This window comes from Paraburkholderia sacchari, assembly GCF_000785435.2.
GTDB classification, from domain to species: Bacteria; Pseudomonadota; Gammaproteobacteria; order Burkholderiales; family Burkholderiaceae; genus Paraburkholderia; species Paraburkholderia sacchari.
On sequence record NZ_JTDB02000002.1, the window covers coordinates 1022957 to 1080413 of the forward strand.

The window sequence follows — 57457 nt, forward strand, 5'->3', positions numbered from 1 at the left end:
AACGCTCGCTCACGCTTCGCGGCGTGTCGCGCAGCGTCGCGCTCGCGACGTACTCGCGCGCGGCGGGCAGCGAGGAGATCCGCGAGCAGGTCAACGCCGATTCGCTGGTGTTCTACATGGGCCGCGACAGCGCGCCGGAAATCGCGCGCCAGCTGATCGAAGCGGGCCGCGCGGGCGCGACGCCGGTGGCGATCGTCGAGGCCTGCAGCACGGCGCGCGAACGCACGCTCACGCTGACGCTGGCGGGCCTTGAAGCGGGCGAGGCGCAAGACTGGCTCGATCCGGTGCAGCCGAGCCTGCTCATGATCGGCGAGGCTTTTGCCGAGCGGTCGGTGCAGCAGATGCAAGCCGAAGATGAGGCACAGGACGAAGCGCCGGGCCGCAGGGCGGCCTGAGGCAGCGAAGAAACAACAGGGGTAGTAGAACAGGCAACGGGCCGCTCGATATGTAGCGGCCCGTTTGCTTTGGTGCGTGCCTCAGCGGGCTGGCGGGCTAGTGCGCCCGTGCGCTTAGTCGCGCTCCTGCGCAAGACAGTACTGCACGATCGCGTCGAGTACGCCGTCGTCTTCGCCCACGGCGCTCGCGCACGAGAGCCGCACATTCGGGTGTGCAGCCTGGCATTGCGCGATGAGCGCGGGCAAGTCGCGCCGGATATGGCCACCCTGGCCGAAGAACACCGGCACCACCGTGATGGCGTCGCAGCCCAGCGCCGCTTGCTCGGCGATGGCCTCGGGCAAGCTCGGCTCCATGAGTTCGAGGAAGGCGAGACTCACGGGCCGCGCCGCGCCGCGCGTGGCGGCGAGCTTGCCCGCGAGCCGCGTGAACGGCTCTTTCCAGCGCGCATCGCGCGCGCCGTGGCCAAAGAGAATCATGCCGTGCGTGCCCATCGCCGTATTTTCCCGAGGAGCGTGGTCTGGCCGCCGTAGATACCGGCGCGTCAGATCGACGTCAGTGCCGGTCGACCCATTTCAGGCCGATCAGCCCGAGCGCCAGATAGATGAGACCCGGCGTCGCCGCGGTGAGCGGCGCGGGCCACGTGTTCAGTGTACCGATGTGCGAGAACAGCGTGTTCACGAGCTGGAAGCTCATGCCGAGCATGATCCCGCCGAATACCTTGACGCCCACCACGCCCGCGCGCGTATGCAGGTACGCGAACGGCAGCGAGAGCACCAGCATCACGAACACCGCGAACGGGTAGATCAGCTTGCGCCAGAATGCGATCTCGTAGCGCTGCGTGTCCTGATGGTTTTCCGCAAGATGCTGGATATAGCGGAACAGGTTGAACATCGACATGCGATCGGGCGAGACCAGCAGCACCGAGAGAATCTGCGGCGTGAGCTCCGAGCGCAGCGAGTACTCGGGCACGGAGGTTTGCTGCGCGCGATAGACCGGGTTGAGCGCATCGGTGGGCTGGCTTGGCGGCGGCGTTACGCTGATGAGTTCGGTGTCCGTCACATCCTTGAGCAGCCAGTGCCCCGGCGGCTGATACCTGCCGCTCTTCGCGACGCGCACGTTCGAGAGCCTGAACTGCGAATCGAATTCGTAGATGCGCACATTGGTGATGGTTGCGTCGGGCTGCAGTTCGCCCACGTTGACGAAGCGCGTGGCTTGTTCGCCGTCGGCGCGCGCGGTGAGCGTGTCCTTCACCCACACCCCCGACTTGAAGTCGGACGACACGGCGGAGCCGAGCGCTTCGAGGCGCACGCGCTCGGAGAGCTGGTCAGTGTACGGCCCGATCACTTCGCCCATGAGGTAGGTGAGCAGCACGAGCGGAATGCCGATCTTCAGCAGCGAGCGCAGCGCTTGACCCGTTGCGAGACCGGAGACGCGAAAGATCGTGTATTCGGAATTGGCGGCCATCTGCGCGAACACGTAGATCGCGCTGATGAGCGCCGCAACCGGAATGATTTCGTAGAGCCGCGACGGCGCCTGCAGCGAGACGCGCAGCACCGCGTACATGAACTTGTAGTTGCCGTGGCCGACCGAGTTCAGTTCGTTGATCAGGTCGAAGAAGAAGAACAGACCCGAAAACGCAAACAGGATGAACACGAAGGACACGTAGACCTGGCGTGCGAAATACTTCTCGTAGATGCGCATCGGTCAGCTCCCCTGGGACGTGCGCTGGAACATCGCGCGCGTGAAGAGCGGCCGGTTGCGCACGCGCAGCCAGAACATGAAGACGACAAGCGCGAACACCACGACGTGCAGCACCACGAGGCCGACGCCGAACGGCATCTTGCCCTGCTCGATCTGCGATTGCACGACGTTGAGCAGGTTCGAGTAGGTGAGGTAGATCAGCACGGCCATCACGAGATTGATGGTGCGCCCGCGGCGCGGGTTCTGATACGCGAGCGGGATCGCCAGCAGCATCAGGTTGATCGCGATGAGCGGCAGGCCCGCGCGCCATGCGAATTCGCCGAGATTGTCGCCGCCCGGATTGCGCAGCAGGTCCGGCGTGGAGGTGCTGCTCGCCGTGGGCGTGGCGACCACGGGCTGGCTCTGGACCTTGACGCCGTAGCGCTGGAACTCGGTGATGCGGAAGTCGGGGTGGCCGGGTTCGCCGTCGTAACGGCGGCCGTTCTCGAGCACGACGAAGCGGTCGCCGTTCTTCGCGGTTTCGGTGTGGCCGGTCTTTGAGACGATCACGTTGACCTTGCCGTTTTCCGTGCTCGTGACGAATACGTTGTCCACGCGGCCCTTGTCGGGGTTCATGCTCTCGATGAAGAACACGCGGTGCGAGGTGGGCGATTCGCGGAACTGGCCGGGCGCGAGCAGCGATACTTCATCGCGCTGCTGAAAGCGCGCGCGAATCAGCTTGCTTTGCGCGTTCGACCACGGCCAGCCGATGAAGGCGAAGAACACGATCATCAGGATGATCGGCGTCGAAAAAACGGCGATCGGCTTGATGAGGCGCGTGAGGCTCACCCCGGAGGCGAGCCACACGACCATTTCGGAATCCTTGTACCAGCGCGTGAGCACAAACAGGATCGACACGAAGAGCGTGACGATCAGCATTACCGCGAGATAGCCGATCACGGTCAGGCCGATCAGGACCAGCACGTCGCGCGGGTCGATCTGGCCGGAAGCCGCGAAGCCGACGATACGAATCATCATCGTCGTCAGCATGATCGTGAGCAGAACCATGAACACGGCGCCGGCCGTATACGCGAGTTCTCGCTGCAGGGAACGTTCGAAGATCATTGTTGATGAAGAGGGCGGGCGGCCCGCGCCGGGCGGCGCGCGCAACGGTCCGGGAGCCGCCGCGGGAAAAATAGCGGATAATTGCGGCTTTCATCCTAAGCCCTGATTTTATCCGAGGACAAGCGCGATGGACTTTAGCATAAAAGCCTGTGACTGGAGCAAAGGCGGGGAAGGTCCCTTCCTGACTGGCAAGTCGGATTGCGTCGTGGTGGGCGTCTTCGAGGCGCAGACCCTTTCGGGCCCGGCATTCGTGATCGACAGCGCCATCGGCGGCGCGATTGTCCGCCTCGTCAAGTCCGGCGACATCGACGGCAAGGCCGGCTCGACGCTGTTTCTGCCGGAAGTGGCCGGCATCGGCGCTTCACGCGTGCTGCTCGTCGGCCTCGGCAAGCAGGATGCATTCGGCCAGAAGGCCTATGGCGAGGCCGTCAAGGCCGCGTGGCGCGCGATTCTCGGCACGAAGATCGCTCAGGTCACGTTCACGCTTGCACAGCAGCCCATCAAGGATCGCACGAGCGACTGGGGCGTGCGCGCGGCAATCCTGGCGCTGCGAAACGAGACCTACCGCTTCACGCAGATGAAGAGCAAGCCCGACGTCGCGCAGCGCGCGCTCAAGCGCGTGGTCTTCAGCGTCGACGCGGCCGAGGAAAAGGCCGCGAAGCTCGCCAGCAAGCAGGCCGTGGCGCTCGCCAACGGCATGGACCTCACGCGCGACCTCGGCAATCTGCCGGGCAACGTCTGCACGCCCACGTACCTCGCGGCCACGGCCAAGAAGCTCGCGCGCGACTGGAAGCTCAAGGTCGAAGTGCTCGGCCAGCGCCAGATCGAAGCGCTCAAGATGGGCTCGTTTCTTTCTGTTACGAAAGGCTCGGTCGAGCCGCCGCAATTCATCGTGCTGCACTACCAGGGCGCGAGCGCGAAGGCCGCGCCGGTCGTGCTGGTGGGCAAGGGCATCACGTTCGATACGGGCGGCATCTCGCTCAAGCCCGGCGAGGGCATGGACGAGATGAAGTACGACATGTGCGGCGCGGGCTCGGTGCTCGGCACAATTCGCGCGGTTGCCGAAATGGGCCTGAAGCTCAACGTGATCGGCATCATTCCCACCTGCGAGAACATGCCCGCGGGCAACGCCACGAAGCCCGGCGACATCGTCACGACGATGGCGGGCCTCACGGTCGAGGTGCTCAACACCGACGCCGAAGGCCGCCTGATCCTGTGCGACGCGCTCACCTACGCCGAGCGCTTCAAGCCGGCCGCCGTGATCGACATCGCCACGCTCACGGGCGCCTGCATTATTGCGCTCGGCCATCACAACAGCGGCCTGTTCTCGACCGACGACGCGCTCGCGGGCGAGCTGCTCGACGCCTCGCGCGAGGCCAGCGATCCGGCGTGGCGCCTGCCGCTCGACGAAGAGTATCAGGACCAGCTCAAGTCGAATTTCGCCGATCTCGCCAATATCGGCGGGCGTCCGGCAGGCAGCGTGACTGCGGCGTGCTTCCTCTCGCGCTTCACGCAAAACTATCCGTGGGCGCATCTCGACATCGCGGGCACCGCATGGAAGAGCGGCGCGGCGAAGGGCGCGACGGGCCGTCCCGTGCCGCTGCTCGCGCAGTTCTTGATCGATCGGGCCGCGGACGGTCGCGCAGGGCAATGACGCGCATCGACTTTCACACGAACGTCGGCAATTCGCTGATGTACGCGTGCCGGCTCGTGCGCAAGGCGTACCAGGCCGGCCAGCAAGCTGTCGTGCTGGCCGAGCCCGCGCGCCTGCGCGCGTTCGACGAGATGCTCTGGACTTTTTCGCCACTCGACTTCGTGCCGCACTGCATGGCCGGCAGCGCGCACGCCGCGCAAACGCCCATTGTGCTGGCCACGGATCTCGAGCAGGCGCCGCATCATGGCGTGCTTCTCAACCTCGGCGCGGCGGTGCCGCCGCAGTTCGCGCGCTTCGAGCGCCTGCTCGAAGTGATCGGCGACGCGCCCGAGGAGCTTGCCTCGGGCCGCGAGCGCTACCGCTTCTACCGCGACCGCGGCTACGCGCTGAACAACTACAAGCAGGGCGCTTGACCCCCATTGAACCCGGCACGCCGGTTGCTTGTCTCTCCTTTATTGTTTGATCGAAATCCGAAGGAGGCGATCGTGTCCGATTTTCATCGCGCTGATGAACCCGAGATCCCGTTGCTGAATGAACCGCTCGTGCAGGGCAACCTGCTGCGCGGTCGTCATGGGTCGCCGTTCGAGACCGTGTCGGCACAGCCGTCCACACCTGCGCCGAGTCCTGGCGTGTCCGCCGAAGTTCCCGATAGCCCCCTTCCGCCCGACGCCGAGGCGCTCGTCGAACGGCTCAGCGGACGGGCCATGAGCTGGCTCACAGGCGATGGGCGCGGCGTGATCGAGGCGCGCTGCGCCGCGGCGATGCAGGAGCACGCGCACTGGATCGTCGGGCAGGTGTCGCGCGAAATCGGTCTCGCGCTCGAAGCTGAATTGAAGGGCTGGGTGAAGGCTGCAGTGCGCGAGGAACTGGCCGCGCGCGCGGCGCAATCGACGCCGCCGGAGGCTTGAAGCGGTTTTGAGCGGGCCGGTGCCGGTTATTTGAGCGTCAGGATCCAGTTCGCGAGCGAGGCCGCCTGGGCGGAAGTCAATTGGGTGTTCGCCGGCATGGGCACCGAGCCCCACACGCCGTTGCTGCCTTCCAGGATCTTGTGTACGAGATAGCTCTGGGCTTCGGGCTTGTCCGCGTACTTCGCCGCGACGTTGTGCAGCGACGGGCCCATGAAGGTGCGGGTTACCGAATGGCAGCTCATGCAGTTCTGCTGTTGCGCGAGTGCAAGCCCGCTCGGGCCGGGACCGTTCTGTGCGTGAGCGCTCGTCGTGGCCAGCGCCAACGCCAGCGCCAACGCGGCAACGGGCGTCACCGTGTCGTTCTTCGCGTGCGACTTCAGTTTCATACTGGTCTCCACCAGCTTGGTCGCCGGCTGTGTGGTCGCATTATAAGAGCAAAGGGCGCACGGTCCGCGCGCCCTCCTTATGGCCTCTCCGGGGCCGCTGCGAGGCCTTCGCGTTGCGTTGATTTTTCCGCATACCGCGGAACTGATCGTTCTCAGCCCGCAGGTCTTCAACCCCGAGTTCTCAGCCCGTGACCGCGCCCTTGTTCGCCGGGCGCGCCAGCGCCGCGTATTTCGCGAGCACGCCCCGCGTGTAGCGCGGCGCTGGCTGCTTCCATGCCGCGCGGCGGCGCGCGAGTTCGGCGTCGTCGATATTCAGTTGCAGCAGCAGCTTGTGCGCGTCGATGGTGATCGAGTCGCCCTCCTGCACGAGCGCAATCGCGCCGCCTTCGAACGCCTCGGGCGCGACGTGGCCCACCACCATGCCCCACGTGCCGCCGGAGAAGCGTCCGTCGGTGATGAGGCCCACCGATTCGCCGAGCCCCTTGCCGATGATCGCCGAAGTGGGCGCGAGCATCTCCGGCATGCCCGGGCCGCCCTTCGGGCCGAGGTAGCGCAGCACGACTACATCGCCGGCCTGGATCTTGTCGGCGAGGATCGCTTCCATTGCGCTTTGCTCGTCGTCGAATACGCGCGCCGGGCCCGTGATCACAGGGTTTTTCAGGCCGGTGATCTTGGCGACGGCGCCTTCGGGCGCGAGGTTGCCCTTGAGGATCGCGAGGTGGCCTTCCCTATACAGCGCCTGGTCGATCGGAAAGATGACCTTTTGATCGGCGCGCGGCTTCGCCGGCACGTCCTTCAGTTCCTCGGCGATGGTCTTGCCGGTGATGGTCATGCACTCGCCGTGCAACAGGCCCGCGTCGAGCAGGATCTTGAGCACCTGGGGAATGCCGCCGGCCTTGTGCAGGTCGGTCGCCACATACTGGCCCGAGGGCTTCAGATCGCAGATCACCGGCACTTTCTTGCGCATGCGCTCGAAGTCGTCGATGGTCCAGTCGATTTCCGCCGCGTGCGCAATGGCAAGATAGTGCAGCACCGCGTTGGTCGAGCCGCCCGTGGCCATGATCAGCGCCACGGCATTCTCGATCGACTTCTTCGTGATGATGTCGCGCGGCTTGAGATCCTTCTTGACCGCTTCGACGAGCACGCGCGCCGACTCGGCGGCCGAATCAACCTTTTCCTCATCGGGGTTGGCCATCGTCGACGAATACAGGAGCGACATGCCGAGCGCCTCGAACGACGAGCTCATCGTATTGGCCGTGTACATGCCGCCGCACGAACCGGTGGACGGGCACGCGTTTTTCTCGACACCCTCGAAGTCCTCTTCGGTCATGCGACCCGCGGTGAACTCGCCCACGGCCTCGAATGCCGACACGATGGTCAGATCCTTGCCCTTCCAGTTGCCGGGGCGGATCGTGCCGCCGTACACGTAGATGCCGGGCACGTTGATGCGCGCGAGCGCGATCATTCCGCCGGGCATGTTTTTGTCGCAGCCGCCGATCACGACCACGCCGTCCATCCATTGGCCCTGCACGCAGGTCTCGATGCAGTCGGCAATCACTTCGCGCGAGACGAGCGAGTACTTCATGCCCTCGGTGCCCATCGACATGCCGTCCGAGATCGTGGGCGTGCCGAAGATCTGCGGGTTGGCGTCCGCGCCCTTGACGGCCGCGACGGCCGCGTCAGCGAGGCGCTGCAGGCCCGCGTTGCAGGGCGTGATGGTCGAGTGGCCGTTGGCGATGCCGATCATCGGCTTGTCGAAGTCGGCCTTTTCATAGCCGAGCGCGTAATACATCGACCGGTTCGGCGAGCGGGCGACGCCTTGCGTAATGTGCTTCGAACGACGGTTGTAGGCCATGGGGACGCTCCGTGACAGTGTCTCGAATCTTGTCGGTTGCCGGGCTTGGGGCTCAAAGGAAATGCGCCGGCTTGTGCGAAGAAGAATGGAGTTTCACGAACACAATGTCCAATATATTCTCCGCGCCATCGGTCCCCGAATCTGCAGTGAGCCCGCAGTGAGCCGCCCGGGGAAGTGCGCGGGGGCGTGTTTCGGTTCATGCGTGCGCGTCTCGGCGATAATGTGTCGCCGCAGCACGCGATGCGAACTGCGCAGCGTTGAAAACGTCCAACGCTCGCGCCGCGCATTTTTGTGCTGATTTTACAACTCGATTTCAAACCTCACCGCCGACAAGCACTGATTCCACGATGCTCATCCACCCGAATTTCGACCCCATCGCCATTCATCTGGGGCCGCTCGCCGTGCGCTGGTACGGCCTCATGTATCTCGTCGGCTTCATCCTCGCGATCGTGATCGGCCGGCTGCGCCTGCGCCTGCCGTACGTGGCCGCGCAGGGCTGGACCGTCAAGGACATCGACGACATGCTGTTCTACGGCGTGCTCGGCACGGTGCTGGGCGGGCGCCTCGGCTATGTGGTGTTCTACAAGGCGAGCTGGTACTTCGCGCATCCGCTCGACATCTTCAAGGTATGGGAAGGCGGCATGTCGTTCCATGGCGGCTTTCTCGGCGTGACCTTCGCGATGGTCTTGTTCGCGTGGCAGCGCGGGCGCACCTGGCTGCAGGTCACCGACTTCGTCGCGCCGATGGTGCCCACGGGTCTCGCCGCGGGGCGTCTTGGCAACTTCATCAACGGCGAGCTGTGGGGCCGCGTGACCTCGCCGGACGCGCCGTGGGCCATGCTGTTCCCGGGCGCGGCCAACGACGACGCCGCGTGGCTTTCCGCGCATCCGCAGCAAGCCGCGCAGTGGCATCTGAACGACGTGTTCGCGCAATATCATTTGCTGCCGCGTCATCCGTCCGAGCTCTATGAAATCGCGCTCGAAGGTGTTGCGCTCTTCATCGTGCTGATTCTGTTCGCGCGCAAACAGCGTCCCGTGGGGGCGATCTCGGCGATGTTCCTGATCGGCTATGGTCTCGCGCGCTTCACCGTGGAGTTCGCACGCGAGCCCGACGATTTCCTCGGCCTGCTCGCATTGGGCTTTTCGATGGGGCAATGGCTCTCGCTGCCGATGATCGTCGCGGGCGTGCTGATGATGATCTGGGCGTATCGCCGCGCCAAACGCGGCAACGGTGCGCAGCAGGCCATGGGCGCCAGGAGCTGATGTCGCATTGAGGTGACTCGCGCTGCACTGAGCGCACCATGAAGAAAGCCACGGTTTTGCCGTGGCTTTCTTTTTTTGCGGTGCGCCTCGCGCGCGTTACTTCATCTGCACCGAGCCCGACACGTTGACTGTGACGGTGGACGTGCCGCCTTCGAGCGGCACCGGCGGTGCTGCCTTCGCGTCGGCCGACATGGCGCGCGCGCTCATCATCATCAACGGACGCGGCATCACGCCTTGATGGCCCACATTCACGTCGCGGACCGTGTAGCCGCTATAGCCGAATGCGCGCGCATTCGCGGCCGCCTGCTCGCGGAACGAAGCGATTGCCTGGCCCGAGAGCTTCTGCTCGGCGGCGCGCTGGGCCTCGGGCGAGAGCGAGAACTGCACGTTGCCCACCTGCATCACCGAAGCAATATCGCCGGCGAGTTTCGAGGCGGCGGAGAAGTCGTGCGATTCGAGCACGACTTCCGTGCGGCCGCGCCATGCCGAAATGCGCCCGTCGCGATCGGTTGACGGATAGATCGAGAACTGGCCCGAGCGCGCGGTCACGCCCGCGACGCCCTTGGCTTTTTGCAGCGCCTGGTCGGCGCGCTGATTGAGCGTGGCCGTGAGCGATGCGGGATCCTTTGCTTCCTGCTCGTAGAACAACGTAATCGTGACGACGTCCTGCGGGACTTCCGCGCTTGCCTGGGCGGAAAGCGACAGCACGCCCGCCGGTTGATAGCGCGCATCGCTCTGCGCGAATGCGGCGCCCGGCGCGAGCGTCATGGCAAGCGGCACAGCGGCGGCGAGTGCGGCGGCGAGCGTGACGACAGTTTTTCTCTTCATATTTGGGCTCCTGGCAGAACAGATTCGCAAAACGGCACGTGCGTGCCGTTTGCGTGTTCGTTAGGCGGGGTGGGCCGCGCAGGGTTCCCGCCGGAGCAGGGCGGCTTTGCAGTCTTTAAAGATTGACGCAGGCGCGCTTACATTAGCCGCCTGGTGATGAAGTCCCATTCGGCCTTGGTGACCGGCGTGATGGACAGGCGATTGCCTTTGGCGAGCACGCGCATGTCTGCGAGTTCCTCGTGCTCGCGCAGCGCGGCGAGCGCAATGAGCGGGCACTTCTTCTTGAACACCACGTCGACGAGCATCCAGCGCGGCGTTTCCTGCGTGGATTTCGCGTCGTAATAAGGGCTCTTCGGATCGAATTGCGTGGGATCGGGATATGGCGTGGACGAGACTTGCGCGAGACCCGCGATGCCGGGCTCGGGGCAGCTCGAATGGTAGAAGAGCACGCCGTCGCCGATCTGCATGGTGTCGCGCATGAAATTGCGCGCCTGATAGTTGCGCACGCCAGTCCACGGCAGCGTGCGCTGCGGGGCGTTCGCGAGATCGTCGATGCTTGCTTCGTCGGGTTCGGACTTCATCAGCCAATAGCGCATGAGTCGAAGTAACACGTCGGAAGTGGAGGGGGAAACAGCGTTGGCGCAGTGAACACGGAACGCCAAAAGGGAAGCACAAAAGGAAAACGGCATCGGACGTAAGTCCGATGCCGTTTGAATAGGTCCCCGCCTTAGCCGCTAGGCCGGCATCCTGAACCGGAGGTTCAGAATTGGTCGCAGTTAGCAGCACTTTGGGTACATCAGACTAGTGACGCGCACGCCCGTGCTACAAATTTCCGCAACCGTGCACATGGCATTGGTTCAAGGAATATATGACCTTGGCGAACCAGGCAGGGAAGCTGACTAAACTGTTTCTCTTTGCTGCAGGAGGAAACGTCTTGTGGACCTTTCCGTTGAGCATCACTGTAGCGCGATTTTAATCCTTTATGTAGCGGCTTTTATTGAACGCCGTACTGCTGGATGACTGCGCCAAGCTGCTCATTCATTTGGTGCATTGTACGACGGATTTCTTCCGCTGGGAATGCTTCGCCGTGCCGCACGCTGGTCTGCAAACGCAGCAATTCCGACGCGATCGAGAGCGCGGCCATCACAGCGATGCGGTCCGTGCCGCGCACGTTGCTGTGATTGCGGATCTTCGACATTTCCGCGTCCACGCGCGCCACGGCTTCGAGCAACGCGTTTTCGGTTTCCGGCGAACAGGCGAGGCGATAGCTTTGGCCGAGAATCGTCGCTTCGATCTGTTTGGTCGTCATGCATTTTCTCCGTGGCGAGCCGCGTTGTCGTCGTCAGCGTTTTGCGACGGCCCGAGCAAGTCGAGCTGGTTGTCGCGCTCCGCGCCCGTGCGTGCACGCGGCAGCTTTTCGAGGATTGCGTTCAGACGGACCTGGGCGTCGTCGATCTTGGCCGAGAGCCCATCTCGCTCGGCCTGCAGCGCGTTGCGCTCTTCGCGCACCTGGTCGAGTTCGGCGCGGGTCGCTTCGCACTGCGCCTGCAATTGCGCAAGTTGCTCTTCGAGCGCCACGCGTGCTTCATGATGGCGCTGATTAATCTCGATCAGCCGCCCGATGTTTTGTGAGAGTGTTTCGAGTTCGTTGAGCATCTGCTGCGTCCTCTAAAGACAGGCATTCTAGCGCGGATTGTCGCGTATTCCGACAACTGCGACGTTTCCAGACGTAACAGCACCGCTTCATGTTGGCTTCTTGCCGTTTTTGGACCGACATGGGCCGGCAGGCGACAGCCGGGAACGCGTTTTGCGCCGTGCGAGGGCCGGCCCTCATATCGCGGTTGTCGCCGCGTTTCGCGCAATAATGACGCTTTCTTGACGCTCGCACGGGGCCCTCCTACACTTGCCAGCCTCCGTTTCGCCCTCTAACGATCGCGCGTGTCAGTGTCCCGGGATCGACCCCTTTCGACGATGCGAACCGTCAACTCCGATAAATCGCGCGGCACCCATGCGCCGGCTTCGCCGCGCGCTTGCGGCGCCAATGTGCTGCGTCGCACGATGAATGCGCGCCGCGCGGCAACGATCTGGTGCGTGCTTGCCGTGGCCGCGCTCGCGGTCTTCGTGGCGTCGCTCGCGATCGGCAGCGTCCCGGTGACGTTCGCGCAGGCGCTGCATGCGCTCGTGCCCGCCGCACCGGGCGCTACGGCTGCACAAAACGCCAACGACATGGCAAGCGAGGTCGTGCGCACGCTGCGCTTGCCGCGCGCGCTCGGCGGCTTCGCGTGCGGCGCGCTGCTCGCGCTCGCGGGCGCGCTGCTTCAGGTGCTGTTGCGCAATCCGCTCGCCGAACCGTACGTGCTGGGCGTTTCGGGCGGCGCTGCCGCGTTCGCGCTGGTGGCGATGATCGCGGGCGCCGCGTGGTGGGCCGTGCAGACGAGCGCTTGTGCGGGCGCTTTCGTGTCGATCCTGCTCGTGCTCGGCCTCGCGCGCCGCGAGCTTTGGCGTGGCGAACCGCAGGACAGTTCTCCGCGCCTGTTGCTCACGGGCGCGGTGACGGCGGCGGGGTGGGGCGCGCTGATCACGCTGCTGCTGACGCTCGCTCCCGAAGCAAGCCTGCGCGGCATGCTGTTCTGGCTCACCGGCGACCTTAACGGCGCGGGCATGCCATGGTCAGCGCTGATTGCGCTTGCGCTCGTGCTTGGATTCGGCGTGAGCGCAGCGCCCCGCCTGAACGTGCTGCTGCGCGGCGACGCGGCCGCCCAGGCGCTCGGCGTGCCGGTGCTGCGCTTGCGTGTGGGTGTTTATCTCGCGGCATCGCTCGCGGCGGCGGCGGCCGTCACCACGGGCGGCACCATCGGCTTCGTCGGGCTCGTCGTGCCGCACATGTTGCGGCTCGCGTTCGGCAACGACCAGCGCATGCTCGTGCCGGCGGCCGCGCTCGCGGGCGGTCTCGCAGTGATGGGCGCCGATCTCGTAGCGCGCACGATTGCCGCGCCCACGCAGTTGCCCGTGGGCGTCGTGACCGCGCTCGCGGGCGTACCGGTGTTCCTGTGGATGCTGCTCAAGAGGCGCACGCCATGAGCATCGACGCCAGCCACCACGCTTCAGGTCACAACCCGGCCTACGAAAAGCCGCTGCTCGCTACGCATGCGCTTACGTTGCGCACGGGCGCGCGCACGCTGATCGAAGGGCTCACGCAGTGCTTCGATGCGGGCGAGATCTGGTGCGTGGCCGGCGCGAACGGCGCGGGCAAGACCACCTTGATCGCAACGCTCGCGGGCCTGCGCGAGAGCGCGGCGGGCCACGTCGAAGTCGACGGCATTGCGTTGCGCGACTGGCAGCCGGTGCGCCTGGCGCTTCGCCGCGCATTGATGCCGCAAGACGTGCGCGACGCATTCAGCGCGAGCGTGCTCGACACGGTGCTGCTCAATCGCTATCCGCACCTCGTGGGCTGGGGCTGGGAAAGCGAGGAGGATCGCGCCGCCGCGCACGCCGCGCTTGCGACGCTCGGTCTTGAAGCCTTCGCCGCGCGCGATGTGCTCTCGCTTTCGGGCGGCGAGCGCCAGCGCGTCGCGCTGGCGGCGGTGCTCTGCCAGGGCGCGCCGCTTTTGCTGCTCGACGAGCCGCTCTCGCATCTGGACCTGCATCATCAGATCGCCTGCATGGAAGCGCTTTCGCACTGGGTGAATACCGGGTCGCGCGTGGTCGTGTTTTCCTGTCACGATCTCAATCTTGCACGGCGCTACGCGACGCACGCCCTGCTGCTCGACGGCCGTGGTGGCTGCTTCGCGGGTCCCGTGCGCGACGTGCTCACGGCGGAGCGCGCGAGCGCGGCCTTCGGCCACCCCCTCAGGCTGATCCGTGAGGGCGTGCACGAGGCGCTCGTGGCTGCTTTCGAACTTCCACGCGAGCGCTGACGCCTTCTGCGCGCGAGCGGTATTGAACCGCGCGTTGAACCGCGCATTGAACCGAACTGAAACCAACATGACTTCAACGCTTTCCGAATTGCTGGCTGTCGAGCCGCTCGATCCGTCGCTGCGCAACGCGCTTCAGCACCTCATCGACTCCAAGACCAAGCCCCCCGGCAGCCTCGGTCGACTCGAGGCGCTCGCGCGCCAGCTCGGCTTGATCCAGCGCAGCACGCGCCCGAGCGTCGAGCGTCCCGTGATGATCGTGTTCGCTGGCGACCACGGCATCGCCAACGAAGGCGTGAGCCCGTATCCGCAGGCAGTGACCGCACAGATGGTCGCGAACTTCATCGCGGGCGGCGCGGCCATCAACGCGTTCAGCGCCGTGGCAGGACTCGAGCTGGAGATCGTCGATGCCGGGGTTGCAACCCCATTGCCGCCTCTGCCGCCGTTAGCTGACATTTCAAGGCTCGTCTCGCTGCCGCTCGCGCGCGGCACGCGCAACTTCGCGCACGAACCCGCGATGACGCGCGACGAGGCCATTGCCGCGCTCGCGGCGGGCGCGGCGCGCGTGCGTCATCACGCGGCGCTCGGCACCAACGTGATCGGTTTCGGCGAGATGGGCATTGCGAATACGTCATCGGCTGCGTGCCTGATGAGCCGCCTGTGCGGCGTGCCCATCGACGAATGCGTGGGGCGCGGCACGGGGCTCGACAACGCGGGCCTCGCGCGCAAGCGCAACGTGCTCGCGGCGGCGCTCGCACGTCACCCGAATGCGCGCGAGCCGATCGATGTGCTCGCAACCTTCGGCGGCTTCGAGATCGCGATGATGGCGGGCGCGTTTCTCGAAGCGGCGCGCCAGCGCATGGCGATTCTCGTCGATGGTTTCATCGCGACTTCGGCGCTGCTGGTGGCGGACGCGCTCGCGCCGCACGTGCGCGAGTATTGCGTGTTCGCGCATGCGTCGAACGAGGCGGGGCATCGGCGCATGCTCGATCATTTCGGCGCGCGCGAACTGCTCGCACTCGATCTGCGTCTGGGCGAGGGCACGGGCGCCGCGCTGGCCGTGCCGCTCCTGCGCGCGGCCGTGGCATTTCTCAATGAAATGGCGAGCTTCGAGTCCGCCGGCGTGGACGAGAGCGAGCGTGGGCATTGAATCCGCTGGCGGAACTGCGTTACTTCTTCACGGCGCTCGGCTATTTCACGCGCGTGCCGGTGCCGCGCTGGGTCGGCTTCGAGCCGCAATGGCTGAACGCGGCGGCGCGCTATTTTCCGCTGGTGGGCGCGTTGATCGGCGCGCTGGCGGCGCTTGTTTACCTCGCGGCGCTCCACGTGTTTCCCGCGAGCGTGGCGGTGCTGCTCTCGATGGCCGCGACGCTGCTCGCGACGGGCGCATTCCATGAAGACGGCCTCGCCGATTGCATCGACGCATTCGGCGGCGCGTATCAGCGCGAGGACGTGCTGCGCATCATGCACGACTCGCGCATCGGCGCGTTCGGCGCCATCGGCATCGTGGTCTCGCTGGCGCTGAAGTGGCAGACGCTTGCCGCGCTGCCGCCGTTGCGTGCCGCCACGCTCATGATCGCCGGCCATGCGGCGAGCCGCGCGCTCGCGATCAGCTACCTCGTCTCGCTCGATTACGTGCGGCCCGAGGGCAAGGCCAAGCCGGTCGCGCAACGCATGAGCGCGCTCGCGCTCGCCTGTGCGTTCGTGTTCGGCCTGCCGTGGCTCTTCTGGCCCGCGTGGCCGGACTGGCGCGCGGGCGTGGCCACGCTCGCGGTGCTCGGCATGCTGCGCTGTGGGCTCGGGCGGTATTTCGTGCGGCGCATCGGCGGTTACACGGGCGATTGCCTCGGCTTCGCGCAGCAGGTGTTCGAGCTCGCGATCTATTTGATGGGGCTCGCATGGATCTCGTCCTGATTCGTCATCCTGCCGTGGCGGTGGAGACGGGCGTGTGTTACGGCAAATCCGACGTGGCGCTTGCCGCAGCCGCCGATGCCGGCGCGGCGTCGATTGCCGCTCGCCTTGCGGCGCTCGACGTGCGCGCGCCGCAACGCATCGAAACGAGTCCGCTTGCGCGTTGCGCGAGCGTGGCACGGGTGCTCGGGCAGATGCACGACGGCGTGGCTCCGCATGAAGATGCGCGTCTTGCGGAGATGGACTTCGGCGCGTGGGAGATGGAGCGCTGGGACGCCATCGAGCGCGCGCAGATCGACGCCTGGGCCGCCGACTTCGAGCATGCGCGCGCGCATGGCGGCGAGAGCGTCGCGCAGTTCTACGCGCGGGTGTCGGCGTGGTTCGATGGGCTCGATGCCGGGGCGCACGAGCGCGTCTGGGCCGTTGCGCATGCGGGCGTGATTCGCGCGGTTGCCGCGCGCGCGTTAGACTTGCCGTTCGCGCGCTGCGCCCGCTGGCCGCTCGGCATGGCGGCGATCGTCACGTTGCGCCGCGAGTCGTCGGGCGGCGAGTGGCTGCTCGCACGCTGGAACGCGTGACATGCGCCGCCGGTTTATTCGGATCCCGGATTAATTCGCGGTGCTCGCATCACGCGAACGCGCGCGATCGAGATCCTCGCACAACTGCGCCGCGCCTTGCGCGATGCGCGGCCCGGGCCGCGTGAGCAGATCGCCGTCGATGGAGAAGAGATTGCCGCGCGCCACAGCCTGCACCTGGGGCCACGCGCGCCAGTGCGCGAGCGCGGGCAGCGGCTGGTCCGGCGCCGTCGCGCCTTGCGACGCGGTAATGATCGCATCGGGATTGGCGGCCAGCACGGCTTCGGTGGAGAGCGTGGGCACCAGCGGGCGCAGCGCGGCAAAGACGTTGCGTCCGCCGCATAGCGCGATCACGTCGCTGATCATGTGCTCGCCGTTGATCGTCATGAGCGGCCGGTCCCAGACTTCGTAAAACACCTTCACCGGCGCGCGCAGCGAGTAACGCGTGCGCAATTGCGCGATCGTGCGGCGATACGCGAGCGCCGCTTGCGCAGCGGTTTTTTGCGTGCCTAGCAGCGCGCCGAGCCGCGTGAGCGAGGTTGCCACGTCGTCGAGCCGATGCGGCTCGCTGAAGAAGAGCGGGATGTGCAGCTCGCGCAGGCGGTCGATTTGCTGCTGCGCATTGCCATGCCGCCATACGACGATCAGATCGGGCTTGAGCGCGGCGATGCGTTCGAGGTCGAACGCGCGGTTATCGCCGACGCGCGGCACGCTTTGCGCCTGCGGCGGGTAATCGCTGTAGGCGACCGCGCCCACGAGCTTCGCGCCGCCGCCCGCTGCGTAGATCAACTCGGTTGCGTGCGGCGAGAGGCTGATGACGCGTTGTGCGGGCGCGGCGAGCGTGACGGTTTCGCCGGCATCGTCGACGGCGCTGATTGTGGCGGCGCAGGCGGTTCCGGTTGCGAGTGCAGCGCAAGCGGTGCAAGCCGCGACGAAGATGCGGGTCGAGAGACCGATCCACGCGTCCCGGGCCATGCCATATCGCTGTGCGGCTTCGCGCAGATTGCCGCCGTGCGCGATCATGCGCGCGGCGGTGTCGAGTTGTACCTCAGACATGGGTTGCCACGCTCAGGAAAGCCAGTGCAAGGAGCACGGCGAGCCAAAGGATCGTCGTGCGCTCGACCAGACGCAACGCGGCAGCCACGTCTTCGGCGCGCGGCGGCGCGCCCGCGCCGAGCGCGGGACGTTCCTCCACGGCGCCGTGGTAGACCGCCGCGCCGCCCAGCAGCACGTTCAGGCTGCCCGCGCCGGCGGCCATCACCGGACCCGCGTTCGGGCTCTCCCAGCGCGGCGCCTGCTCGCGCCAGCAGCGCAGGGCGGCGCGCGTGTCGCCGAGCAGCGCATAGCCCGCGGCCGTGAGGCGCGCGGGAATCCAGTTGAGCCCGTCGTCGATGCGCGCGGCCGCCCAGCCGAAGCGCAAAAAGCGCGGCGTGCGATATCCCCACATGGCGTCGAGCGTGTTGGCGAGGCGAAACGCAAGGGCGCCGGGTCCGCCCGCAATCGCGAACCAGAACAGCGCGCCGAAGATCGCGTCGTTGCCGTTTTCGAGCGCGGATTCGCAGGCCGCGCGCGCAAGCGCGGTCGCGTCGGCGTTCGCGGTATCGCGCGAGACGATGCGCGCGGTCAGCGTGCGTGCGGCGCTGAGGTCGCGTTGCGCGAGCGCATGCGCAATCGGCGCGATGTGCTCTTCGAGGCTGCGCGCGCCGAGCGCGAACCACAGCAGCGCGATATGCAACGTCCACGCGAGCGGCCAGGGCAGCACGGCGCACAGCAGCGCCGCGAGCCCAACGGGCGGCGCAACGGCCAGCAGCCAGGCCGCGAGGCCGAGCGGGCGGCCGCGCCGGCCGGTGTTCAGCCGTTTTTCGATGTGGTTCGCGAGCTTGCCGAACGCAACCAGCGGATGCGCGTGGCGCGGCTCGCCAAGCCAGCGGTCGACGGCTACGCCCGCCACGGCGAGGGCGGCGGTGGCGGGCAGGCTCAGTGCCGTCAGCACGATGGCGGCGCTTTGAGCACGAGCGGCAGACCGGCCGCCACGAGCGTCGCGCGGTCGGCGAGCGCGGCGATGCGCTGGTTCAGGCGGCCAAGCTCATCGACGTAAAGGCGCGTGGCCGCGCCCATCGGCACCACGCCCATGCCGATCTCGTTGCTCACCACGAGCACGGCGCAGTCGGCGCGCCTCGCGCGCTCGCAGGCGGCGGCAAAGGCGTCGAGGCGGGCACGCCAGTCGGGCAGCGGCGTCTCGGACTCGGGCGGGCACAGCAGGTTGGCGAGCCAGAGCGTGAGGCAGTCGATCAGCACGCATTGGCCGGGTGTGGCTGCGGCGTTAAGCGCACCGGCGAGATCGTGCGGCGCGACGATCAGCTCCCAATGGGCGGGCCGCCGCGCGCGATGATGCGCGACACGCGCGGCGAATTCGGCATCGGCGTGCTCGCCGCCAGGCATGCTGGCGGTGGCGATATAGGTGACCGGCAGGCCACTTTCGGTGGCGAGGCGTTCGGCGTAGGCGCTCTTGCCAGAACGCGCGCCGCCGACAATGAAGGTGAGGTCGCGGGAAATCATCGTGCGATTGTAGCGGCTAGTCTTTCGTCAGATCGATGGCGATGGCGGCGGGAGCGCGTGGCTGGACGCAGGGCGTTGCGCGGCGCAGCCCGCTCGAAGCCAGCCTCGATCCGACGCGCCTTTACGGCGCGACGGGGCTGAAACGGGCGCGCTTCAGCGAGGCCTGCTGAACCCGCTTTAGTACAGCACCATCTGCGTGCAACGAAACAGCGCGGTGGTTTTGCCGTCCGGGCCTGTCACGGTGGCGTCCCAAACTTGCGTGCTGCGCCCGAGATGCACGCCGGTCGCGACCACGCTCAGCGTGCCTTCGCGCGCCGTGCCCATGAAGTTGCTCTTGAGTTCGATGGTGGTGAAGTTCTTCGCACCGGGCGGCAGGTGCGCGAAGCAGCCGTAACCGCAGGCCGTATCGGCGAGGCAGATGACCGTGGCGGCGTGCAGGAAGCCATTGGGCGCGAGTAGTTCGTCGCGGATGTCGAGCTCGCCGCGCATCAGGCCCTGGTCGAGCGCGACCGCGCGAAAGCCGATCAGCCCTGGCAGCCGGCCGCGCTGGCGCTGCTGCAGGGAATCAATGGTGATATCGGTGCGCAAGATGCTCATGGCAGAAGGGACTCCTTGATTGTCGGAAAATAGGGGGCAAAGTTCGGCGCACGCACGGGCCGGACTTCGGCGCCGCCGCATTTGCCGATATTATCGGACGGTTGCGTCGGCGCATCGGTGTGCCGCGCGGCTTCCCGGCGGCTGGCGTGCGCGGCATGGGTTGGCCGCAGCGGCAGCAGCGCCACAGGCGGAAGCGAAATCGGCAGAATTCAGCAGAATCGGCAAACCGGCTGGCCCGCGCGCCAGCCATCCTGACGGGAGCATTCATGACGGTGATCGTGGTGGCGAACCCCAAGGGCGGCGTTGGCAAGAGCACGCTGTCCACCAATCTGGCCGGCTATTTTGCGGCGCAAGGCGAGTGGGTCGCGCTCGCGGACCTCGACCGGCAGCAATCGGCGCACGCATGGCTCGACCTGCGGCCCGAGACGCTGCCAGCCATCGAGAACTGGAGCGTCGATCTCGATAACCCGGCGAAGCCGCCCAAAGGGCTCGAGCACGCCATCATCGATACGCCGGCGGGCCTGCACGGCAACCGGCTGGCCGCGATCGTCGCCCTCGCGGACAAGGTGATCGTGCCGCTGCAGCCTTCGATGTTCGACATTCTCGCAACCAAGGACTTTCTCGACCGGCTCGCCAAGGAAAAGGCGGTGAAAAAGGGTGCAATCAAGGTGGGCGTGGTGGGCATGCGGGTGGACGCGCGCACGCGCTCGGCCGAGCAGTTGCAGCGCTTCGTGGAAGGGCTGGATTTGCCCGTGCTGGGTTATGTGCGCGACACGCAGAACTACGTGCAGATGGCCGCCCACGGGCTCACGCTGTGGGACGTCGCGAAAAGCCGCGTGGAGAAGGATCTCGAGCAGTGGCGCTCGATTATCGAGTGGGTAAATGGCAAATAAGTGCCAAATAAACGCCGGCCGGCGCCTGCGTTGCCGCCGGGCGGCGCTGGCGCTCAAGGCCAGGGCCGCCCGGGTGTGGCGCGCCCGATCAGGTCCAGCTTTGCGTCGGCACGTGGTCGCGGCTGCCCTTGATGCGGTTGTTCTCGTCGACGAACACGAGGTCCGGCTTCCAGCCCGCCTTCAGCTCTTCTTCTTCCACATTCGCGAAAGCCGCGATGATCACGAGGTCGCCCAGTTGCGCGCGGCGCGCGGCCGAGCCGTTCAGCGAAATCATGCCGCTGCCGCGCTCGCCCTTGATCGCGTAGGTCGTGAAGCGCTCGCCGTTGTTGATGTTCCAGATGTCGATGCGCTCGTTTTCGACGATGTTTGCCGCTTCGAGCAGGTTCTCGTCGATCGCGCACGAGCCTTCATAGTGCAGCTCGCAGTGCGTGACGGCGACGCGGTGGATCTTCGACTTGAGCATATGGCGTTGCATGGTGAGTCTCCTCAGGCGAGCGGGCGCGCGGCCCGCCGCGGGTGATGCGGAAAAAACGGCGCGAAAAATGCAAAAAAATCAGCTGGAAAACGGATGAAACGGCGCGCGGCGCTCAGATCTCGAGGTTGTCGATCAGGCGCGTGGGGCCTAGCTTGGCCGCGGCCAGCACGACGAGCGGCGCATCCCCATCGGCGGCAACGCCGGCTGCGGGGGGCAGCAGGTTCGATCGCTTGCGGATGGCGATGTAGTCGGGCTGCCAGCCGCGCGCGGCGAGCGCGGCCATCGCTTCGAGTTCGAGCTGCTGGAAGTCGCGGCGGCCCGAAAGCACGGCTTCGCGAATCCCGCGCAGTGCGAGCGCCAGTTGCGGCGCTTCCGCGCGTTCGGCGGGCGAGAGGTAGCGGTTGCGCGAGCTGAGCGCGAGGCCGTCGGTGTCGCGCACGGTTTCGGCCGCGATGATCTCGGTGGGCAGCGCGAACTGCTGGCACATCGCGCGCACGATCATCAGCTGCTGGTAATCCTTCTTGCCGAACACCGCGACGCGCGGCTGCACGCACGACATCAGCTTCATGACGACCGTGCATACGCCTTCGAAAAAGCCGGGCCGGAACTCGCCTTCGAGAATGTCGCCCAGATTGTGCGGCGGATGCACGCGGTATTCCTGCGGCTGCGGATACATGTCGGCCTCGGTGGGCGCGAACAGCACGTAGACGTTTTCCTTCTGCAGCTTCTCGATGTCGTCCTGGAGCGTGCGGGGATATTTGTCGAAGTCTTCGTTCGGGCCGAACTGCAGGCGGTTGACGAAGATGCTGGCCACCACCGGGTCGCCGTGCTGGCGCGCGAGGCGCATCAGCGAGAGGTGGCCTTCGTGCAGGTTGCCCATGGTCGGAACGAACGCGGTGCGGTTTTGGCCGCGCAACTGGTCGCGCAGTTCCTGAATCGAGCTGATGACTTTCATGATCGGATGCGTTATGCCTCGCACGGGGCAAGACAGGTTGCGGCAAGCGGCAAAACGCGCGGCGCACTGAAGGCGCGCGGCTGGCCGGATGGCGTGTGCCCGGCCCGTGGGGGGCAGGCGCGGGCGATTGTAGAGGATTTAGGCGTGCAGCGCAGCCGCTTCGGATGGGGGATTATCCTGGCCACGCGCTGGCTTCGCCTGCGGGAGGCTATATGGGGTTGGATCGAGGTGGGATCGATTTCCGGCGCGGACCGGCTGCGCGGGCGGGCTTGCCGCCTGGGCAAGCAAACTAGGCGGGCAAGTACGCGAGGCGCACGTAGATCGGCGCGAACGGTTCGGCCTGGGTGATCTCGATGAGCGATTCGCGCGCGAGTTCGAGCATGGCGATGAAGTTCACGACCACGACGGGCACGCCGCGCGTGGTGTCGAAGAGTTCGGAGAATTCCATGAAGCGCGCGCCCTGGAGCCTGCGCAGGATCACGCTCATGTGCTCGCGCACCGAAAGTTCTTCGCGCGAGATCTTGTGGTGCTGGACCAGCTTCGCGCGCTTGATGACGTCGGCCCACGCGGCGCGCAGGTCGTTGCTGTCCACGTCGGGAAAGCGCGGCGTAATGCTTTGCTCGATATAGACCTCGGCGCGCAGGAAGTCGCGGCCGAGCTGCGGCAGACGGTCGATGCGTTGCGCGGCGAGCTTCATCTGCTCGTATTCGAGCAGGCGCCGCACGAGTTCGGCGCGCGGGTCTTCGGCTTCCTCGCCCGTGTCGGCCTTCTTGACCGGCAGCAGCATGCGCGATTTGATCTCGATGAGCATGGCTGCCATCAGCAGATATTCGGCGGCGAGTTCGAGGTTGGTCTTGCGCAGTTGCTCGACGTAGCCGAGGTATTGTGTCGTGACATCCGCCATCGGGATGTCGAGCACGTTGAAGTTCTGCTTGCGGATCAGGTAGAGCAGCAGATCGAGCGGGCCCTCGAACGTTTCGAGGAAGACTTCGAGCGCGTCGGGCGGGATGTAGAGGTCTTGCGGGAGCTTGAAGAGCGGCTCGCCGTACAGGCGTGCGAACGCGACGCCGTCGACCGTGTCGGGCGTCGAATCCGTGGCGGGGGCGGTGAGCGCGTCGCCTGGGCTGGCCGCGCTGGCCGGGTTAGCCGCAGCGTGATGCGCTTCGGCTGCGGCCGCAAGGGCATGACCCGTAGCGGCCTTCCCCTCGGCCTCGTTAGCCATATCGGCCCCGTCGGCCTCGGCCATCAGAAGTTCTGGTAGTAGACGTAGGGCGTTTGCTTGACGCGCGAGGCTTGCTGGCGCTCGCGCTCTTCGAGGTCGAGCGGCTGCTTGTCCCACAGGAGCGCGCGGCCTTTACGCTGCTGCTCTTCGAGGCCGGGCTTCTGCTCTTTGAGCTGATTCAGGAACTGCGTGATTTCCGACTGATACATGGCGAATGTCCGTCGCGGGTAGTTTGCGATTAGTGCGATTCAATGTGATTGTCGCGTGTCGGCGGGAATTTTACCGCAAGCGCGGGACGTGGAACATCCGGGCGGGCGATGCCGGAGCCCAGTCCCGGGCGGCCATGGTGCCGGGTTACAACGCTTCTTGCGGCCCTTTTTGCGCTGCATCCTGGGGTTTTGGAGCGCCGATGTGGTGAAATAACGCGTTTGCGCCCGCGCCCGGCGTGTGCAACGGAAAAAGAACCACGGCTGGAGGTTTTGTTTGGCGGGAAGGGTGAACGTAGCGTCGCGCGTGAAGCAGCGTCCCTCGCGGGTGACGCGGCACGGGTATGCCGTTGCGCGCGTGCAGATGCGCTCGCTGCGCTTCTTCGCGTGGCTTGCCGTGAGCTTCCTCGTCAGCCTCATGAGCGCGGCGCCCGCGCGGGCCGATCTGGTCGATTTGCTGCCGTGGTCGCACAAGCGCACCTACTACGACGTTGAAGTCGAGACCTCGCCGCGCGAGTTGCGCAAGCTGCTCGAAGCGCACCTCGACATCGCGCGCTTTTCCACGCGGCCAGGTGTCAGCGACGACCAGTTCGACTTTCTCATCACGGCCACGCCGCAGCAGGTGCGCGACCTTGCCGCCACGGAAGGCTATTTCACGCCGGTCGTGCGCACCGACGTGCACGCGGGCGAGAACGGCAAGCGCCGCGTGATCGTGCATGTGGATCCGGGCCCGCGCACGACCATCTCGGCGGTGACCCTGACCTTTAGCGGGGCGGTGCGGACCGAGGATCCCGCGCAGGAAAACGCCACGCGCTTCGCGTTCTCGCTGCGCGAGGGCGATGCCTTCACGCAGTCCGGCTGGAACGGCGCCAAGAGCGCGGCGCTCAGGGCGCTGCAGGCGCGCCGCTACCTGGGCGCGAAGATCGTGCGCTCCGAGGCTCGCATCGACCCGCTCCAGCACGACGCGAAGCTTTCCGTCACATTCGACAGCGGCCCGACCTTCACGATGGGGCAGATCGACGTCTCGGGCACGCGGCGCTACCCGGAGCGGATCGTGAACAACGTGAACCCGATCACCCCTGGCGAAATCTACGACGTCCACCGCGTGACCGAACTGCAGCGCCAGATCCAGAACACGCCGTACTACGCGAGCGTGGCCATCGACGTCGACGACAACGCGCAAAAGCCCGAGCAGACGCCGCTGCACGTGAAGGTGAGCGAGTATCCGTACAACAATTTCCGCGGCGGCGTGGGCTACTCGACCGACACCGGCGCGCACGTCCAGGGCTCGTACACCTATCTGAACACCTTCGGTTCGGCATGGCCGCTGCAGCTTTCGGGGCGGCTCGACCAGATCCAGAAGTACGGCCAGATTCAGCTTTCGATGCCGCCAGGCGAGCACGCGTGGACCAACAGCGTGCTCGCGTCGTACACGACCACCGACGTCTCGGACACCACGATCTACAGCCTGCGCGCGGGCGTGCAGCGCACGCGCACGTCGCAGAACATCGACTTTGCGTATTCGCTGCTCTACTACCAGGACCGCCTCTACCAGAATGCCGGGCCGCCCACCATGGCCCGCGCGCTGACGCCACAGTGGTCGTGGACGCGCCGCAACGTCGACGATCCGCTGTTTCCGCGCTCGGGCAACCTCGTGCGCGTGGAGGCCAGTTTCGGCGTGAAGGGCGCGGGCTCCGACGCCACCTTTGTGCGCGGCGCCATGCGCGGCCAGCAGTACCTGCCGATCGGCCGCGACGACATCGTGCTGTTTCGCGCCGAACTGGGCGGCGTTTTCACGGGAAGCAGTTCGTCGAACGTGCCGGCGTCGCTGCTGTTTCGCGCGGGCGGCTCGAACTCGGTGCGCGGCTACGCGTTCCAGAGCATCGGCAATAACGTCGACGGCTCGATTCTGCCGACCAAGTATCTCGTGACCGGATCGGCCGAATATCAGCACTGGTTCAACCACGACTGGGGCGGCGCGGTTTTCTTCGATGTCGGCACCGCCACCGACACCTGGGGGGAAAAGGTCTTCTATCCGGGCGCGGGCTTTGGCGCGCGCTGGCGCAGCCCCGTCGGCCCGGTCAATCTCGACCTCGCGTACGGTTTTCGCGACCGCAGAGTGCGGCCCTACGTGACTCTCGGAATCGCCTTCTGACCTTCTGATAATGACGCTCGCCACGCTCCGCGCTGTTTCGATGCCGCTGCTCGCCAAGGGGCGCTCCGCCAACGGGCCTTGCGCCGTGCGAGGCGCCGCATGAGCGCGCGCGAGAGCTGGCGTTGCGCGGGTTGGCCGGTGGCTGTGGTGGCCGCGGTGGCCTTTGCCGCGCCGTCGGAGGGGGGCGGTGCGCCGCCGTCCGAAACGCCGCCGGCGGGCGGCCATGGTGGCGATGGCGCGAACGGAGCCGGTGGCGCGGATGCGCCGCCGCCGCGCCGCTGGCGTCGTCTGTGGAAGTCGCTTGCGTGGGCGATAGTCGCGCCCGTGCTGATCGTGGCGGTCGTTGCCGGGCTCGTCTATGGCGTGGCGACGACCGAGCGTGGCACGGCCTGGGCTTGGCGCGCCGCCGTCAAGGTGCTGGGCGGGCAGCTTGCAGGCAGGCTCGACGGCGGCACGATCGCAACGGGCCTGCGCCTGCGCGACGTGCGCTGGCGCGGCAAGGACGGCACGACTTTCGCGATCGACCGCGCGAGCGGCCAGTGGGCGCTGGAGATCCACGAGGGGCAGCCCTGGCGCTTCGTGCTCGACTATCTGCATGTGGGCGATATCGACGCGCGCATCGTGCCGTCCACCGAGCCTTCGTCGCCGATGACGCTGCCCGGCGACCTGCGGTTGCCGCTCGCGCTCGAGATTCGCGATTTGCGCGTGGAGAAGCTCACCTTGCACGAGGGCACCTCGGCCACCGAGCTTTCGAATTTCGCATTCCACGGGCGCAGTGACGGGCGGTATCACGAGGCGGCCATCGAGCAGCTCGACACGCCGTTTGGCGCGGTCAACGCGAGCGCGAAGCTCGACGGCGTGCGGCCGTTCCCGCTCTCGGGCGACCTCGGCTATGCGGGCAAGGTCAACAACGAGGACGTGCAGGTGAGCGCACACCTCGGCGGGTCACTCGAGGCGCTCAGCGCCGATATCACGGCGAGCGGCATGAAGCTGACGGGGCAGGCGCACGCCGAGGCGGCGCCCTTCGCGGCGGTGCCGCTCAAGCGCGTGACGCTGGCCTTCGATCACGTGAACCCGCAGGCGTTCGCACCGGGCGCGCCGTTCGCCGACCTTGCGCTGCGCGCCGACCTTGCGCCCGCGCAGGGCGGGGTCAAGCCGTTCGTGCCCGAGGCGGCGTCGCAGGCCGCGGCGTCCGGGGCAAAGGATACGAAGGGTGAAAAAGGGGCGAAGAGTCCGAAGGGTGCATCGAGCGCCTCTAGCGCTTCTAGCGCCGCGCCGCGCCGCGAGAACCCCAACGCAGCAGGTTTCACGGTCGCGGGCACGGTGTCGATCGTCAACGCGAAGCCAGGGGCCATCGACGCGCATCTGCTGCCGCTCATCGACGCGCACACGAACGTCGTGCTCGACGCGCACACGCAGCGCCTTTCGAACCTGAGCGTGAGGCTCGTGAAGAACGCCACGGTGACGGGCGGCGGCGTGCTGAGCGGGCGCAACGGCCGCTTCGACCTCAAGGTGGCGGCATTCGACCTGAACGCGCTCGAAGCGAGCGTGATTCCGACCCAGCTCGCGGGCCCGATCACGGTGCGCATCGCCGGCGACGCGCAGAGCGTCGCACTCGATCTCGCCGATCCGAAGGCCGCGCTGCGCCTGCAAGGCAAGGTGACGCAAGATCCCGCGCGCCTCGCGTTCAACGACGTGCGGCTGAGCTCGGGTGCCGGACGTCTCGATCTCTCGGGCGCGCTCAAGCATGACGCCAATTCGAGCTACACGCTCAAGGCGGTGCTGACCGACTTCGATCCGCTCTCGCTGACGACGCAGGCGCCGGCGCGCACCGAGGCGGCGCACAAGGCGGCGAAGCCCGCGGCGCCCACCGATGCGCAGCGCGCCGCGGAAAAGGACGCTTTGAATCCGAAGCGCAACCTCGCGCTCAATCCGGCGATGAACCCGGCGCTCAATGCGGCGAAGACAAGCGAGCAGGCGAACGCGCAGAATGTTGCGCGCAACACTACCCGAAGCGCCACTCGAAGCGCCACTCAAGCCGCCGCCCCCAAAACTCCCCCGCGCAAAGCCGCGCCGAAGCCCCCGGCGCGCCGCATCACGGCGCGCGTGAACGGCACGCTCAACGCAAGCGGCATGCTCGCGCCCACCTTCACGACGAAGGCCGGCTTCAAACTCGGTCCGAGCGTCTACGACGACTTGCCGCTCACCGGCGAGGGCCTCGTTCAGCTCGCGGGTTCGCGCGTCCTGCCGAGCCGCGCGAATCTCTCGGTCGCGGGCAATACCGTCGACCTGCAGGGCAGCTTCGGCGCGCGCGGCGACCGCCTGCGCTTTCGCGTGGATGCGCCGCAGCTCGACCGGCTCGGCTTCGGCGTCGCGGGCCAGCTGGCGGCGAGCGGCGACCTGACCGGCACGCTCGCGCATCCCGACGTGACGCTCGACTACAAGGCCGAAAACGTGATGTTCGGCGAGAACCGCGTCGGCCACGCCGAGGGCCGGGCCGAGGCGCGCGACGGTGCGAACGGCGCGCTCGCCTTTAGTGCCGACGCAAGCGGCATCGCCGTGGCGGGCATCGACATCACGGCGCTGAGCGCGCGCCTTGCCGGCACGCGCGCGAAGCACACGCTCACCGCGAGCGCGAAGGGCCGGGTGCAGGGGCAGCCGGTCGACGTCGCGGTGGCGGCCAACGGCAAGCTCTCGGACACGAGCGAAGGCACGCGCTGGGACGGCACGGTGACGCAACTCGAGAATCGCGGCGTGCCTGGCGTGAAGCTGGAGTCGCCGGTGACGGTGAGCGCGGGGCCTGGCAAGGTCACGCTTGGCGCGGCGCGCATCGCGGCCGTTGGCGCCTTGCTCGACTTGAAGTCGTTCGACCTCGACCACGGCCGCATCCGCTCGGCGGGCGCGCTCACGAATGTCTCGGTCGCGCGCATCCTGCAGTTGCGCCAGCAGTTCACGGGTGTGCCGTCCACGCTCAGGTCCGACCTGATCTTCGATGGCGACTGGGACTTCTCGCTTGGCCAGAGCGCGAGCGGCTATGTGCAGGTGAAGCGCCGCTCGGGCGACATCACGACCGAGATCGGGCGCGGTTTTGCCTCGCTCGGCATCGGCGACCTCCATGCGCGTGCGGCCTTCAGCGGCGGCAACCGTCTCACGTTCACGGCGCATGCGCAGGCGAGCCGCGTGGGCGTGCTCGACATCGACACGAACACCACGCTGGTGGCGCGCGACGGCATGCTCACAGTAGCCGACGAGGCACCGCTTGGCGGCACGATCAGGGCGAACGTGCCCTCGCTCAAGACCACCGGCGGCCTGCTGGGCCCGAGCTATTTGCTCGACGGCCATCTCGCGCTCGACCTCGCGCTGGGCGGCACGCTCGCGAAGCCAAATCTCACGGGCTCGCTCATCGGCGACGGCATTTCCGCGACGGTCGTCGATCAGGGCCTGGAGCTGAAGGACGGCGTGATCCGCATCGCGCTCTCGAAGAATCTCGTCGACTTCCAGCAGGTCGAGTTCCACGGCGCGACAAGCGGCACCCTGCGCGCGACAGGCCGCGTGCGGCTCGACAATGCCGAGCCCGATCTCACCGCGAACATCATCGCGGATCAGCTCGAACTGTTTGCTTCGCCCGATCGCAAGCTGTCGTTGTCGGGCAGCGCGACCGTCGCCAATGGCGGGCATCTGGGCGGCATGCAGATCGACGGCAAGTTCACCGTCGATCACGCGCGCTTCGACATGCCCGAGTCGGCCGCGCCCACGCTCGGCGACGACATCGTGATCGTGCGGCCTGACGGTACGACCACGGGCGGCATGCCGCCGCCGGTCGAAGAGACTGCGTCGAAAAAGCCCGCGCCGCGCTTCGCGCCGCGCTCGAACATCGCCATCAGCCTCGGGCGCGACTTCCGTTTCCATGGCCAGGGCGCGGATCTGGGACTCGCCGGCACCATCACCGTGACCAGCGCGCCCGATGTGCCGCTGCGCGCGGTCGGCAACGTGCGCGTGACCGAAGGGTCCACGTACACGGCGTTTGGCACCAAGCTCAACATCGAGAACGGCTACTTCACCTTCAACGGGCCGGTTGGCAATCCGGGCATCAACATTCTCGCGATGCGGCGCAACCAGCAGGTCGAAGCGGGCGTGCAGGTGACAGGAACGGTGCAGGCGCCGGTGGCGAAGCTCGTTTCCGAGCCGAACGTGCCCGACAGCGACAAGCTTTCGTGGCTGCTGTTCGGCCACGGCACCGACCAGGGCAACAACGTCGGCCAGCAGAACGCGATGACGACGGCGCTGGCGCTGCTTGGCAGCGAGCAGGGCAAGCGCATTGCGCAGAGCATCGGACTCGACGAATTCTCGATCGGACGCAGCGAGGTCGGCCTCACCGATCCCGAGGTCGTGATGCTGTCCAAGGCCATCAACGAGCGGTTCGTGCTCGGTTACGAGCAAGGGCTGCAGTCGGCTTCGAACGCGATCAAGGCCACTATCAATCTCACGCGCTATTGGTCGGTGACCGCTTATGGCGGCACGTTCTACGGCGCCGACGTGCTCTATACGCGGCGCTACGACCGCATCAAGTGGTAGCGGGAAGCAGCGAAGCTCGCCCCGGGTAAAGCCGCACGTTGGCGGACTCGACAACATACGAGCGCGCTTGTCGCATCGTATTTTGCTAGCGATGCGCTGTTTTCCGTTATGCCGCGCGACAAAACTCCCGCGCCGCCGTCAGCCGATTGACACTGCATCATGCGGCTCGACGCTTCGGCTCGATGTGCAAAAAACACTCCGCGTGAGTTGCCCTGCGGGGTGCTTTTTTTTCTTGCGAAATTCCTCTCACGAGGGAAGACACCAGAGCTGCTTTGGCAAACGCAGCACACGCGGATCAGTGTGCTGGGAGAAATCTTTGGATTGAGATTGAAAGTTGAGCAATTTCTCATAATTTTTGAAATGAATTTCGAATAATCCAAATCACCCTTTGCCGTAGCGAAATCGGGTCGCTCGAGCCAACGATTCAGCGGATAGCGAGCAAATCCCTGTGGTGCCTTGATGATTTCTTGCGTGATTCCGACGGTGCTTACGCCAATGTGTCAATGGTCCTCGATTTTCTCTTCACTTTTGGGACGTGCCAGTACTCAATTACGTTAAATTTCGTCAAACAGTTTCCAGGGCCATCGGCCATGTGGACAGGGTTGTCAGTGTGAATCTAAGCGTGTTCCCAGATTGCATCAATCAGATTAGGAATCTTCTGATTACGGTCTGTAGGTAGATCCACAATAATAAAAATACCCCTTGTTACGGGGGAGCGACTAGCGGCAACGAACCCATCGTCAATCACAGCACCGTATGTTTCATGCGCGGGTTCGCGCACCCTGGCTCGTTTATTCACCCGGTCCCGTCACTACGGATACCTTTCGGTAAATTACTTATGAAAAAAATTGCGTTTCCTCTGATCATCGCGGCAATCGGTCTCACCGCCTCGGCAGCACACGCGGCAGGCCCCGCAAGCAATGGCGGCATCCTGACGATCAACGGCGAACTGACGGCCAACACGTGCGACGTGAGCGGCGACGGCCAAGGCAACAACTTCACGGTCACGCTGCCGACTCTGTCGGCTTCGGAACTGTCGGGCGCAGGCACGGTTGCTGGCGCGACGGGCTTTAACATCGCCCTGCAAAACTGCACGCCGTCGACGGGCAACGTCCACACCTTCTGGGAATACGGTGCCAACACGCTGAGCAACGGCAACCTGCTGAACAATGGCACTGCCTCCAACGTGGAAGTCCAACTGGTCGACTACAACGGCGCCATGAAGGTTATCGATGCGAGCAAGGGCGACAACGCGCAGAATTCGCAATCCGTCGCAATCTCGGGCGGCAAGGCTAATCTGCAATACGCGGCACAGTACGTCTCGCCGGCTGGCGGCGCAACCGCGGGTAGCGTGACCACTAGCGTCACTTACTCGATGGCTTACCAGTAATCAACTGATGTGCGGATGGGGGCGCGTGTGTGCTCCCATCTTTAAGTTGTACTTATAACAAATCTTATGTTCCGCGCTTGCTGCCCCTGAGCTGCCGGACGAGTTGAGTGTCATGAATATCCGAAAATTCATCAGCAGTACGGTTGCCGCGAGTGTGATGGCAGTGGCTGCCATGTTGCCCTTCGAGGCAACGGCATCGGTGGTCATTGCGGGTACTCGCGTCGTTTATAACGTCACGGATAGTGAAGTGACGCTCAAGCTCTCCAACGTCGGCAAGGCGCCGGCGCTAACCCAAGTGTGGCTCGACAAGGGCGACCCGAAAGCCGATCCGAGCAAGCTCGATCTGCCCTTCGTGCTGACGCCGCCGCTGGTGCGCATCGACCCGGGCAAGGCACAGACCATTCGCATTGCCTACACCGGCGAAGCGATGCCCAAGGATCGCGAAACGCTCCTGTGGTTCAACATGCTCGAGGTGCCGCCCAAGCCTTCGGCGGAGCAGTCTGGCCCGAACTACGTGCAGCTCGCATTCCGCTCGCGCCTGAAATTTTTCTTCCGCCCCGCCGGTCTTGACGGCAAGGCCGACGACGCGCCGGACAAGCTCAAGTGGCGCGTCGGCGCGCAAAACGGCAAGCCCGCCTTGGTGGTTTCAAACCCCACGCCGTATCACGTCACTATTATCGAAGCTCACGTGGGTGAGGGCCCGCACGCGCCCAAGTTCGACGAAGGCGGCATGGTGGCCCCGGGTGCGCAGCTTGAACTGCCGCTCTCCGCAGCACCGGGCTCCGCGGGCAAGGTGTCGTTCACAACCCTCAATGATTACGGTGGACCTATGAAGCACGAGGCGGCTTTGCAGTAACGCTCGTGTTTTCAGGAGTTGATGATCAACTCCATTCAATATTGCAAGGATTCCTAAATCTTTGCAGGCAGGAAGCCGTGGCGTCAGACGGGGTATGAGTCCCGACGCACGCGAACAACAATGATTCGAATGTCGCGTGACATAGGGAGTCTGCGTGCCGCTGGCCAGATATTAGAGGATTCCTTATTGATTGCGAAACCGGCCTAACATGAATAATCGCAATTCGAAATCCTATTCCGGATACGCTCACGCCGATCCTTTTCTCCTGAGTCAGGCCAGCATGGCTGTGCTGCTCGCGTTCGCGGCGATGCCGGCCATGGCCGACGGCTTGCCGCGCGACGGCGTCATAGGGGAAGCCGGGCTCGCGGCCCCCGTCGATGTGCAGAGCGTCGCGCAGCCTGAGCGTGCCGATGCGGCTGCGCTCGCCGTGGCGAATGCGACGTCGGGTAACGTAGGCCCAATGGCGAACGTGGCAACCACGCCGCCCACTCCCGTTGCACTGGCCGCCACCGTGCCCGCCGCATCCGCGCCGGCAACGTCCGAGACTGTGGAATTCAATGCGCAGTTCCTGAACGGCAGCGGTGCGCCGGACATGGACATTTCCCGCTTCGACAAGGGCAACGTGGCCCTGCCAGGACGCTATCGCGCGGCGTTCTATGTGAACGGAGTCTGGGTCGGTGTAACCGACGTCAGCCTGCGGGAAGTGGGCGATCGCAAGCACAACGTGCAGCCGATGTTCGACCGTGATCTGCTGACACGCACGGGCGTCGATCTCGCGCGCCTGTCCGAGACCGCGCTCGCGAAGCTCGACGGCGCGGCCAATGGCGGCGCGCTCGTGCTATTGCCGGACCTGATTCCGCAAGCCGCGGCAACCTTCGATATGGGCGAGCAGCGGCTCGACGTGAGCATTCCGCAGGCAATGATGAGCCGCAATGCGCGTGGCTGGGTCGATCCGAAGTTCTGGGACGACGGCGTGCCGGCCGCGACGCTTCAGTACAACGCCAACGTGTATCACACCAGCGGCAGCGGTCTGTCCACCACCCAAGGCTATGTGGGTATGATGGCCGGCATAAACGTCGGTGCCTGGCGCTTTCGCTACAACGGCAACGTTACGACAACCGCCGGTGCGGGTACGCACGTCCAGAGCATGCAGACCTATCTGCAGCGCTCGTTCGCGCCCATCAAGAGTCAGCTTACGGTTGGCGATTCCTACACGGACGGCACAATCTTCGACAGCTTCGGCGTGCGCGGCGTGCAGATCGGCACGGATGACCGTATGTACCCGGAGTCGCAGCGCGGCTATGCGCCGACGGTGCGCGGGATAGCGAACTCCAATGCGAAGGTCGAGATCCGGCAGAACGGCAACATCATTTACGAGACCACGGTGGCGCCGGGGCCGTTCGAGATCAATGATCTCTATCCGACCGGTTATGGCGGCGACCTCCAGGTCGTGGTGACCGAGGCGGACGGCAGCCAGCACGTATCCAAGGTACCTTATGCCGCGCCGGTAAATGCGCTGCGCGAGGGCCGCTGGCGCTATAGCGCGGCCGCTGGCCAATACCGCAATACGAGTGGGCAGAATCACCCGTTCGTCTTTGAAGCGGGCGTGCAGCGCGGCGTCAATAATTTCATTACGCTGTACGGCGGCGCGATCGTGGCCGACGGCTACCTTTCCGGTGCGGTGGGCGCGGCGCTCGACACGCCGGTAGGCGCTTTCGCAGCGGACGTCACGCAGGCGAATACGAATCTGAAGAACTTGCCGAGCCGCAGTGGGCAGAGCTTGCGCATTGCGTATTCACGCGTTTTTTCGCCCACGGATACCAACGTGACGCTGGCGGCATATCGCTACTCCACGAGCGGCTTCCTGAGTCTTGCGGATGCGATGAATCTGGTCGATCTCGCGAAGCGCGGCATCGAGAATACGAGCAACGGTATCCAGAAAGGCCGGCTGCAACTGACGCTCAATCAGAACCTGAATTCGCTGGGTTCGGTTTATCTGTCCGGCTATACGCAGAACTACTGGAACAAGCCGAGCCGGGATACGTCGTTCCAGGTCGGCTACAACACCAATATCCGCCGCGTGGGCGTGGGCATTTCGGCCTCGCGCGAACTCAACGTGGATGCCGCGCGCTGGGACACCCGCGTGATGCTCAGCTTGAGCATTCCGCTCGATATCGGCACGAAGATCGCCAATTCGTCGACGAGCTATACGCACAGTTCGCGCGACAACAGCAGCCAGATCCAGCAAACCATCACGGGTACGGCGGGCGTGGACAACGCATTCAGCTATGGCGTTACGGCGGGCTACAACTCGGGCGACGGCAGCGGCGGCAGCATCAGCTCGAACGTGGGCTATCTCAGCCAGTACACGCAAATGCGTGCGAACGCAGGCTATGGCAACGGTTACACGCAGGCCGGCGCGGGCTTCACCGGCACGGTCCTCGCCTACGAGGGCGGCGTCGCGCTCTCGCCGCAAACCGGCGATACGTTTGCCGTCGTCGAGGCGAAGGACGCAGCGGGCGCGCGTCTCGCGACTTCGCCGGGTGTGCGCGTCGACACGAATGGACATGCGCTCGTCGCCGGCATGCAGCCGTATTCGATGAACACCGCTGAAATCGACACGAAAGGCCTGCCGATGGGCGTCGAGCTCAAGAGCACGGAGCAGCGTTTCGCCCCGACGGCCGGCGCGGTGGTGCGTGTGAAGTTCGACACCGATTATCGCGGCCGCGCGGTGGTGATGCGCCTGAAGCGCTCGAACGGCGAAGCGGTTCCGTTCGGCGCGGACGTGCTGGACGAGAAGGGCAATAACATCGGCAACGTCAGTCAGGGCAGCCGCGCGATGTTCTATAGCAAGGGCGTGGGCGGTGAACTCTCGGTGAAGTGGGGCACGGGTATCGGGCAGAGCTGCAAGGTGCGCTATTCGATGCCAGTGGCCGTGAAGGACAATCCGGCGGAAAAAGTGTTCGCGGACGCGAACTGCCAGTGAAAGCAAGCGGACAATTCAGACAGGTGTGGGGTATCGGGATGTTGAAAACTAGCTTGCCGGCGCGCGTGCGGCGATTCTTCCTCGCCTTGTTGCTGCTAATGACGTCGTTTGGCGCATGGGCGCAGTGTAGCGGGACCGTACAGACGATCCCGATCACGCTTCCTTCCTCCGTGTCGGTACCGCGCGATCTGCCAGCGGGCGCGATGCTTACCGATTGGATTAGCTCTCCCTCGAACTCGGCTCTTTGGAGCTGTACAGCCTACGGGGTCGTGGCCGGTTCCGTCGAGATGATTGGCTCGCTTTCCACGCCTTCAGGCACGACTATTTCTTGGGGCGGCAAGACCTATACGGTCTGGAACACGAATCTTTCGGGCGTCGGCATTGCCATTGCCTTTTCGTCGTATCTCGAATTCGGTGGATGTGGATTCGGCTGGGGGGGCTGGGGAAGCGCCACGTCGAGCTGGGGCTTCGGCTGGGGGTGCAGCAATGCGAATGGCGTTTCACCCATCGGCGGCCGGGCCATGGTGGCTCTCGTGAAGACGAGTAACACGGCCACGTTGGGCGGCACGATCAGTGGTGCCACGGTGCTCAAGACAGCACCGTACTATAACGGGGTGAAGACCGCGCTTGCAGACTCGTTCGTCATAACGCCGGTAACGGTCGTTCCTATGAGTTGCACGACGCCTAACGTCAACGTTCCCATGGGGACGTTCAAAACGACTGATTTTCCAACTGTGGGTTCGCTGTCTCCCGGCGCCGCCGCACCGGTCAACATCCAGTTGGTCAACTGCCCAGCGGGTACGGCGGATCCGAATTCGCAGGGTGGGCAGATTCATTCGGTTCAATACAGCATCACGCCTTCGGCGGGAACCGTGGCAACGAACGTCGCGGCGCTCTCCGGCAGTCCTTCCGCCACAGGAGTGGGTATTCAGTTATTTGATCCCTCCGGCGCGGTGCTTCCGCTGTCCACGCCGCAGACGGTGAGCGGCTACGACGGCACAGTGGGCGGCAACTACACGATCCCGCTGACGGCACGTTACTACCGAACCGGAACGGTCACCGCCGGCCCGGCCAATACGACAATGACAGTGACGCTGTCATACCAATAAACACCGGTCTTGCAGGCGGCCGCCGCGCTGGCGCCCGCCATCTTCCTCGACACCACGATCCTTGTCATGCTCAAACCCTTCACAGCCATGCATAAGCGTCTCACTACTTTGGCACTTCTTGCCGCGACGGCCGCGGGACCCGTTTTCGCGGCGGACGCGACACTCACCTTTACCGGGACGATCAACCCGCCGTCCTGTACGGTGGATACTTCGACCGCGAATCAGACCATCGCTCTTGGCACGGCATCGATCGTGGACTTTGGCGCCGTGGGCAGTATCAGCAATGCCCAAGGGTTCAATCTGAATCTGACCAATTGCGATGCCGGCGCGAAAGTAACGATGACCGTGAGCGGAACGGCAAGTTCGGTGGCCAGCGTTCTTCAAAACACGGGTACCGCGACGCAGGTGGGCGTGCAATTGCTGAAGGCCGCCAGCGTGGGCGCAACGACAGGTACGCCCATCACGCTGAATGGCGCGCTGGTTCTGGGAGCAGTAGGCGGCGCGAGCTTGACGATTCCAATGGTGGCGCAGTTCTACCGTCTGGGGACCATGACGGCCGGATCGGTGGCGGCCACGGCGACCGTGAATTTTACGTATAACTGATTAATTGGATCGCCAATTCGGTTGACGGCTATAGCCACGATTCGCGCACGGCATCGCGCTTTTGCCGGTGCGCGAGTATCGGGCTACGCGGCAAGATTCGCTATTCGATACGGGCTTCTGCAAAGGACAAGCCGGCGGAGACGGTGTTTTCGCATACGAGTTGCCAGTGAGCGAAAGCTTGATGCAACGAGAATGTTGTTATGGAAAAAGTCAGTTTGATTCGCGTGATATGGCGTCGCTTCGTGTTGTTGCTTTTGCTGGCGACTTCGAGTGGGGCGTGGGCGACTGCTTCGTGCAAGGCCAACTACAGCGCCTTTACGCTTTCATTTCCTTCCACGGTGGCTGTTGCGCGTGACGTGCCTAACGGTTCCTTGCTTACCGCATGGGTGCAGACACAGCAATTGACGAATTACTACACGTGCACCGTGACGCAGCAGACAGCAACCGGCGTGGACTTCGAGACTGCCGGGATCGTATCTTCCACGCCGACATCGTACAAGGTGTCCTACAACGGCTATTCCGTGAGTGTTTATTCCACGAATGTGCCAGGCATCGGCATTGCAATGGGCGGGTATATCAATTCAGGCGGGATCGGATGGGCGGGGTTTTACGACTTCCCGCACCTCGGTCTTCAGAACAATCCCAACGGAACGGTCAATAACGGCGGGCAGCTTGTCGCGGCATTGGTCAAGATCGGGGATGTTGCGCCTGGCACCTTGAGTGGCATGATCGCCCAGGCCTTCTCCTGGGAGGGGCCATCGAATCCGCCGGCCGGCGACAACCTTGCGGCCGGCGTGATCAACTTCAGTATTTCGCCTGTTGCAGTCACGGTTATGACGTGCCGGACGCCGGACATTAGTGTACCGATGGGGGTGTTCAAGACCACGGATTTTCCCGGTGTCGGTTCGCTCTCCCCGAGTCCGGCGAGTTTTGTGGTTCAGCTTCAAAACTGTCCAGGCGGCGCGGCAGTGAGCGGCACACAAGCGGGACAGATACATAGCGTTCAGTACCGCATCGATCCCACGAACGGCACGCTGGTCACCAATGTCGCGGCGCTCGGCGGCAGCCCTTCGGCCACCGGAGTTGGAGTCGAACTCTTTGATAGCACGGGAGCGGTCTTTCCATTGTCCACCAATAAGGCTTTGAGTGGCTTTAATAGCGCCAGCGGCGGGAGCTATTCGGTCCCACTGACGGCGCGCTATTACCGCACGGGCACCGTGACGCCCGGACCAGCCGACACAACCATGACGTTGACCGTGTCATACCAGTGAGGCGAGTATTCGACCAAAAGCGCCCACCGTGAGGATGGGCGCTTTTTGCGCGGCCGGGCTGTGAAGCGCACCGCGCCGTATGGTTTTAACGCACCCGCATGCCCGGCTTCGCGCCGCTATGCGGCTCGAGAATATAAAGCCCCGGTTCGGCCTTTTCGTCGGCGGCGGAAGCGGCGAGCACCATGCCTTCGGACATGCCGAACTTCATCTTGCGCGGCGCGAGGTTCGCGACCATCACCGTGAGCTTGCCCTTGAGGTCTTCGGGCTTGTACGCCGAGCGGATGCCCGAGAACACGTTGCGCGTCTTGCCTTCGCCCACGTCGAGCGTGAGTTGCAGCAGCTTGTCCGAGCCTTCCACGACGTTGCAGTCGACGATCAGCGCCACGCGCAGGTCGATCTTCGCGAAGTCGTCGATGGAGATGGCCTCGGGGGTTTCCGGTTCGGCTTTCTTCGCTTCCTTGGCGGCTTTCGACTTCTTGCTCGCGTCGGCGCTGGCGGCGGCGGGCGCTTCGGTCGCCTGCAGCGAGTCGCGGTTCGCGGCGAGCAGCGCTTCGACCTGCTTCGGGTCCACGCGCGTCATGAGGTGCTTGTACGCGTTGATCGGCTGTTGCGACGAGAGCGTCTTGCCCGCGTCGGCCCACGTGAGCGGCGCGATCGCGAGGAACTGCTCGACACCCTCGGCGAGCGTGGGCAGCACCGGCTTCATCGCCAGCGAAAGCAGACGGAACGCTTCGAGGCTCACGCTGCAGGTTTCGTGCAGCGCCGCCGCGTTGGCCGGGTCCTTCGCCTGTTCCCACGGCTTGGCCGCATCGACGTACGCGTTCACCGCGTCGGCGAGCTCCATCGTGTGGCGCAGTGCGCGGCCATATTCGCGCGCTTCGTAGTTCGCGGCGATCTGCGGAATCGCCGCGCTCAGTTGCGCGATGAGCGGATGGTTCATCGCGCTGTCCAGCACCCGGCCTTCGAAGCGCTTGATGAGGAAGCCCGCCGCGCGGCTCGCGATGTTGATGTACTTGCCGACGAGGTCGCTGTTCACGCGCGCCTGGAAGTCTTCGAGGTTCAGGTCGAGGTCTTCCATCGAGCTATTGAGCTTGGCCGCGAAGTAGTAGCGCAGCCACTCGGGATTCAGGCCCGTGTCGATATAGCTTTGCGCGGTGATGAAGGTGCCACGCGACTTCGACATCTTCGCGCCGTCCACCGTGAGGAAGCCGTGCGCGAACACATTGGTGGGCGTGCGATGGCCCGAGAACTGCAGCATCGCCGGCCAGAACAGCGTGTGGAAGTACAGGATGTCCTTGCCGATGAAGTGGTACTGCTCGGTCTTCGTGTCGGGCTTGACCCACGCGTCGAAGTCGAGCCCGCGCTTCTCGCACAGGTTCTTGAAGCTCGCGTAATAACCCACGGGCGCGTCGAGCCACACGTAGAAATACTTGCCGGGCGCGCCCGGGATCTCGAAGCCGAAGTACGGTGCGTCGCGCGAGATGTCCCAGTCGGCGAGCTTCGATTCGCCCGCGTCGCCAAGCCACTCGCGCATCTTGTTGGTGGCTTCCGGTTGCGCGAGGCCGCTCACCCAGCCGCGCAGGAACTGCTCGCAACGCGGGTCCGAAAGGCGGAAGAAGTAGTGCGTCGAGGTCTTGCGGATGGGCGTGGCGCCGGAGACCACCGAATACGGGTTCTTCAGGTCGGTGGGCGCATAGGTCGAGCCGCACACTTCGCAGCTGTCGCCGTACTGGTCCTTCGCGCCGCACTTCGGGCACTCGCCCTTGATGAAGCGGTCCGGCAGGAACATGTTCTTGACCGGATCGTAGGCCTGCTCGATGTCGCGCGTCTCGATGAGGTCCGCCGCCTTGAGCGCGAGGTACACGGATTCCGAGAGCACGCGGTTCTCGTCGGAGTCCGTCGAGTAGTAGTTGTCGAACGACACGCCGAAGCTGTCGAAGTCGCGCTTGTGCTCCTGCCAGACGCGCGCGATCAGCTGTTGCGGCGTGAGGCCTTCCTTCTCGGCGCGCAGCATGACGGGCGTGCCGTGAGTGTCGTCGGCACCGACGTAGTAGACCTCGTGGCCATGCATTCGCAGCGCGCGAACCCAGATGTCCGTCTGGATGTACTCGACCAGATGGCCGATGTGGATCTGCCCGTTGGCGTAGGGCAGAGCAGACGTGACGAGGATCTGGCGGCGGCCGCTTTGAACGGTAGACGCGCCGGCTGCGACGAGGTCGGTGGCGGGTGCTGACATAAGTGAGGGGAAGTCCGATGTTGCGGGGGGAAACAGCGATTTTAGCAGGGCGGGGGCTTGGCGCGTTCGGCCCGGGAACGACGGCCCGTGCGCATGCGGGGCGCGCATGCAAAAATGCCAGGCAAAAAAAACCGGGGCAGGATGGCCCCGGAGCAACAACGACAAGAGGAGAATGGTGACGCGGCGGCGTCGCCGCACACGTACCGTAAAGAAAGACAGCGGAGTTGGGGGAGAGTTCGAAAAATTTTTCGATCGGCTAGCTTCGCCCGCCGTGCGTCTGGCCATGTGTCTGGCCGCGGCCCGTCTGCAGGGGTTCGTGCAGGCCCGCGCAGGCTCAAAACGCAAACGGGACGGCCTTGCAGCCGTCCCGCTTCAGATGTTGCCGGCGCCGCGCTGTTGCCGCGGCGCCGCGAGGCGCGCTTAGCCCCCCTGGTGCTGTGCCGTCGCGCGCAGATAGATTTCCACGCGGCGGTTTGCGGTGCGGCCGGCTTCGGTGCTGTTGTCCGCGATCGGCTGGGTGTCGCCGCGGCCCTCGGCCGCCATGCGCTGCATCGGGATGCCGCGCGACGCCAGGTAGTTGACCACGCTCTGCGCGCGGTTGACCGACAGCGTCTGGTTGTAAGCGGGCTGGCCCGTGTTATCCGTATGGCCCACGACCTGCGCGACCACTTCCGGGTTCTGTTGCAGCGTCTGCGCGACCTGGTCGAGCACCGGCGCGAACGACGGCTTGATCGCGTAGCTGTTGGTGTCGAACGTCACGTTGCTCGGGATGTTGAGCTTGAGCGAGCCGTCCGGCTGCTCGCTGATCTGCGTGCCGGTGCCCTTGGTGGCGCCGGAGAGCTTGTTGTGGATGGCGGTCCAGTTGTAGCCCGTGATGCCGCCGACCAGCGCGCCGGCGCCCGCGCCGATGGCCGCGCCCTTGCCGCCGCCGAAGATCGCGCCGATGGCCGCGCCCGTGCCAGCGCCGACACCGGTGCCAATGGCGGTGTTGGTGCCCTGCTGGGTTGCACAACCGGCGACGAGCGCGCCGGCAACGGCAAAGACGGACAGGCGGGTCAAGATTCTTGTGTTCATTTTTTCAATCCTCTCTTGGGTGGAACTGTACAGTCGCTTGTGCCGGTCACTGCTCCCGATTGGCCCGGATTGGCCCCGATTGGGCTCAGGGTCTTCGGACGGCGCGCGGCTGCAACTACTACAATGACGACTTGGGCACTTGCTTGAATCGTCTGGCAATGATGGGTCCGTTTTTTGGCGACGGCTTGACAGGTGCACAATCGGCACAAGCAGCGGTGCAAAAAGGGCCGATGCCGCGAAGCGTGCCTTGCCTCGGGCATTTGCGCAATCCAGCTTAACAATTTCTTGCGATTTCCGGCGCTGACATGACACCTCGCGGCATTCCGGCCGCGCGGGCGCCGGCGCATTCTTGCAGACGGAGTTTGAATGAGCATTGATCGGGCATTGGTCGACGCCGCGCTGGCGGCCCTCGTGGATCCGAACACGGGCCGACCGTACGCAACGGCGAAAGGCGTGCGAAACGTTACCGTCGACGGCGATACGGTCGGCGTCGAGGTCGTGCTCGGCTATCCGGCAAAGAGCCAGTACGAGGCGGTCCGCGCTCAGGTGGAAGGCGCGCTTGCCGCCGTGCCCGGCGTCAAGGCGAGCCGGGTCGCGGTGCGCCACGAGATTACCGCTCACACCGTGCAGCGCGGCGTGAAGTTGTTGCCGAATGTGAAGAACATCGTCGCCGTGGCCTCGGGCAAGGGCGGCGTGGGCAAGAGCACGACCGCCGTGAATCTCGCGCTCGCGCTGGCGGCCGAAGGCGCCTCGGTCGGCGTGCTCGACGCGGACATCTACGGCCCGTCGCTGCCGATGATGCTCGGCATCGAAGGCCGCCCGCAATCGCCGGACGGCCAGTCGATGGACCCGCTCGAAGGGCACGGCGTGCAGGCCAACTCGATCGGTTTTCTGATCGAGCAGGACAACCCGATGGTCTGGCGCGGCCCGATGGCCACTTCGGCACTCGAGCAGTTGCTGCGCCAGACCAACTGGCGCGATCTCGACTATCTGGTCGTGGACATGCCGCCTGGCACGGGCGACATCCAGTTGACGCTCTCGCAGAAGGTGCCGGTCACGGGCGCCGTGATCGTGACGACGCCGCAGGACATCGCGTTGCTCGACGCGAAGAAGGGGCTCAAGATGTTCGAGAAGGTGGGCATTCCGATTCTCGGCATCGTCGAGAACATGGCCGTGCACGTTTGCTCGAACTGCGGTCACGCCGAGCACATCTTCGGCGCGGGCGGCGGCGAGCGCATGGCGAAGGAGTATGGCGTGGAGGTGCTCGGCAGCCTGCCGCTCGACATCGGGATCCGCGAACAGGCCGACTCGGGCCATCCGAGCGTGGTGGCCGATCCGGCTGGCCCGGTGGCCGCGACGTACAAGGCGATTGCCCGCCGCATCGCGATCCAGGTCGCGGAGCGCGCACGCGACATGAGCTCGAAATTCCCGACCATCGTCGTGCAGAACACCTGAGCGGCGCACGCGCGGCCGGCGGTTCGTAGCGGGCCAGGCCGGCAAACTGTCCCTGTTTGAGCCGAAGTTGAGCCGATGCTGCGCGGCATGCCTCGTCGAGCCTTGCTGCATAAGGCTTGCGGCGTGCGCGGCAGCGCTCACGCGGGGCGCGCACAAGGGCGTCCGCGCGGTATCATGTGACATTCAAGGGTCCGGATCGACGGTCGCAGGGGCGCACCGCGTGCGGACATGAGGATTGCATGGGCAAAGGAATCGACCGGGGAGACGCAAGGCGCGCGGGCCGCGCAGCCGTGCTGGCCGTGGCGGCGTGCATGCTGCTGGCCGGCTGCACGAGCTTCATGGGCCGGCAGGACAAGCGTGCGCTCGCGCAGGTCTTGCCTGTCGTCGGCAGCCAGGTGCGGGGCACCGTCTCGTTCGTCGAGCGCTCGGACGGCGTGCAGGTGAGCTACAACCTTCTTGGCCTCGCGCCCGACAGCGACCACGCTCTCCAGGTCCACGATCGCGGCGACTGCAACGCCGCCGACGCGTCGAGTGCCGGCGGCGTGTTCGCACCCGCGGCCGATCGCCTGAAGGCGGGCACGCGCGTGGAGGGCGACCTCGGCAATATCCACGCGGATTCCAATGGCGTCGCCATCGGCTTCATCGTGGCGCCGGACGTCTCGCTCGACGGCGTGCGCTCCGTGCTGCAACGCTCGGTGCTCGTGCATCGCGACCCAATCGACCCCTACGCTTTTCCCGCGCGCGGCACCGGCCCGGCGCTCGCCTGCGGCGTGATCAAGGCGCAATGACGCGCGGCAAGCAACGAATCAACCCCCGCAATGACGCTCCGCCGAGGGGCGCCTCGTGTGCACTTCCAGGCACGCCGACCCACATCGCGTAAAATAGTCGCCTTTCGTAGATCGGCGGCACGCCGCGGAGCGGGCGGCAGGGCGCGCGAGACGCGCTTTCGGACCACTCCAGCGCCGCTTCTGCGTTGTTTCCGGCGTTATCTTTTTTGTTCCCCGTTTTTTCTGGACCGTAGCCCAACATGGCAATCAAATCCGACAAGTGGATCCGGCGCATGGCCGAAGAGCAGCAGATGATCGAGCCGTTCGTGCGCGACCAGGTTCGCATGTCGGAAGACGGCCGCAAGATCGTGAGCTACGGCACCTCGAGCTACGGCTACGACATTCGCTGCGCCGACGAATTCAAGATCTTCACGAACATCAATTCGACCATCGTCGACCCGAAGAACTTCGACGAGAAGTCGTTCGTGGACTTCAAGGGCGACGTCTGCATCATCCCGCCGAATTCGTTCGCGCTCGCGCGCACGGTCGAGTACTTCCGCATTCCACGCAACGTCCTGACCGTGTGTCTGGGCAAATCCACCTATGCGCGCTGCGGGATCATCGTGAACGTGACGCCCTTCGAGCCCGAGTGGGAAGGCTATGTGACGCTCGAATTCTCGAATACGACACCTTTGCCTGCCAAAATCTACGCGAACGAAGGCGTGGCCCAAGTGCTCTTCTTCGAGAGCGACGAGATCTGCGAGGTGTCTTACGCGGATCGCGGCGGCAAATATCAAGGCCAGCACGGCGTCACGCTGCCCAAGACCTGACGTTCGAGCGCACCACCACCCACCGCACACACGACATACGGGGACCGCTGCGCATCAGGGTGAACAGACCCTGGCAGCGGTCGTTTCTTTTGGAGAATTCGCCCATGAAGTTTCGTTTTCCCGTCGTCATCATTGACGAAGACTTTCGCTCCGAGAACATCTCGGGTTCCGGCATCCGGGCACTGGCCGAAGCCATCGAGAAAGAGGGCGCGGAAGTCCTCGGGCTGACGAGCTACGGCGACCTTACCTCGTTCGCGCAGCAATCGAGCCGCGCGGCGTGTTTTATCCTCTCGATCGACGACGACGAGTTGCTGCCCTACGTCGAAGGTTCTGATGGCGAAGCGCCCGGCCACGCGCCCGCGATCATCGCGCTGCGCGCGTTCGTGGAAGCGGTGCGCAAGCGCAACGCCGACATCCCCATCTTCCTGTACGGCGAGACGCGCACCTCGCGCCACCTGCCCAACGACATCCTGCGCGAGCTGCACGGCTTCATCCACATGTTCGAGGACACGCCGGAGTTCGTCGCGCGCCACGTGATTCGCGAAGCCAAGGTGTATCTCGACGCGCTGGCGCCGCCGTTCTTCAAGGAACTGGTGAAGTACGCCGATGAGGGTTCGTACTCGTGGCACTGCCCGGGTCACTCGGGCGGCGTGGCGTTCCTGAAGAACCCGCTCGGCCAGATGTTCCACCAGTTCTTCGGCGAAAACATGCTGCGCGCGGACGTTTGCAACGCGGTCGAGGAACTCGGCCAGCTGCTCGACCATACGGGCCCGGTCGCGGCCTCGGAGCGCAACGCGGCGCGCATCTTCAGCGCGGACCACGTGTTCTTCGTGACCAACGGCACGTCCACGTCGAACAAGATCGTCTGGCACGCAACCGTCGCGCCCGGCGACATCGTGCTGGTGGACCGCAACTGCCACAAGTCTATCCTCCACGCGATCACGATGACGGGCGCGATTCCCGTGTTTCTCACGCCCACGCGCAACAACTTCGGCATCATCGGGCCGATTCCGCGCGACGAATTCAAGCCGGAAAACATCCGCAAGAAGATCGAGGCGAATCCGTTCGCGCGTGAAGTGCTCGCGAAGAACCCGAACGTCAAGCCGCGCATCCTCACGATCACGCAAAGCACCTACGACGGCGTGATCTACAACGTCGAGATGATCAAGGACCTGCTCGGCGACATGCTCGACACGTTGCATTTCGACGAAGCCTGGCTGCCGCACGCCGAATTCCACGAGTTCTACCAGGACATGCACGCGATCGGCGCGGGCCGTCCGCGCACCAAGGCGCTCGTGTTCGCCACGCACTCCACGCACAAGCTGCTGGCTGGCATCTCGCAGGCTTCGCAGATCGTGGTACAGGACTCCGAAGACAGCGCGTTCGATCGCCACCGCTTTAACGAGGCGTACCTCATGCACACGTCCACGAGCCCGCAGTACGCGATCATCGCGTCGTGCGACGTGGCCGCCGCGATGATGGAAGCGCCGGGCGGCACCGCGCTCGTGGAGGAGTCGATTGCCGAGGCGCTCGACTTCCGCCGCGCCATGCGCAAGGTCGATGCCGAATACGGCGACGACTGGTTCTTCCAGGTCTGGGGTCCGGACGATCTGGCCGAGGAAGGCATCGGCTCGCGCGAAGACTGGATGCTGCGCCCGAACGATCGCTGGCACGGCTTCGGCAAGCTCGCCGAGGGCTTCAACATGCTCGACCCGATCAAGGCGACCATCGTCACGCCGGGTCTGGACGTGGACGGCGACTTCGGCGAAAACGGCATTCCCGCGGCCATCGTCACGAAGTACCTGGCCGAGCACGGCATCATCGTGGAGAAGACGGGTCTTTACTCGTTCTTCATCATGTTCACGATCGGCATCACCAAGGGCCGCTGGAACTCGATGGTCACGGAGCTCCAGCAGTTCAAGGACGATTACGACAACAACCAGCCGCTCTGGCGCGTGCTGCCCGAGTTCGTTGCGCAGCATCCGATGTACGAGCGCGTGGGCCTGCGCGACCTGTGCCAGCAGATCCACAGCGTCTACCGCGCCAACGACATCGCGCGCCTCACGACCGAGATGTACCTCTCGGACATGGAGCCCGCGATGAAGCCGTCCGACGCGTTCGCCAAGCTCGCGCACCGCGAGATCGACCGCGTAGCTATCGACGAACTCGAAGGCCGCGTCACGTCGATCCTGCTCACGCCGTATCCGCCGGGCATTCCGCTGCTGATTCCGGGCGAGCGTTTCAACAAGACGATCGTGAACTACCTGAAGTTCGCGCGCGAATTCAACGAGCGCTTCCCGGGCTTCCACACCGACATCCACGGACTCGTGGGCGAGACCATCAACGGCCGCATCGAGTACTTCGTGGATTGCGTGCGCGCTTGAGCGCAAGGAGAAGGTCGAGCGGCATGATGGTGCGTTCTTTCGTGACGTCGCTGGCAATGGCGGCTACGCTGGCGGCGGGTGTGGTGGCAGCGTTGGTGGCGGTCGTGCCGGCGGCGCATGCCGAAGTGGCGGCCGCCGACCCGATCGATGCGGGCATGCGCACCTGTCTCGCGCGCGCCGACCGTTCCTCCACGGCGGGCCAGATCCAGTGCATGGACGAAGCGCGCACCGCATGGCACAGCGCCGCCGACACGGCGCTCGCGCAACTGATCACGAAGTTGCCGCCCGCGCAGCAAAAGCGCTGGCGACTCAGCCAGACCAAATGGGCAGCGTGGCGTGACGCCGAGGACACGATGCTCGGCGCGGCCTTCGCGAGCACGAGCGGCACCACATATCAACTTTATGAAGCGGACATGCGCCTGCAGCCGGTGCGCGACCGCGCGCTCTCGCTGCGCGCTCAGGCCGTCGCGGCCTCGGGCGACGCGCCGGCACGCGCGCGCGCGTGTAGCGCGGATGCACGCTGCGAGCACGTCAGCTACGACCTGAATCGCTATTACCGCAAGCTGTATGCGCGCATGCCGGCGCATTCGCGGCCCGCGCTCGCGCGGGCGCAAAACGCGTGGCGCGCGTATCGCGACTCGACTACGCCGCTCGTCGACGAGCACGCGCGCCTCGATCTGCTCGGGGCGCGTCTCGCGACGCTCAAGCGTTTGTCGGAGACGGTGAATAACCGGTGACGATGGGCCGCACGTTTGTGCGGCAAACGGCTGTTGTGGTGCAATTGCGCCGACATCCTGATACATGCTAAGTGGTCCGTATCGTTAATCGTTTGACGGTCATTTATCTGATTTTTGTCAATCAGGCGCGTAACCTCCATTTCCACCATAAATATAGTTGTCTTTATTAAATGCCTGCCGCCCGGGAAGCGCTGCGCGTGCGGAGTATCTATCTGCCTGTCTGGCTGGCGGTCCATGCTGGCTTCCGTGACGGAATGGACGCGGCCTTCATCATGAGATCGCGCGGCCGGTACTCAGTTAGCCCATGTCAAATCTTCACGGACTAAAGCAAACCGACCATTTACCGATTCATTGGTTGGGTGTCAAATCGCGCCTCTGGACAACCACGAAGGTGCTTATGAACCGAAGAACTAACACAAAAATTCACGCCCGCCCTCGCTTTCGAAAAATTGATCTGCAATCCTTATTGTCAGGACGGTTATCAAGATATGCGGTCGTTTCGCTTTTTGCCGCGCTGTTGGCGGCTTGTGGCGGTGGCAGCAACGAGGACACGCAGGCGTCTGGCGGCAGCACACCGCCGAAGCCGGATTCGCTGGTGCAATACGAGTGGCACCTCAAGAATACCGGGCAATCGACGTTTTCGGATCGGGGCGGCGTACCCGGAATCGATCTGAATGTTGCCCCGGTTTTCGATCGGGGGGAAACCGGCGAAGGCGTGCGCGTCCTCGTGGTGGACGAGGGAGTGGACATCAGGCATCCCGATCTCAAGGATCGCATTGACTCCAGCATGCTGCATAGCTTCGATCCGACAGTGGCCGATGCCAACGATCCGACGCCGACTCAGGCACAGACACCGGCGCCGTCTACCAACCTGGCTCATGGAACGATGGTGGCCGGCATCATTGGCGCCTCTGGGATCGACGGCACGGGTGTGCGCGGCGTTGCCCCCGGTATCAAGCTGGGTGGCATCACCTACATGTGCGGAAAGGTGGGTCAAGCCGACCCCTGCTACGTGGATGCCAACTTTGCGAACTCATTTGGCGGGGCGCCTTACTCGCAGAATGCCGATGTCTTCAACGCGTCGTTTGGCTCGGACGGTCCTGCCGTGCAGGAATTTGATCCCAGCTCGAGCGCTTACGCCGTTGTGATGAAGCACCTCGAGACGCTCAGGAACGGCAAGGGTGCCCTGGTCGTCAAGGCCCCCGGAAATTCATACAGCTTTTTCTGGGAGGGCGTCGACTGTTCCCAAGCCATCGAGGCGGGCGTGACTTGCGGCAACGCAGCCCTGGACCCGGTCAATACCATGCCGCAGGTGGTGACGGTCGCGGCCGTCAACGCCGACGGCGTCAAGGCGAGTTATTCCACGGCGGGGTCGACTAATCTCGTTTCTGGGTTGGGCGGCGAATTCGGTTACAAGGTGGACGACGCGATTTCCGGCCCGGCCATCTTGACGACCGACCTGTCCGGTTGCAATCGCGGTGCGGTAAGGACCGGAGAGAAGTCGGAGAACCCGTTCAACGATCCTTCCACGGCGATCGCGCGCGAACTTAATCCCGATTGCAACTATTCGGCCACGATGAACGGCACCTCGGCGGCCACACCCACGGTAGCGGGCGTGATTGCGCTGATGCTGCATGCGAATCCGCAACTGACGTGGCGAGACGTGCGGACTATTCTCACGGCGACTGCGCGCCGGGTGGACGCCGCGCGAGTAGCAAAGACCGTCACGCTCCAGGGCGGGGACAAGTATGTGCCGGAGCCGGCCTGGACGCGCAACGGCGCGGGCCGCTGGTTCGACAACTGGTACGGATTCGGCCTCGTCGATGCAACGGCGGCGGTGTCGATGGCGAAGAGCTACTCGACGTATCTGACCGGACCGATGACAGTGGCCGGCGCAAGCGCATGGAGCGCCAATTGCTCGGTCGAGGGTGCGAGTCTGGACACTTGCGGCGACAGTATTGCGCTTGGTAAGGCAGACGGCTTGACGGTGGCAGTTCAGGTGGGCGGCAACGGGGTAAACACTATCGAGGCCGTGCAGCTGACCGTCAACCTGGTCGGTGTCAGCATGCGCGACATAGCGGTCGAGTTGATCTCTCCCGCAGGAACGCGCAGCGTGCTGTTCAACGCGTTTAACGGCGTCAAGCCGGGCGTGGCGAACGTGTGGAATCTGACGCTGAGCTCGAACGCGTTCAACGGCGAATCGGCTCACGGTGTATGGAAGCTCAGATTCGTCGACACTGCACAACGGGCGAACGCGTTACCCGGATACTTTCAAAGTGTGAAGCTTGACGTCATGGGCCACTGATATGCGCAGGAGATGCAATATGTTGTCGTTTCAGATCGTATGCGCGGCTGTGGCCGCAATCGCCGTCACGGCGTCGGCCGGTGCGGCGGAGTCTTTGGTGCAAGGGAGCACGGCGCCCGCTGACGTCGTTCAGCAGCTCAAGGGTGTGAAGCCGGTCACGGTGGGCGCGGTGTCCGTGCGCCCGGTGAGTCAAGGGAGCGGTTCCGCGCAGTCCACTGGCAGCGCGGCAGCATCGGGCAACATGAAAGCCCAAGCCCAGTCCATGCCAACGGGTGGCGAGACCACCACGGTCGTGAGAGCGAGCGATAACCTGGTGGGCGTCAGCGCGAACGACCTTGTCGTGGTCTATCGGGACACGGCGGCGGTCAGTCAGGCGCTCAGCGGCAAGCCGGTCACCGTCAAGGCATGGCCGAGCATGGGTCTCGTCATTGTTCACGCGAGTACCTTTGACCAGTTGGCGCCACTGCAGGCAGCGTTGAGCGAGAAGTTCCCGACCGCGAAATTCGATTTGCCGGTCAAGTACTTTAATCCCACGCTGAAGTAGAGGAGGTACGCGAGAGGGGGGCGGCGCGATCCGTTTTGGTGGATCGGCGGGATTGCGCGTCAGCCCCCCCCGGGGTGTCCGGTTGAAACGTTCGTATTGGCGTGGCCATACACGGCATGCGCTCGCCGTCCATTGTTTCGCCCATTTCCGCCGACCGACGTGTGCCCGCACGCCGGGTCGTGCAAACTAAGACCGACAAATTATCCAGGCACCTGTAAAGCAATTCAGTCGAAGATGAACTGCTCCGGCGCGCGCGCCGCAAGCGTGGTGGGATCGCCCAGCAGGTCGTGCAGCGCGAGCTCGATGCTCTCCGACATCGCATTGAGTGCGAGGTCGTTTTCGTCAATGCCGAAGGGGTCTTCGAGCTGCGCGGCGATCGCTTCGTGCGCCATGAACGCGTAGGCCACGAACACCGCGAAGATCGGCGTGAGCGCGCCGATGCTGTCGACGAGCCCGAAGGGCAGCAGCGCGCAGAAAAAATACACCGTGCGGTGAATCATCACCGTATAAGCGAACGGCAACGGCGTGGAGACGACGCGTTCGCAGCCGCCGATCACCTCGGATAGCCCATTGAGATTGTGCTCGAAGGCGAGCATGGCGTAGCCGTCGACGCGGCCTGCGCGCGCTTCGTCGCGCAGCCATTCGGAGGCGCATTGCACGAGCGTCATGGGACGGTAGCGCGAGGCCAGCACGCGTTGCACCACGTCATGCGGCAGGCGCGCTTCGAGGTCCGCGCGCGGGTCGGTGCGGCGCAACTGGTGGCGAAGCGCGTGCGGCAGCGCGCAAAGCAGCATGGCGAACGGGCGCACGTGCCCGCGAGGGTCATCGCTTTGCACGAGCGTGAGCGACTCGCGCACGAGCGAGCGCGTCTGGTTGAGCATTTGCCCCCACAGCTTGCGGCCTTCCCAATAGCGGTCGTAGCTCGCGCTGTTGCGAAAGCCGAGGAACACCGCGAGCGCGATGCCGATCAGCGAGAACGGCACGGTGCTCAGGTGCACCGTGAACTTGAGGATGTGATCGTTGGCGGCGACGGCCGCGATCGAGATCGCCAGCACGAGCATGAGGCGCGGCAGAAGCTGCGGCAGCACCGAGCCGCGCCAGGCGAGCAGCATGCGGAACCAGTGAAGGTGAGGGCGGACGATCATCGGAGCCGGGGGAGTGGAGTTGGGCTGGCGCCTGGCGAATTGGGCGGCCGGGCTTTTGCGCCATGATAGGCGAAGCAGCGCGAACCTCGGGCGCACACTTCGGGCATTGTGCAGTGAGCACAGTGCGCAGGGGCTCGCCAATGCAAAGCGGGCGCGAGACGATATTCGTCGCGCGCCCGCTTTGTCGTGACCTCATGGACGCATCATCCGAGCAGGGTGATGCGCCGCAGCGCCCTCACTTGAGCGCTGCGCGTGCCGCCGCAATGGCCGCGCGCACCTGCTCCGGCGCGGTGCCGCCCGGATGGTTGCGCGCCGAGACCGAGCCTTCGAGCGTGAGCACCGCGAACACGTCATCGGCCAGCAGATGCGCAACGGCCGGCAGTTCGCGGCGCATTTCGTCGAGCGTGAGGTCCGCGAGATCGCAGTTGCGGTCCACGCAGATGCGCACCGCATGCGCCACGGCTTCGTGCGCGTCGCGGAACGGCAGGCCCTTCTTCACGAGGTAGTCGGCGAGGTCGGTGGCCGTCGAGAAACCTTGCAGCGCCGCCGCGCGCATCGCCTGCTCCTTCACCGAGATGCCCGCAACCATTTCCGCGAAGATGCGCAGTGTGTCCGCAACCGTGTCCACGGTGTCGAACAGCGGCTCCTTGTCTTCCTGGTTGTCCTTGTTGTACGCGAGCGGCTGGCCCTTCATCAGCGTGAGCAGCGCCATCAGATGGCCGTTCACGCGGCCGGTCTTGCCGCGCGCGAGTTCGGGCACGTCCGGGTTCTTCTTCTGCGGCATGATCGACGAGCCCGTGCAGAAGCGGTCTGCGAGATCGATGAAGCCCACGCGCGGGCTCATCCACAGCACCAGTTCTTCCGAGAAGCGCGACACGTGCGTCATCACCAGTGCGGCGGCGGCCGTGAATTCGATTGCGAAGTCGCGATCGGAGACGGCGTCGAGCGAGTTCGCGCAGATGCTGTCGAAGCCCAGCGTCTTCGCCACCGCGAAGCGGTCGATCGGATAGCTCGTGCCCGCGAGCGCCGCCGCGCCCAGCGGCAGGCGGTTCACGCGTTTGCGGCAGTCGGCCATGCGCTCGGCGTCGCGCGTGAACATCTCCACGTAGGCGAGCAGGTGATGGCCGAACGTGACCGGTTGCGCCACTTGCAGGTGCGTGAAGCCGGGCATGATCGTGCCCGCGTGTTGCTCGGCCAGGTCGAGCAGCGCGCCGCGCAGGTCGCCGAGCAGGCCGCCGATGCGGTCGATTTCGCCGCGCAGCCACAGGCGGATGTCGGTCGCAACCTGGTCGTTGCGCGAGCGGCCCGTGTGCAGGCGCTTGCCCGCGTCGCCGATCAGGGCGGTCAGGCGCGCCTCGATGTTCAAGTGCACGTCTTCGAGATCGAGCAGCCATTCGAATTCGCCGCGTTCGATCTCGCCCTTGATTTGCGCCATGCCGCCCTGGATGGCGGCCAGGTCGTCGGCGGAGATGATCTTCTGCGCAGCCAGCATCGACGCGTGCGCGAGCGAGCCCTCGATATCGACGAGCGCGAGGCGCTTGTCGAAGAAGACCGACGACGTATAGCGTTTGACCAGCTCCGACATGGGCTCGGAGAAGCGAGCCGACCAGGCTTCGCCTTTTTTGTGCAGTTGGGACGTCATGGTGATGGGCGTGAACGAGCGTGATTAAGCGGGCCGCGTGCTCAGGTCGCGTGCTCAAGCAGGAAGCTCAGCAGCGCATTCTGATGCCAGATGCGGCGCACGGCGGGAAAGACGACGATTTTACCATTGGCGCAGTGGGCTGCCGCTGCGTAGGCCGCCCGGCGCGGCGGCTGCGCGCCAGGCACCGGGCGCGGCGGCGTTCAGAGCCGTACCAGCACCACCAGCTTCAGGTCTTCGCGATGCGCGGGCTTGAGCGTGATCTGGTCATAGGCGATGCGGCCGTGGCGCGGATGATTGAACTCGCGCCGGCCGCCTTCGCGCTCGAACACGTCCTGCGAGGCCCAGAAGCGAGCGAACTCGTCGCTCGCGGCCAGCAGCGAATCGATCAGCGCGCGCGTGGGGGCGTCGTTCAGATGGCGGATCGAGTCGGCGCGGAACTCGGCGGCGAGGCGCCGCGCGCGCGTTTCCCAATCGACGATCAACTCGCGCCCGAGCGGCTGCGTGAAGGTGAAGCGCAGCAGGTTGCGGTCGTGTCCGGCGTCGAGCCAGCCCGTGAACAGGTCCGCCGCGTGGGCGTTCCATGCGAGCGCGGTCCACTGACGGTCGAGCACGTAGGCGGGCGCGTCCACCAGCTGCACGGTTTGCAGGAGCGTGGCGGGCGCATCGGCGGCGCTGGCCGAATCGGGTTCGCTCGGATCGCGCTGGGCGGCCAGTTCGAACAGATAGGCGCGCTCGGCTCGCGAGAGGCGCAGCGCGACGGCGATGCGCGCGAGCGCGTCCGCCGAAGCCGAGACGGGCCGGCCCTGCTCGATCCACGTGTACCAGGTGGGGCTCACGGCGCACAGCTGCGCGACTTCCTCGCGGCGCAGACCCGGCGTGCGGCGGCGCGGGCCGGGCGGCAAGCCGACTTCCTGCGGCGAGAGCCGCTCGCGGTGGGCGCGGATGAATTCGCCCAGCGCACGGGCGGGCGTCGCATCGAGCGTTTTGGAGGCGCCGGGTTCGGCGGCCGGCGTGCCGGCGGCGGGGGTGTCGGGGCTCATGAGGCGTGGGGCAGGTGCTCGCGATACCAGAATAATCGCTTAACTTGTACTGGTACAAAACGGCCTCTATTGTAACGGCTGATGCGGCGCCGGACTCGGTGCCGCGCAGGCCGTTCACCTAAAGGAGCAAGCGATGAAGCATCACGATCAGGTCGCCGACGCATTCGGCTCGACCGCCGCCGCCTACCTCACGAGCCAGGTTCACGCGAGCGGCGCGGATCTGGACAATCTCGCCGCCACCTTCGCGGCGACTTGCGGCAACGCCGTGGTGCTGGATATGGGCTGCGGCGCGGGGCATGCGAGCTTCGCGGTGGCGCCGCACGTGCGCGAAGTCGTGGCCTACGACATTGCCGCGCCGATGCTCGCCACGGTCGAGGCCGCCGCGAAAGAGCGCGGCCTCGCGACCATCCGCACGCAGCAGGGTGCCGCCGAGGCGCTGCCGTTCGCCGATGCGACCTTCAACTGGGCGATCAGCCGCATGAGCGCGCACCACTGGCGCGACGTGCCGCGCGCGCTCGCCGAGGTGCATCGCGTGCTCAAGCCCGGTGGGCGCCTGAAATTCATCGACATCGCCGGTATCGACGACCCGCTTTACGACACGCATATCCAGGCGATCGAGTTGTTGCGCGATGCGTCGCATATTCGTGACTACCGCGCCGATGAGTGGATCGCGATGCTCGATCGCGCGGGGTTCGACGCGAAGGTGACCGAGCGCTGGCGCATCGCGCTCGACTTCGACACGTGGGTGGCGCGCATGCGCACGCCGCCCGAGCGCGTGAGCGCGATCCGCTCGATGTGGGAGCGCGCGCCCGATGAAGTGCGGCAGTATTTCGATGTCCAAACTGATTGCTCGTTCAGACTCGATGCGTTGATGATAGAGGCGACGCGGCGGGGGTGATCCATTTCATCCGACGCGCACGCCGTACTTGATTCGTCGTCGCCGAGCGTCGGTTGTCCGCCGATGAAAAAAAACGGCGTCGCGCCCGCAAGGGGCACGACGCCGTTTTCCATCAATCAAACGCGCGAACGCAGTGCTTAGCCCGTATTACGCAACCCCGCCGCAATCCCGTTGATCGTCAGATGAATACCGCGCCGCACGCGCGGGCTCGGGTCGCCGGCGCGATAGCGCTTGATCAGCTCGACCTGCAAGTGATTGAGCGGGTCGAGATACGGGAAGCGGTTCTTGATCGAACGTGCAAGCAGCGGGTTATCCGCGAGACGGCCGCCCGCGCCCGTGATCTCGTTGAGCACGCGCGTCGTGCGTTCCCACTCGGCTACGATGCGGTCGAACACGAGCTTGCGCAGCTTCTTGTCGGTAACGAGTTGCGCATACCGCGACGCCACCGCGAGATCGGTCTTCGCAAGCGTCATGTCCATGTTCGAAAGCAGGTTCGAGAAGAACGGCCAGGTCTTGTACATCTTCTTGAAGAGCGCGAGACGGCGCGTGCGCTCCGCATCGTTGTCCGCTTCGTCGAGATACGCGGCCACCGCGCTGCCAAAGCCGTACCAGCCCGTGAGCAACAGGCGGCACTGGCCCCACGAGAAGCCCCACGGAATCGCGCGCAAATCGTCGATCTTGCGGTTCTTCGGGTCTTGCAGCTTGCGCGAGGCGGGCCGGCTGCCGATATTGAGTTCGGCGATTTCGGTGATCGGCGTCGAGGCGAAGAAGTAATCGGTGAAGCCGGGCGTCTCGTACACGAGCGAACGGTACGCCGCCATCGCTGCATCGGAGAGCTTCTGCATGGTCTCTTCGAACACGGGCAACTGGTCCGGCGCGTTGCCCGCGGACTTGCCCATCGGCAGCAGCGTGGCTTCGAGCGTGGCGGCGATCACCGTTTCCAGGTTGCGGCGGCCGATCTCCGGATTGCCGAACTTCGAAGCGATGACTTCGCCCTGCTCGGTCAGGCGGATCTGGCCTTCGACCGTGCCCGGCGGCTGCGAGAGGATGGCGTTGTAGGTCGGGCCGCCTCCGCGGCCCACCGTGCCCCCGCGGCCATGGAACAGACGCAGCGTGATGCCGCGCTCGCGATAGAGCGCGACGAGCGCGAGTTCGGCGCGGTAGAGCTCCCAGTTCGAGGTGAGGAAGCCGCCGTCCTTGTTGCTGTCGGAGTAGCCGAGCATGATTTCCTGCTCGTTGCCCTGGTGCTCGACGATGCTGTCGATGCCAGGCAGCGCAAGCAGGTCGCGCATGATGCGCGTGGCGTTGCGCAAGTCGGGGATCGTCTCGAACAGCGGGATCACCATCAGCGCGGCGCGCGCGGCGTCGTCGGCATGGCCGAGACGCCCGCTCATGAGGCCGGTTTCCTTTTGCAGCAGCATCACTTCGAGCAGGTCGGAAACCGTTTCGGTGTGCGAGATGATGTAGTTGCGCACTGCGCGCGCGCCGAACTTCTCGCGCGTCACGCGCGCCATCTCCAGCACGCCAAGCTCGCTTTTCACGAGGTCCGAGTAGTCGAGCCAGGGCGAGCGCAGCGGGCGGGCGTCGGCGAGCTGCGCCAGCAGGACGATCTGCTTGTCCTCTTCGGAGAGCGACGCGTAATCGGCTTGCACGCCCGCGCGCGCGAGCAGTTCGGCGATCACGGCTTCGTGGATGTCCGAGCTCTGGCGCAGGTCGATGCTCGCAAGATGGAAGCCGAACACGTCGACGGCGCGCATCAGCGGTGCAAGACGCGTGGTCGCGAGCGACGCGCCGTGATGCTCGGCGAGCGAATCCATCAGGATATGCAGGTCGCGCGAGAACTCGGCGGCATCGGCGTAGGGCTGCGCGCGCACGGGCTGGGCGTTGCGGCCCGCGCTGCGCACGGCGACCACGCCTTCACCGAGGCGCACGCGCGCGCTGGCCACAAGCCGCGTATAGACGCCGATCAGCGCGCGGCGGTACGGCTCGTCCACGCGGTGCGGCGACTGGTCGGGCGAAGCCGCGGCGAGCGCCTTGAGCGCGTCGCTCGCGCC

The 57457-nt window shown here is 65.2% G+C and carries 50 protein-coding genes and 1 other RNA gene (2 of these 51 cut by a window edge); 27 read left to right on the top strand and 24 right to left on the bottom strand.

Annotated elements, in window-relative coordinates:
• Positions 1-395, top strand: partial view of a uroporphyrinogen-III C-methyltransferase gene (gene cobA, locus NH14_RS11290; protein WP_035527464.1) — the 3' portion only. The gene continues 379 nt to the left of window position 1, outside the view; the window shows 395 of its 774 coding nt (coding positions 380-774); its start codon lies off the left edge, out of view; its stop codon occupies positions 393-395.
• Between the two features lie 114 nt (positions 396-509).
• Here the strand turns inward: cobA and NH14_RS11295 are convergent, their stop codons facing one another.
• The 3 genes from NH14_RS11295 to lptF form a co-directional block, all read right to left on the bottom strand.
• Entirely contained in the window at positions 510-887 is a 378-nt protein-coding gene (locus NH14_RS11295) for a sirohydrochlorin chelatase (protein WP_035527461.1), read from the bottom strand.
• A gap of 61 nt (positions 888-948) precedes the next feature.
• The gene (lptG, locus tag NH14_RS11300) at positions 949-2097 is read right to left on the bottom strand and encodes an LPS export ABC transporter permease LptG (protein ID WP_035527459.1); all 1149 of its coding nucleotides are present in this window, start codon (positions 2095-2097) and stop codon (positions 949-951) included.
• Positions 2098-2100: 3 nt separating this feature from the next.
• Positions 2101-3201 (bottom strand): LPS export ABC transporter permease LptF, encoded by a 1101-nt coding sequence (gene lptF, locus NH14_RS11305; RefSeq protein ID WP_035527456.1) that lies wholly within the window; start codon positions 3199-3201, stop codon positions 2101-2103.
• A gap of 127 nt (positions 3202-3328) precedes the next feature.
• Here lptF and NH14_RS11310 point away from each other — a divergent pair, with 127 nt between their 5' ends.
• The 3 genes from NH14_RS11310 (at position 3329) to NH14_RS33850 (ending at position 5763) form a co-directional block, all read left to right on the top strand.
• Positions 3329-4855, top strand: coding sequence for a leucyl aminopeptidase (locus tag NH14_RS11310; RefSeq protein ID WP_035527454.1), 1527 nt, complete (start codon positions 3329-3331; stop codon positions 4853-4855).
• Entirely contained in the window at positions 4852-5268 is a 417-nt protein-coding gene (locus tag NH14_RS11315; RefSeq protein WP_035527452.1) for a DNA polymerase III subunit chi, read from the top strand. Before NH14_RS11310 ends, NH14_RS11315 begins: the two co-directional genes overlap by 4 nt.
• A gap of 72 nt (positions 5269-5340) precedes the next feature.
• Entirely contained in the window at positions 5341-5763 is a 423-nt protein-coding gene (locus NH14_RS33850) for a DUF2486 family protein (RefSeq protein ID WP_244143441.1), read from the top strand.
• Positions 5764-5789: 26 nt separating this feature from the next.
• Here NH14_RS33850 and NH14_RS11325 read toward each other — a convergent pair whose 3' ends face one another.
• Positions 5790-6149: a c-type cytochrome gene (locus NH14_RS11325; RefSeq protein ID WP_052148085.1), complete on the bottom strand. Its 360-nt coding sequence runs from the start codon at positions 6147-6149 to the stop codon at positions 5790-5792.
• 181 nt (positions 6150-6330) lie between these two features.
• A complete protein-coding gene (ilvD, locus tag NH14_RS11330; protein WP_035527449.1) occupies positions 6331-8004 on the bottom strand; it encodes a dihydroxy-acid dehydratase in 1674 nt (557 codons plus the stop codon).
• A gap of 347 nt (positions 8005-8351) precedes the next feature.
• On the opposite strand from ilvD, the gene lgt reads away from it, so the two are divergent.
• Positions 8352-9266 carry a prolipoprotein diacylglyceryl transferase gene (gene lgt / locus NH14_RS11335; protein ID WP_035527446.1) on the top strand — a complete coding sequence of 305 codons (915 nt, stop codon included), beginning with the start codon at positions 8352-8354 and terminating at the stop codon, positions 9264-9266.
• Between the two features lie 96 nt (positions 9267-9362).
• Here the strand turns inward: lgt and NH14_RS11340 are convergent, their stop codons facing one another.
• From NH14_RS11340 to NH14_RS11360, 5 genes are all read right to left on the bottom strand, one after another.
• Positions 9363-10094 carry an SIMPL domain-containing protein gene (locus NH14_RS11340; RefSeq protein ID WP_035527444.1) on the bottom strand — a complete coding sequence of 244 codons (732 nt, stop codon included), beginning with the start codon at positions 10092-10094 and terminating at the stop codon, positions 9363-9365.
• A gap of 137 nt (positions 10095-10231) precedes the next feature.
• Complete coding sequence (locus tag NH14_RS11345) at positions 10232-10690, bottom strand: EVE domain-containing protein (RefSeq protein WP_035527441.1); 459 nt, start codon at positions 10688-10690, stop codon at positions 10232-10234.
• Between the two features lie 119 nt (positions 10691-10809).
• A non-coding RNA gene (gene ssrS / locus NH14_RS11350) (6S RNA) lies at positions 10810-10990 on the bottom strand.
• A gap of 98 nt (positions 10991-11088) precedes the next feature.
• A complete protein-coding gene (locus tag NH14_RS11355) occupies positions 11089-11403 on the bottom strand; it encodes a cell division protein ZapA (protein WP_035527438.1) in 315 nt (104 codons plus the stop codon).
• Positions 11400-11750 carry a hypothetical protein gene (locus tag NH14_RS11360; protein WP_035527436.1) on the bottom strand — a complete coding sequence of 117 codons (351 nt, stop codon included), beginning with the start codon at positions 11748-11750 and terminating at the stop codon, positions 11400-11402. Before NH14_RS11360 ends, NH14_RS11355 begins: the two co-directional genes overlap by 4 nt.
• A gap of 402 nt (positions 11751-12152) precedes the next feature.
• Between NH14_RS11360 and NH14_RS11365 the strand changes: the two genes are divergently transcribed.
• The 5 genes from NH14_RS11365 to cobC all read left to right on the top strand — a co-directional run bounded on the left by NH14_RS11365 (position 12153) and on the right by cobC (position 16497).
• Complete coding sequence (locus NH14_RS11365; protein WP_035527646.1) at positions 12153-13175, top strand: FecCD family ABC transporter permease; 1023 nt, start codon at positions 12153-12155, stop codon at positions 13173-13175.
• The gene (locus NH14_RS11370; protein WP_052148084.1) at positions 13172-14011 is read left to right on the top strand and encodes an ABC transporter ATP-binding protein; all 840 of its coding nucleotides are present in this window, start codon (positions 13172-13174) and stop codon (positions 14009-14011) included. Before NH14_RS11365 ends, NH14_RS11370 begins: the two co-directional genes overlap by 4 nt.
• A gap of 67 nt (positions 14012-14078) precedes the next feature.
• A complete protein-coding gene (gene cobT, locus NH14_RS11375; protein ID WP_035527433.1) occupies positions 14079-15158 on the top strand; it encodes a nicotinate-nucleotide--dimethylbenzimidazole phosphoribosyltransferase in 1080 nt (359 codons plus the stop codon).
• A complete protein-coding gene (locus NH14_RS11380) occupies positions 15155-15922 on the top strand; it encodes an adenosylcobinamide-GDP ribazoletransferase (RefSeq protein WP_176329243.1) in 768 nt (255 codons plus the stop codon). Before cobT ends, NH14_RS11380 begins: the two co-directional genes overlap by 4 nt.
• A complete protein-coding gene (gene cobC / locus NH14_RS11385; RefSeq protein WP_035527430.1) occupies positions 15907-16497 on the top strand; it encodes an alpha-ribazole phosphatase in 591 nt (196 codons plus the stop codon). Before NH14_RS11380 ends, cobC begins: the two co-directional genes overlap by 16 nt.
• A gap of 30 nt (positions 16498-16527) precedes the next feature.
• On the opposite strand, the gene NH14_RS11390 is transcribed toward cobC, so the two are convergent.
• From NH14_RS11390 to NH14_RS11405, 4 genes are all read right to left on the bottom strand, one after another.
• Positions 16528-17469 carry a cobalamin-binding protein gene (locus NH14_RS11390; protein ID WP_084225515.1) on the bottom strand — a complete coding sequence of 314 codons (942 nt, stop codon included), beginning with the start codon at positions 17467-17469 and terminating at the stop codon, positions 16528-16530.
• 73 nt (positions 17470-17542) lie between these two features.
• Entirely contained in the window at positions 17543-18484 is a 942-nt protein-coding gene (cbiB, locus tag NH14_RS11395) for an adenosylcobinamide-phosphate synthase CbiB (RefSeq protein WP_035527636.1), read from the bottom strand.
• The gene (gene cobU / locus NH14_RS11400) at positions 18481-19053 is read right to left on the bottom strand and encodes a bifunctional adenosylcobinamide kinase/adenosylcobinamide-phosphate guanylyltransferase (protein ID WP_035527427.1); all 573 of its coding nucleotides are present in this window, start codon (positions 19051-19053) and stop codon (positions 18481-18483) included. Before cobU ends, cbiB begins: the two co-directional genes overlap by 4 nt.
• 177 nt (positions 19054-19230) lie before the next feature.
• Complete coding sequence (locus NH14_RS11405; RefSeq protein ID WP_035527425.1) at positions 19231-19650, bottom strand: PaaI family thioesterase; 420 nt, start codon at positions 19648-19650, stop codon at positions 19231-19233.
• A gap of 266 nt (positions 19651-19916) precedes the next feature.
• Between NH14_RS11405 and NH14_RS11410 the strand changes: the two genes are divergently transcribed.
• Positions 19917-20543 (top strand): nucleotide-binding protein, encoded by a 627-nt coding sequence (locus NH14_RS11410; RefSeq protein WP_035527421.1) that lies wholly within the window; start codon positions 19917-19919, stop codon positions 20541-20543.
• 88 nt (positions 20544-20631) lie between these two features.
• Here the strand turns inward: NH14_RS11410 and panD are convergent, their stop codons facing one another.
• The 4 genes from panD to NH14_RS11430 form a co-directional block, all read right to left on the bottom strand.
• A complete protein-coding gene (gene panD / locus NH14_RS11415) occupies positions 20632-21018 on the bottom strand; it encodes an aspartate 1-decarboxylase (protein WP_028221186.1) in 387 nt (128 codons plus the stop codon).
• 112 nt (positions 21019-21130) lie between these two features.
• Positions 21131-21973: a pantoate--beta-alanine ligase gene (panC, locus tag NH14_RS11420; protein WP_035527418.1), complete on the bottom strand. Its 843-nt coding sequence runs from the start codon at positions 21971-21973 to the stop codon at positions 21131-21133.
• A gap of 289 nt (positions 21974-22262) precedes the next feature.
• Positions 22263-23219, bottom strand: coding sequence for a segregation and condensation protein A (locus NH14_RS11425; protein WP_237179581.1), 957 nt, complete (start codon positions 23217-23219; stop codon positions 22263-22265).
• Entirely contained in the window at positions 23219-23404 is a 186-nt protein-coding gene (locus NH14_RS11430; protein ID WP_035527416.1) for a DUF3460 family protein, read from the bottom strand. The genes NH14_RS11425 and NH14_RS11430 overlap by 1 nt, the downstream gene beginning before the upstream one ends.
• A 361-nt stretch (positions 23405-23765) precedes the next feature.
• Here NH14_RS11430 and NH14_RS11435 point away from each other — a divergent pair, with 361 nt between their 5' ends.
• The 8 genes from NH14_RS11435 to NH14_RS11470 all read left to right on the top strand — a co-directional run bounded on the left by NH14_RS11435 (position 23766) and on the right by NH14_RS11470 (position 38346).
• Entirely contained in the window at positions 23766-25556 is a 1791-nt protein-coding gene (locus NH14_RS11435; RefSeq protein WP_084225513.1) for an autotransporter assembly complex protein TamA, read from the top strand.
• 99 nt (positions 25557-25655) lie between these two features.
• Entirely contained in the window at positions 25656-30131 is a 4476-nt protein-coding gene (locus NH14_RS11440; RefSeq protein ID WP_084225481.1) for a translocation/assembly module TamB domain-containing protein, read from the top strand.
• An 838-nt stretch (positions 30132-30969) separates the two neighbouring features.
• Positions 30970-31521: a fimbrial protein gene (locus tag NH14_RS11445; RefSeq protein ID WP_035527411.1), complete on the top strand. Its 552-nt coding sequence runs from the start codon at positions 30970-30972 to the stop codon at positions 31519-31521.
• A 112-nt stretch (positions 31522-31633) separates the two neighbouring features.
• Positions 31634-32377, top strand: coding sequence for a fimbria/pilus periplasmic chaperone (locus tag NH14_RS11450; protein ID WP_035527408.1), 744 nt, complete (start codon positions 31634-31636; stop codon positions 32375-32377).
• Between the two features lie 280 nt (positions 32378-32657).
• The gene (locus NH14_RS11455; protein WP_084225479.1) at positions 32658-35363 is read left to right on the top strand and encodes a fimbria/pilus outer membrane usher protein; all 2706 of its coding nucleotides are present in this window, start codon (positions 32658-32660) and stop codon (positions 35361-35363) included.
• 38 nt (positions 35364-35401) lie between these two features.
• On the top strand, positions 35402-36472 hold the full coding sequence (locus NH14_RS33190) for a fimbrial protein (protein ID WP_202031618.1): 1071 nt from the start codon (positions 35402-35404) through the stop codon (positions 36470-36472).
• A 9-nt stretch (positions 36473-36481) separates the two neighbouring features.
• Positions 36482-37075, top strand: a complete 594-nt coding sequence (locus tag NH14_RS11465; protein WP_237179582.1) for a fimbrial protein — start codon at positions 36482-36484, stop codon at positions 37073-37075.
• Positions 37076-37275: 200 nt separating this feature from the next.
• On the top strand, positions 37276-38346 hold the full coding sequence (locus NH14_RS11470; protein ID WP_035527402.1) for a fimbrial protein: 1071 nt from the start codon (positions 37276-37278) through the stop codon (positions 38344-38346).
• An 85-nt stretch (positions 38347-38431) separates the two neighbouring features.
• Here the strand turns inward: NH14_RS11470 and metG are convergent, their stop codons facing one another.
• Both metG and NH14_RS11480 read right to left on the bottom strand, forming a co-directional pair.
• Complete coding sequence (gene metG / locus NH14_RS11475; protein WP_035527399.1) at positions 38432-40582, bottom strand: methionine--tRNA ligase; 2151 nt, start codon at positions 40580-40582, stop codon at positions 38432-38434.
• A gap of 420 nt (positions 40583-41002) precedes the next feature.
• Complete coding sequence (locus NH14_RS11480; protein WP_035527397.1) at positions 41003-41656, bottom strand: YiaD family glycine zipper/OmpA-like lipoprotein; 654 nt, start codon at positions 41654-41656, stop codon at positions 41003-41005.
• A gap of 366 nt (positions 41657-42022) precedes the next feature.
• Here NH14_RS11480 and apbC point away from each other — a divergent pair, with 366 nt between their 5' ends.
• From apbC to NH14_RS11515, 7 genes are all read left to right on the top strand, one after another.
• Positions 42023-43111: an iron-sulfur cluster carrier protein ApbC gene (gene apbC / locus NH14_RS11485; protein WP_035527394.1), complete on the top strand. Its 1089-nt coding sequence runs from the start codon at positions 42023-42025 to the stop codon at positions 43109-43111.
• A 239-nt stretch (positions 43112-43350) separates the two neighbouring features.
• The gene (locus tag NH14_RS11490) at positions 43351-43899 is read left to right on the top strand and encodes a superoxide dismutase family protein (protein ID WP_035527392.1); all 549 of its coding nucleotides are present in this window, start codon (positions 43351-43353) and stop codon (positions 43897-43899) included.
• A gap of 239 nt (positions 43900-44138) precedes the next feature.
• Positions 44139-44708, top strand: coding sequence for a dCTP deaminase (gene dcd / locus NH14_RS11495; protein WP_035527390.1), 570 nt, complete (start codon positions 44139-44141; stop codon positions 44706-44708).
• A 104-nt stretch (positions 44709-44812) separates the two neighbouring features.
• Positions 44813-47092 (top strand): arginine/lysine/ornithine decarboxylase, encoded by a 2280-nt coding sequence (locus tag NH14_RS11500; protein ID WP_035527387.1) that lies wholly within the window; start codon positions 44813-44815, stop codon positions 47090-47092.
• 23 nt (positions 47093-47115) lie between these two features.
• Positions 47116-47829, top strand: coding sequence for a lysozyme inhibitor LprI family protein (locus NH14_RS11505; RefSeq protein ID WP_052148083.1), 714 nt, complete (start codon positions 47116-47118; stop codon positions 47827-47829).
• Between the two features lie 397 nt (positions 47830-48226).
• Positions 48227-50134 carry a S8 family serine peptidase gene (locus NH14_RS11510; protein WP_161790846.1) on the top strand — a complete coding sequence of 636 codons (1908 nt, stop codon included), beginning with the start codon at positions 48227-48229 and terminating at the stop codon, positions 50132-50134.
• Between the two features lie 19 nt (positions 50135-50153).
• Positions 50154-50678 (top strand): hypothetical protein, encoded by a 525-nt coding sequence (locus NH14_RS11515; RefSeq protein WP_035527385.1) that lies wholly within the window; start codon positions 50154-50156, stop codon positions 50676-50678.
• Positions 50679-50902: 224 nt separating this feature from the next.
• Here the strand turns inward: NH14_RS11515 and NH14_RS11520 are convergent, their stop codons facing one another.
• The 3 genes from NH14_RS11520 to NH14_RS11530 all read right to left on the bottom strand — a co-directional run bounded on the left by NH14_RS11520 (position 50903) and on the right by NH14_RS11530 (position 54505).
• Positions 50903-51823: a bestrophin family protein gene (locus NH14_RS11520; RefSeq protein WP_035527383.1), complete on the bottom strand. Its 921-nt coding sequence runs from the start codon at positions 51821-51823 to the stop codon at positions 50903-50905.
• Between the two features lie 235 nt (positions 51824-52058).
• Positions 52059-53465, bottom strand: coding sequence for an argininosuccinate lyase (gene argH / locus NH14_RS11525; protein WP_035527381.1), 1407 nt, complete (start codon positions 53463-53465; stop codon positions 52059-52061).
• Between the two features lie 200 nt (positions 53466-53665).
• A complete protein-coding gene (locus tag NH14_RS11530) occupies positions 53666-54505 on the bottom strand; it encodes a helix-turn-helix transcriptional regulator (protein WP_035527380.1) in 840 nt (279 codons plus the stop codon).
• Between the two features lie 133 nt (positions 54506-54638).
• On the opposite strand from NH14_RS11530, the gene NH14_RS11535 reads away from it, so the two are divergent.
• On the top strand, positions 54639-55403 hold the full coding sequence (locus tag NH14_RS11535) for a class I SAM-dependent methyltransferase (RefSeq protein WP_035527379.1): 765 nt from the start codon (positions 54639-54641) through the stop codon (positions 55401-55403).
• A 137-nt stretch (positions 55404-55540) separates the two neighbouring features.
• Here the strand turns inward: NH14_RS11535 and ppc are convergent, their stop codons facing one another.
• Positions 55541-57457, bottom strand: the 3' portion of a protein-coding gene (ppc, locus tag NH14_RS11540) for a phosphoenolpyruvate carboxylase (protein ID WP_035527378.1). 1221 nt of this gene lie beyond the right edge of the window; the window shows 1917 of its 3138 coding nt (coding positions 1222-3138); the start codon falls outside the window, past its right edge; the stop codon is at positions 55541-55543.

Coding starts and splice junctions, on each gene's coding strand:
- NH14_RS11295 (WP_035527461.1), bottom strand. CDS start 887: ATGGGCACGCACGGCATGATTCTCTTTGGCCACGGCGCGCGCGATGCG.
- lptG (WP_035527459.1), bottom strand. CDS start 2,097: ATGCGCATCTACGAGAAGTATTTCGCACGCCAGGTCTACGTGTCCTTC.
- lptF (WP_035527456.1), bottom strand. CDS start 3,201: ATGATCTTCGAACGTTCCCTGCAGCGAGAACTCGCGTATACGGCCGGC.
- NH14_RS11310 (WP_035527454.1), top strand. CDS start 3,329: ATGGACTTTAGCATAAAAGCCTGTGACTGGAGCAAAGGCGGGGAAGGT.
- NH14_RS11315 (WP_035527452.1), top strand. CDS start 4,852: ATGACGCGCATCGACTTTCACACGAACGTCGGCAATTCGCTGATGTAC.
- NH14_RS11325 (WP_052148085.1), bottom strand. CDS start 6,149: ATGAAACTGAAGTCGCACGCGAAGAACGACACGGTGACGCCCGTTGCC.
- ilvD (WP_035527449.1), bottom strand. CDS start 8,004: ATGGCCTACAACCGTCGTTCGAAGCACATTACGCAAGGCGTCGCCCGC.
- lgt (WP_035527446.1), top strand. CDS start 8,352: ATGCTCATCCACCCGAATTTCGACCCCATCGCCATTCATCTGGGGCCG.
- NH14_RS11340 (WP_035527444.1), bottom strand. CDS start 10,094: ATGAAGAGAAAAACTGTCGTCACGCTCGCCGCCGCACTCGCCGCCGCT.
- NH14_RS11345 (WP_035527441.1), bottom strand. CDS start 10,690: ATGCGCTATTGGCTGATGAAGTCCGAACCCGACGAAGCAAGCATCGAC.
- NH14_RS11355 (WP_035527438.1), bottom strand. CDS start 11,403: ATGACGACCAAACAGATCGAAGCGACGATTCTCGGCCAAAGCTATCGC.
- NH14_RS11360 (WP_035527436.1), bottom strand. CDS start 11,750: ATGCTCAACGAACTCGAAACACTCTCACAAAACATCGGGCGGCTGATC.
- NH14_RS11365 (WP_035527646.1), top strand. CDS start 12,153: ATGAATGCGCGCCGCGCGGCAACGATCTGGTGCGTGCTTGCCGTGGCC.
- NH14_RS11370 (WP_052148084.1), top strand. CDS start 13,172: ATGAGCATCGACGCCAGCCACCACGCTTCAGGTCACAACCCGGCCTAC.
- cobT (WP_035527433.1), top strand. CDS start 14,079: ATGACTTCAACGCTTTCCGAATTGCTGGCTGTCGAGCCGCTCGATCCG.
- cobC (WP_035527430.1), top strand. CDS start 15,907: ATGGATCTCGTCCTGATTCGTCATCCTGCCGTGGCGGTGGAGACGGGC.
- NH14_RS11390 (WP_084225515.1), bottom strand. CDS start 17,469: ATGGCCCGGGACGCGTGGATCGGTCTCTCGACCCGCATCTTCGTCGCG.
- cobU (WP_035527427.1), bottom strand. CDS start 19,053: ATGATTTCCCGCGACCTCACCTTCATTGTCGGCGGCGCGCGTTCTGGC.
- NH14_RS11405 (WP_035527425.1), bottom strand. CDS start 19,650: ATGAGCATCTTGCGCACCGATATCACCATTGATTCCCTGCAGCAGCGC.
- NH14_RS11410 (WP_035527421.1), top strand. CDS start 19,917: ATGACGGTGATCGTGGTGGCGAACCCCAAGGGCGGCGTTGGCAAGAGC.
- panD (WP_028221186.1), bottom strand. CDS start 21,018: ATGCAACGCCATATGCTCAAGTCGAAGATCCACCGCGTCGCCGTCACG.
- panC (WP_035527418.1), bottom strand. CDS start 21,973: ATGAAAGTCATCAGCTCGATTCAGGAACTGCGCGACCAGTTGCGCGGC.
- NH14_RS11425 (WP_237179581.1), bottom strand. CDS start 23,219: ATGGCCGAGGCCGACGGGGCCGATATGGCTAACGAGGCCGAGGGGAAG.
- NH14_RS11430 (WP_035527416.1), bottom strand. CDS start 23,404: ATGTATCAGTCGGAAATCACGCAGTTCCTGAATCAGCTCAAAGAGCAG.
- NH14_RS11435 (WP_084225513.1), top strand. CDS start 23,766: ATGCGCTCGCTGCGCTTCTTCGCGTGGCTTGCCGTGAGCTTCCTCGTC.
- NH14_RS11440 (WP_084225481.1), top strand. CDS start 25,656: ATGAGCGCGCGCGAGAGCTGGCGTTGCGCGGGTTGGCCGGTGGCTGTG.
- NH14_RS11445 (WP_035527411.1), top strand. CDS start 30,970: ATGAAAAAAATTGCGTTTCCTCTGATCATCGCGGCAATCGGTCTCACC.
- NH14_RS11450 (WP_035527408.1), top strand. CDS start 31,634: ATGAATATCCGAAAATTCATCAGCAGTACGGTTGCCGCGAGTGTGATG.
- NH14_RS11455 (WP_084225479.1), top strand. CDS start 32,658: ATGGCTGTGCTGCTCGCGTTCGCGGCGATGCCGGCCATGGCCGACGGC.
- NH14_RS33190 (WP_202031618.1), top strand. CDS start 35,402: ATGTTGAAAACTAGCTTGCCGGCGCGCGTGCGGCGATTCTTCCTCGCC.
- NH14_RS11470 (WP_035527402.1), top strand. CDS start 37,276: ATGGAAAAAGTCAGTTTGATTCGCGTGATATGGCGTCGCTTCGTGTTG.
- metG (WP_035527399.1), bottom strand. CDS start 40,582: ATGTCAGCACCCGCCACCGACCTCGTCGCAGCCGGCGCGTCTACCGTT.
- NH14_RS11480 (WP_035527397.1), bottom strand. CDS start 41,656: ATGAACACAAGAATCTTGACCCGCCTGTCCGTCTTTGCCGTTGCCGGC.
- apbC (WP_035527394.1), top strand. CDS start 42,023: ATGAGCATTGATCGGGCATTGGTCGACGCCGCGCTGGCGGCCCTCGTG.
- NH14_RS11490 (WP_035527392.1), top strand. CDS start 43,351: ATGGGCAAAGGAATCGACCGGGGAGACGCAAGGCGCGCGGGCCGCGCA.
- dcd (WP_035527390.1), top strand. CDS start 44,139: ATGGCAATCAAATCCGACAAGTGGATCCGGCGCATGGCCGAAGAGCAG.
- NH14_RS11500 (WP_035527387.1), top strand. CDS start 44,813: ATGAAGTTTCGTTTTCCCGTCGTCATCATTGACGAAGACTTTCGCTCC.
- NH14_RS11505 (WP_052148083.1), top strand. CDS start 47,116: ATGATGGTGCGTTCTTTCGTGACGTCGCTGGCAATGGCGGCTACGCTG.
- NH14_RS11510 (WP_161790846.1), top strand. CDS start 48,227: ATGAACCGAAGAACTAACACAAAAATTCACGCCCGCCCTCGCTTTCGA.
- NH14_RS11515 (WP_035527385.1), top strand. CDS start 50,154: ATGTTGTCGTTTCAGATCGTATGCGCGGCTGTGGCCGCAATCGCCGTC.
- NH14_RS11520 (WP_035527383.1), bottom strand. CDS start 51,823: ATGATCGTCCGCCCTCACCTTCACTGGTTCCGCATGCTGCTCGCCTGG.
- argH (WP_035527381.1), bottom strand. CDS start 53,465: ATGACGTCCCAACTGCACAAAAAAGGCGAAGCCTGGTCGGCTCGCTTC.
- NH14_RS11530 (WP_035527380.1), bottom strand. CDS start 54,505: ATGAGCCCCGACACCCCCGCCGCCGGCACGCCGGCCGCCGAACCCGGC.
- NH14_RS11535 (WP_035527379.1), top strand. CDS start 54,639: ATGAAGCATCACGATCAGGTCGCCGACGCATTCGGCTCGACCGCCGCC.